This window comes from Polaribacter sp. Z014 (assembly GCF_023555435.1).
In the GTDB taxonomy this organism is placed as follows: domain Bacteria; phylum Bacteroidota; class Bacteroidia; order Flavobacteriales; family Flavobacteriaceae; genus Polaribacter.
The window spans coordinates 692,055-749,725 of sequence record NZ_JALCZP010000001.1 but is presented as its reverse complement, the minus strand read 5'-3'; the positions used below and the strand labels follow the sequence as shown (position 1 = coordinate 749,725).

The following is a 57,671-nucleotide window of genomic DNA, read 5'->3' as shown; positions in this document are numbered from 1 at the left end:
AATCCAATTTTACCTCCTTTTGCATACGGCTCAATTAAATCAATTACTTTAATTCCTGTGAATAAAACTTCAGTAGATACTGATAAATCTTCAAATTTAGGTGCAGATCTGTGAATTGGTAAACCATCTTTACCTTCTTTTTTCAAATCACCTAAACCATCAATAGCTTCTCCTGTTACATTAAACAAACGACCATAAATATCGTTTCCGATTGGCATTTGAATAGGATTCCCAGTAGCTACAACCTCAGTTCCTCTACTTAATCCATCAGTAGCATCCATTGAGATAGTTCTAACTGTATCTTCTCCAATATGCTGTTGTACCTCTAATACTAAAATAGAGCCGTCAGCTTTTTTGATTTCTAACGAATCGTAAATTTTAGGAAGTTCATTATCCGTATTGAATTCAACATCAATTACTGGCCCAATAATTTGTGAAACTTTACCTGTTATTGTAGACATTATGTATCTAATTAAAGTTATTATTTTTTTTATGAGACTTACCTCTCATTTTCAGGTTGCAAAGGTAATTTTTTAGATTGAAACTAAAAAGTTTTTTTAACTAAAAACAAAAAATAGGAAAACAAAAAAAAAGCCTCATCAATAAAGATAAGGCTTTTGTAATATTATTTTAAAATAACTATTAGTTTGTTACTTTAATTTCAACTCTTCTGTTGTTAGCTCTACCTGTTCTTGTAGTGTTAGAATCTACTGGATATTGAGATCCAAATCCTTTAGCTTCTAATCTAGAAGAAGAAATTCCGTTTTGCTCTAAATAACTTTCAACAGCTTTAGCTCTTTTTTCAGATAATCTTAAGTTAATAGCAGCTGAACCAGTGCTATCTGTATGACCTCCGATTGCAAAATTAGCTTTAGCATTTTTGTTCATTATTGCTACTACAGCATCTAATTGTTTAGTAACTCCTGCTTTAAAAGTAGATTTTCCTGAGTTAAATAAAATAGATTTAGCAGTAAAGTTAAGTACTTCAATATCTTTTTTAGTGATAACTAGTTCTGGACATCCTCCTTGAGAAGCAACACCTGCAACTTTAGGACATTTATCATCTTTATCTAATACACCGTCTCCGTCAGAATCTGGCCAAGGACAACCTGAATTTGCAGCTGGTCCTGCAACAGAAGCACATTTATCATCTTTATCAACAACTCCATCTCCGTCAGAATCTGGACAACCTTTATTTGCTTTTGTTCCTTTAGAATTAGGACACATATCATCTTTATCTGCAACTCCATCTCCGTCAGCATCTGGACAACCATTCATAGCTGCTAAACCAGCAACATTAGGACAAGCATCATCAGAATCTTTTACTCCATCGCCATCAGCATCAGGACAACCATTGAATTCTTTTAAACCTGCAACTTCTGGACAAGCATCTTCTTTGTCATATACTCCGTCACCATCTGTATCTGTTCCTCCAAATTTAATTACTAAACCTAAAGATGTTTGGTAATGAGATCTTACATTATCAGAAAAACCTTTTTTAGTTCCTGTTTGAAAGTTTAATCCTAAGTTCTCATTAAACCAAGTATTAAAACCAAGACCAACATTAAGCATTCCTTCTCCAGTAGAATCTACAGAAGTATAACCTCCACCTAAATATACATAAGGATCAAACCAACCTGTTTGACCTACTAAGTTGTTTACATCATACTTTACAATTGCATCTACAGCCCAATAAAGAAAATCTACAGCATCATCACTATTCTTATACTTCTCAATTTTATTTAAAGACCCTGCTAATTGTAAAGAAAAACCTTTATCTAAATATTTTTCTCCAGTAATTCTAGAAATAGATGGTAAAATATTCCAATCTCCATTTCCTACTAAATCTTCTAGTTGATCACTAAAATCATCACCATTGTAAAAATCTACTACGTTTACACCAAAACCTACAACCCACGGGTTATTTTCATCTTGTGCGTTTACGTTACCAACTGTTACCAACGTAAACAAAGCTATCACAGCTATTTTTAATCGTTTCATTATCAAATTTTTAAATTAAAAGTTCGTTATTATAATACGCAAAAGTAAACCCTTAAAACGTATCTACAAAGACAAATCTACAAAATATTATTAAAACAACAGTCTATATCAATTCTAAAGAATACGTATTACTTTCACTACATCTACTAAAGTTAGAACAACATTATTTTAAAACCTTTCACTTATAAGCAACAAATAACTGAAGTCTTACGCATCACTTTTTATTTAATAAAAGCTAAAGACAAGACTAATTTAAATTCCTTTACTAGAAATCAATTTATATTTAATTATACTTCAACCACCTCAATTTTATCATTTATATAAATTAGCAATTTTTTATCAACTTTAAAATTCATAGACTTTAAAGTTCTTTCATATTTTAATAGCTGTTGATGATATTCTGAAGAAGGACTCCCTGTCTTGTAATCAATAATAACAATTTCATTTTTATCCGTAAAAACTAACCTATCTGGAATTATAATCTGATTATCCACATCAACAATTTCTCTTTCATTGAAAACAGTAACGTTATCAGAAAAATACATTGTCAATTTTGGGTGATTCACTACCTTTTGAATACTTGTTTTAATGAATACTCTTTGATCATCATCTAAAACTCCTTGTTGATAAAACAATTCCACCACATTATCTACATCATTTACAGTGATAATTTTAGCGAAAATTTCGTGTAATAAGTTCCCAAAATCAATTGCTTTTCCTTGCTCTGTATTCCATAATTTTGAAGAATTTGCTAACAAAACTATATTATGCTCTTGCCAAGGAGTTGAAATGAATTGCTCATGAATCTCGGCAACGGAACTTTCTTTTTCTCTTTTACTAACCCTACCTTTATCTCCAAAAGAATACTCTAAAACCTCATCATTCCATTGGTTTTGTTGTTTTAAGTAATTGATAAAAATACCTGAATAAAAGTTAGTGTTTTCTTCTCCTTTTGATGATATTTTTTTATCTGTAATAATATGTAATTGTTCTACTGCTCTTGTTAGAGTAACATATAGCAAATTAAAATTATCTAATTCTAACTCCTCTCTTTGTTGATTATAAATGTCTAAACCTCTAGTACTTACAATACTTAAACTTTTACTATAATCTACCAACAACTCACCGAAGCCTTCATAAGATTCTGGTAATTCATTTAACCACGATTTTGGTTTTATTTGTCGATAAATATCTACATCGCAAGGAAAAATAACCACTGGAAATTCTAATCCCTTCGATTTATGAATCGTCATAATCTGAACAGCACCGGCACTTTCTGGTGCCACAATACTTAATCGTTCTTTTTTAAGTTCCCAAAACTCTAAAAACTCACCAACATCGGTTCCATTTCTTTGTTGTTCTAAAACAACATCTAAAAAAAACTGAATATAGGCATCCGACGAATTTATCAGATTAAAACCTCTTATAATTTCTTCTATTTTCTCATAAAATGGCAATTGATGAAATAATGACGCTTCAAATGAAACCCCATATTTTTTTAAAGATTCTAAAATAGTTTGATTATCCGTTTTCGCAAATTCATTAAAAAAGACATGTTTGGGGTTTTCAATTTCTAAATGTTGATGTAAAAAATATAACATTTCAAAACGAGTTTCCTCATCACTTGGGTTTTGTAAAACTTTTAAAACATCAACAATAAAAGTAACTTTAGCACTATTTTTAAGCAATAAGGTTTCTGATGAAACGATATCAATTCCTTTTTCTGATAAATAATTTGCAACTGCAACTCCATCTTTCCTTGTACGAGTTAACACGCAAATTTCGCTTAAAGAGAAACTTTCTTTTAATTGAAGAATTTTCTCTAAAACTTTCTGTGGATATTTTACTTTCTCTAGTTCTTTATCTTCGTTTTTCTCAAGGAAGGTCAACGAAACTAAACCACCTTTTTTAGAATTTTCAATTTGTTTATTTCCTTCTATAAAAATATTTTTATATGATTCGTTTTGAATGAAATTTGCCGTATGCTGAAAAAACGAATTATTAAAATTGATAACTTCGGAATAACTCCTAAAATTGGTCTCTAAGTTTTTAATTTCTTTAGAAACATGAAAAGGGTTTGCCCTATCTGAACCTAACTCTATAAACTGTTCTGCTTTTCCTCCACGCCATCTATAAATAGCTTGTTTTCCATCGCCAACCAACAACAAATTACTATTTTCTTGCGCTAATGTATTGTCTATTAGCGGCACTAAATTCTGCCATTGCAACACAGAAGTATCTTGCATTTCATCAATAAAATAATGCTGAAAACGTTGCCCAATTCTTTCGTAAATAAAAGGAGCTGGTTGATCTTTTATATTATCAGATATTAATTGATTAAATTCTGCATTTAACCGAATATTATTATCTTCTTTTATATTCTCTAACTCTGAATTGATATTATTTAAAACCGCTAAAGGAATAATGCTTTTCAACGCCAATTTATTCATAGAGAATTGCTGATAAATTAATTCTGCCTCGTTAAATAAGCGAACAATATCGGGAACAATTTGATCTATAGAAGCTGCAACAAACTCTGCAGTAGATTTTGAGTAATATTGATTATTCTCTATCGCTTTTTTTATCGTTTCACTTCGTTTGATAAAATCGATATTAACAGATTTTACACTTAAATCTGCGAAGAATTTAGGAATGGTTCCGCGCATAAAATTCTTATGCTCTAAATCGTTATTTTCTATCAACTGAAGACATTCTTCCCCGATTTTTATAATCGATTCCTTTAATTCTTTTTGCTGATTGTATAGTTTTGTCTTTAAGTTTGTAAAATCTTCTAATTTTTTATCCGCAAGACTTCTAAAATGTTGTACATCATCTTCATTTAATAAGATTCTTGCAAATTCGCTTAAATCTCTAGAAATATCCCAAGATTTATCATCATCTGTTTTATCTAAAGAATAATCTATTAAAAGGTTTGTTAGTTTTTTATCGGTTCCTATTTTAGAAATTAAAACATCTACCGCTTCATTTAAAAGAGAAACGGCATCCATTTCTACTTCAAAATTAAGCGATAAACCTAAATCGAAAGCGAAATTTTTAATAATTTTATGAGTAAAACTATCAATTGTAGTAATAGAAAAAGCGGAGTAATTTTTTAAAATTGCATCTAAAATCTTCTTACTTCTTTCCTGAATTATTGCTTTATCTATCGTTATCTCATCAACAATAATATTGAGTAGGTCATTCTCTTTACCATCAGCAAAGTCTTCTAAACTAGACAAAACACGTTCTTTCATTTCACCAGCTGCTTTGTTGGTAAACGTAATTGCTAGTATTTTCTGAAACGAAAAAATATCATCAGAAGTTAATAATACTTTTATGTATTCTTTTACAAGTGTAAAGGTTTTACCACTTCCTGCAGAAGCGTTATAAACTTGAAAGGTAGATGTATTTTGCACAATTTATTTTACTGCAAAATACAAAATTATGTATTTAAATTTGTCTTAATTATTGGTTTTATTTTTAATAGACTAGCTAAAAATCCTCCAAATTTGAGCAACTAAAAAAGTAATTATAAAACCTGCTATAACCGGTAGAATCGTAGCAACAATTGTCCATTTTTTACTTTTTGTTTCTTTATAAATGGTATAAATCGTTGTACTACATGGATTGTGTAACAAACTAAACAACATTACGTTTATCGCTGTTAATAGCGTCCATCCACCACTTCTTAAAATATCTCCAGTAGCAGTTACAGAATCTAACTCAAACATCACTCCTGCGCCTGCTCCTCCAGCCACTCCTGTTACCATCACAGTTAACATTAATATAGAAGGAATTACAATTTCATTGGCAGGAATTGCTACAATATATGCTAATAAAATAACACCATTTAACCCTATTAAGAATCCAAATCCATCTAAAGAATTAATTAAATGTACAGCTATGCTTTCATCACCTATAAAAACATTAGAAACCAACCATATTACCGCTCCCGCTGGTGCAGCAAATACAACAGCTCTCCATAAAACAATTAATGTTCTATCTATTAAAGAGGTGTAAATGGTTTTCCAAAACATCGGAGCTCTATAAGGAGGAAGCTCTAAATTAAAAGTTGAAACTTCTCCCTTTAAAACTGTTTTAGACAATGCCCAAGAAAAGAAAAACATAAAAAACATTCCTAAAACAGCAATTCCAACTACGGCAACCAAAGAAACAATACTTGAATATGTAGAAGGTACAACAGCTCCAATAAAAATCGTTGCTAACAAAATTTGAGTTGGCCAACGTCCATTACACAAAGAAAAATTATTAGTAATAATAGCAATTAATCGTTCTCTAGGACTATCTATAATTCTAGTCGCCACAACTCCAGCGGCATTACAACCAAAACCCATTGTCATTGTTAAAGCTTGCTTACCATGTGCTCCAGATTTTTTAAAAAGTGAATCCATATTAAAAGCAACTCTTGGCAAATACCCAAAATCTTCTAACAAGGTAAATAACGGAAAAAAGATGGCCATTGGCGGCAACATTACTGCAATTACCCATGCAACAGCTAAATAAACACCATCAATTAAAAACCCAGACAACCACCAAGGAAAATTTAAGAATGCTGCTCCTTCTTTTAATAAAGGATGAATGGTATCTAACAATAAACCAGACAACATTGACGACGGATAATTTGCCCCAATAATAGTTAACCAAAGCACCAAACCTAATAATAAAAGCATAATTGGAAAACCCCAAATTCTACTAGTAACTATTTTATCTATTTTTCCATTTAAATAAAAAGCACCCTTTTTATCATCTTTTACAACTGTTTTTTCAACAATTTTAGAGGCATCAGCATAAATTGCTTCCGTTAGATTATCATGAAAATCATCGCCAATTTGCCAACGTAATTCGTTAGACAACTCTATAATTTTATCAATGTTTTTTGTTCCCATTCTTTTCAATTAAATAAAATCACCTGTTTTTAAGGCATCTAAAATATGTGCATCTCCTTCTAAAACTCGAAAAGCCAACCACCTGCTATTAGAAACATTTGGGTACTCTTCTTTAATAGCTGCACTCAATTTCTGTACAGCATCTTCTACATGTTTAGGAATGCTTTTTATTTTATAAGGTTTACAAACTATTTTACCGTTTGCTAGATCACTAATTGCAGCAATTAATTCTGGAATCCCTTCTTTAGATCTTGCACTCGTAGGCACAACCGGAATTCCTAATTCTCTAGACAAACTTCTGTAATCTATATTAATATTATTTTTTTCTGCCTCATCCATTAAGTTTAGACACAAAACTGCATTCGAAGAAATCTCTAAAATTTGCAACACCAAGTTTAAATTTCGTTCTAATCTACTTGCATCAACAACTATTACCGTTAATGTTGGTTTACCGAAAAGAATAAAATTCCTAGCAACCTCCTCATCTTCCGATCTTGACATTAAAGAATACGTGCCTGGTAAATCTATTAATTTAAATTTTTGTTGTTGATATTCAAATGCGCCTTCTGCTCTTGTTACTGTTTTTCCTGGCCAGTTCCCAGTATGCTGCCTTAAACCAGTTAACGCATTAAAAACAGTACTTTTTCCTGTATTAGGGTTTCCTGCCAATGCAATTACAAAGTCTACATTTTCTGTATCTACTCCTAATTTTTTAACTCCATCTAAAGTATGATGTGCGCACGTATCACAAGCGGATTTTGTTGCTGTTTTCATTTTTTTATGCTTTGGTAATTAAAATTTTAACCGCCTGATCCTTTCTCAAAGCGATGGCTGTTCCTTTAATTAAAAATGCTTTTGGATCTCCTAACGGGTTTAACAGATCTATACTAACCGTTGCTCCTTTTACAAAACCTAAATCTAATAATCTTCGTCTATTTTCTCCTCTACATTCCTTAGAAACACCAATAATTGTTGCTTTTTGGTTACTTTTTAAATTTGATAGACGCAGCGTATCTTTTTCTATTACATCTGCTTTGTCTAAAGAAATCACCGTAATATTTTTTGCTACTATTGGCGGTAATACAAATTGCTCTCCTTCAGATTCAAAAACAATGCGATTTTCACTTATTTCTTTCATATAAACCTGAGAATGTAAATGAATATGTTTTGCTAAAATTTGTTTATAAATACTTGTAGGCTCATCTTCTATATGAATAATTTTTCCAAAATTTAAAATAGGTAAATCTGCAAGTAGCATTCCTTTTTTCTCAGGAACCTTACCTGTCTTTGTTGGTATTGGATCCCCATGCGGATCGTATCTTGGGTTTCCTAAAAGCGTAGACAAATCTTCTACTTCTTCACCTGATAACTCATGTTCTTTTTTCTCTGCCCTACTGTGCCATTCTGTTTTATGAAAACCTGTTTTTTCTGATAAATATTTTTCCCATAAACGATGCGCCCTCACAATTCTTAACGCATACTCATCTCCGTCTTCGGTTAATGAAAAAAGTTCATGTTCTTTCTTTACCAATCCGGTTTCTAACATAGTATCAATACTTTCTAATAATAAACTATGACTAAAATCTAGTTCATTAAAAATAGTATTTATGGATGTTTTGGGATCATGATACAAAAGTTTTAAAACATCTTCAATAGCTGTTTTTTCTGTTTCTTTACGTGCTTTTAAATATTTAAAAAAGAATCCTTTTTTAGGATTAAAAATAAAATATAAGACTAAAATAACGCCAAAAAACACTAAAAGCGCTACTATTGGGTTGTAGGTATTCATATTTTTTTAATATATAAATTGTTAGCTATTTTGTTTGAAATTGATAATTTTTTATCATCAATCTTAATTGAAACTGAATCATCAAAATCTTCTTTTTCGATTACAGTAAGTTGCTTTCCTAACGTAATTCCTTTTTTATCTAAGAATTTTAAAAATTCGGATGAAGAATCGTCCACACCAACACAAACTCCGCTTTCGTTTTTTGACAATGTTGATAATAAACTTTTCTCGATTGTTTTTAAATTCCCTTCTTTATCCGGAATAGGATCTCCATGAGGATCATGCGTTGGAAAACCTAAAAAGGCATCTAATTGTTCTATTAACTTTGGAGACTTAATATGTTCTAACTGCTCTGCAACATCATGTACTTCATCCCAAGAAAAATTTAACTTATCTACAAGAAAAACTTCCCAAAGTCTGTGTTTACGTACAATATTTGCAGCAGTCTTCTTCCCTAAATCAGTTAATTTAACTCCTTTATACTTTTTATAAACAACAACTTCCTTTTCAGATAATTTTTTAATCATATCTGTAACAGAAGAAGCTTTTGTTTCTAATTTTTTAGCAATAGCATTTGTACTGATTCCTTTATCAGCATCTAACTCTAAATGATAAATTGCTTTTAAATAATTTTCTTCTGAAAGCGTAAACATCTACAAATTTTATAATACAAAGATATACTTTTTATTTTTAATAAATATATTTTTAGTCTAATCTAAAAATATATTTATATTTGACGAAAATAAAATTAATAAGATGAGAAAAATATTGTATTTCATATTGCTTTTAAGCGCCTTTACCACCTATACACAAACAAATAGTATAAAAGGAAAAGTTACATCTAACGGAGAGGATTTACCTTATACAAACGTATATTTAAAGAGATCAACACTAGGAACGTCTTCTAATGAAAATGGTTTTTACTTACTTAAAAATATCCCAAACGGAAAGTATACAGTTGTAATTAGCTCTGTGGGTTTTAAGACAAAATACATTAAAATAAACTTTTCTGGCAATCAACATATTGTTAGAAATTTTTCTTTACCAGAAGACAATTCTCTTGAAGAAATTGTTATTTCTGGAACTTTAAAGCCAGTAACCAAAACAAATAGCCCAGTTCCGGTAGAGGTTTATAGTAAAACTTTTTTTCAGAAAAACCCAACTCCTTCTATTTTTGAGTCTTTACAAAATGTAAATGGCGTAAGACCGCAATTAAATTGTAATGTTTGTAATACTGGCGATATTCATATAAACGGACTAGAAGGTCCTTATACTTTTGTTTTAATTGATGGAATGCCTTTAGTTAGTGGGCTTTCTACGGTTTATGGGTTAACCGGAATTCCGCAGGCATTAATAGAACGTGTAGAAATTGTAAAAGGCCCTGCTTCTACTTTATATGGTTCTGAAGCTGTTGGTGGTATTATTAATATTATCACTAAAAAACCATCTTCTGCTCCTTTAGTTAGTGTAGACACTTACGTCAGTTCTTGGCAAGAAGTTAATACAGATATTGGACTAAAATATAAAACAGGAAAAACGAATGCTTTATTAGGTATTAATTATTTTAATTACCAAAACCCTATAGATAATAATAAGGATGGTTTTACAGATTTAACTTTACAAAACAGAATTTCTATTTTTAATAAATTTGATTTCGAAAGAAAAAACAACCGTGTTTTTACAGTAGCTGGTCGTTATGTGTACGAAGATCGATGGGGTGGAGAAATGAATTGGACACCTGAATACAGAGGAAGCACAGAAATTTATGGAGAAAGCATTTACACAAGTAGATGGGAAACATTTGGAACGTACCAATTACCTACGGATGAAAAAATAAACTTCCAATTTAGTGCGAATGGTCATAATCAAAATTCTTTTTATGGAAACACTTCTTACCAAGCAGACCAATATATTGCTTTTGGACAATTTACATATGACACTACTTTTGGTAAAAACCACGATGTTTTAATGGGAGTTGCCTATCGTTACACAAATTACGATGACAACACAACTGCAACTGCTAGCGACACAGAAAACACTCCCTCAATCACCCATTTACCGGGTGCATTTATTCAGGATGAAATTACATTAGCTCCAAAAAGTAAACTACTGTTAGGCGCAAGATATGATCACAATAATATACATGGAAGTGTTTTTTCTCCAAGAGTAAATTACAAATGGAATTCTAACAATAATGAAGATGTTTTAAGAGTTAGTATTGGTAATGGTTTTAGAGTTGCCAATGTTTTTACAGAAGACCATGCTGCACTTACAGGAAATAGAAATGTTGTTTTTGAAGATGAATTGCTTCCAGAAACCTCTTGGAATGCGAATATCAACTACGTTAAAAAAATAGTTACAAACAGTAATACCATTATTAGTTTAGATGGAAGTGTTTTTTACACTCATTTCAGCAATAAAATAATTGCAGATTATGAAACTGATACTTCAAAAATAATCTATGGTAACTTAGATGATGGTTATGCAGTTTCTAAAGGAATCTCTTTAAATACCGATTTTAATTTTAGAAATGGTCTTTCAATTATAGCTGGTGCAACTTTAATGGATGTATCTACAACAGAAAAAGGAATTACCGAAAGACAACTATTAACAGAAAGCTTTAGTGGTACTTGGAGTATTTCTTACAAAATAAAAACGATAGATTTATTACTTGACTACACTGGTAACATATACGGACCTATGGACCTGCCTTTACTAGGAGATAAGGACCCAAGATCTGCAACATCTCCTTGGTACAGCATACAAAACATACAAGCAACCAAAAAAATTAGTAACACTTTTGAAGTTTTTGGAGGCATAAAAAATTTATTAAACTTTACCCCAGCTGCTAATAGTATTTTAAATAGCGACAATCCTTTTGATGTTGGTGTAGACACAGAAGCAAATCCAGAATTAGCTTTCGATCCAGCTTATGTATATGCAGGTAACCAAGGTGTACGTATGTTTTTAGGACTTAGATATAAAATACAATAATGAAAAAAACGCTTCTTTTCTTTTTCATCTTTTCTAATGGAATCTTATTTAGTCAGAAAAACAATGCTTTAAAGAGTTATTCTTTTGAAGAGGCTTATAACTTACAAGAAAAAGAAAAGAAACCTATTGTAATTTTTTTTCACACAAAATGGTGTAAGTATTGTTTTGGGATGAAAAAGAAGACTTTTAGCGATAAAAAGGTCATCGATTTGTTAAACAAATATTTTTATTTCATTCCTTTTGATGCAGAAAGTAAAGACTTAATAAAAATAAAAGATAAAATCTTTAAAAATGAGTCAGGAACTCATCAAATAGCACAAGTACTAGCTTCTAAAAATAATACCATTAGTTATCCATCTACTGTTATTTTAAGTGCAAACAATATTATCGATGAGCAAATAGATTCCTTTCTATCAGCAGAAGAAATCAGTAAAATATTGACAAAATACATAGCGAAAAAAATTCAAACTAAAAGAATGTTACCAAAGTAGACCAAAACTCTAATTAAAATATCAATGCTTATAATCCCATAGACGTTTTCTCTCACCACCCCGAGCACCTGTATTTCCTGATAAAGAAAAACGATAAACAACTCCAGCCGATAAAAATGTATGAGAACGCTGACTATGATACCTCTCTTCATTGTACTTATACATCCATTGACCATGTAATCCAAAATGATCGGAAACCCAAAATGTACCACCAAAACCAAAATTTAAAGTTGGAAGCCAATGTTTAGATTTAACAAATCCGCCTCCTACTGTCAAATAAGGTGTAATTCTATTTTCTGAAGTACCAAAATCATATCTCACCTCTCCATCTAAAGCAGTATATTTCTGTACATCTCTATAAGAACTAGAAAAATCACCAACAAAAGTTAAATTTTTAAACATATATCTAGCAAGAGATAATCTTGGAAATTGAGCAATATACCTCCCTTGCATAGCAGCACCATCTTTTGTAGCATAAACCACTAAACTAGAACTTAAAGTTACCGCCCATTTATTACTTTCGTTCTGTCCAAAATTTTGAAGTGCTAATAATAGAAAAACAAGGACAAAAAATTTAAATTTACTTTTCATATTTAGGGGACAATTTTGTTAGCTATAATTTTGGCAAATGTATTGTAATAAGTAAGAAAACAAAAAAGTTAACGATAAATTATATGTTAAGCTTTATTTATTCCGAATAACATAAAAACACATAGCAAAATTATTGATATCAATAATTTAATTTAAAAATAAACATTAGAAAACAATAGGGTTTTTCTAGAATTAAAAAATAACAAATGCTAGATATCATAATAAAATGAAAAGAATAAAGCAAAATAGTTTTAAAACATTTTATATTTAACAAACTCAAATTAATATCTTTGATAAAAATATTTTAGGTTGAGTAAGCAGAACATTGTAAATCAATATCAAAAAGCTGCGAATGTTTCGCAGATTATTAACCAACTTCAACAAGACAAAAACCATTTTCAAATATCGAATTTGGTGGGTTCTTCGTTGTCTTTTGTTATATCAGAAACTTTTAAAAAGGCAGACAAACCGTATCTTCTAATCTTTAATGATAAAGAAGAAGCAGCTTACTACCTTAACGATTTAGAACAATTGTTAGGTGAAAAAAATGTACTTTTTTATCCAGGATCCTACAGAAGACCTTACCAAATAGAAGAGACTGATAATGCAAATGTTTTATTACGTTCCGAGGTTTTAAATCGAATTAATTCTCGTAAAAAACCAGCAGTAATTGTTACCTACCCAACTGCTTTGTTCGAAAAAGTGGTAACCAAAAAAGAATTAGAAAAGAATACTTTAAAAGTAGCCGTTGGCGAAAGTTTATCCCTAGATTTTGTCAACGAAGTTTTATTTGAATACAAATTTAAACGTGTAGATTTTGTTACCGAACCCGGAGATTTCTCTGTTCGTGGAGGAATTATAGATGTTTTTTCTTTTTCTAATGATGAACCCTACAGAGTTGAATTTTTTGGTGATGAAATAGATAGTATTCGTTCTTTTGATGTAGAAACACAATTATCTAATGAGAAACTGAAAAAGGTTTCTATTATGCCAAATGTAGAAAACAAAACGTTACAAGAAAACAGAGAGAGTTTTTTGAAATACATTTCGCCTAAAACAGTAATTTTTGCAAAAAACATCGATTTAATTACCGGAAATCTAGATAAGTTTTATCAAAAAGCTGAAGAAGCTTTCCTAGATTTATCTAAAGAAATAAAACACGCAAAGCCAGCAGAGTTATTTTGTGATGGAAATTTCATAAAAAATCAAATACAAGATTTTTCACTGATAGAAATGTCTCCTCGAACACAAACGAAAGATCTTTCAGAAATTAAGTTTAACACCATAGCACAACCTTCTTTTAATAAGCAATTCGATTTATTAATAGAAAATTTAGAAGAATATCATAAGGCAGAATTTACCAATTATATTTTTTGTGCAAACGACCAACAAGCAAAGCGTTTTCATGATATTTTTGATGATGCGGAACAAGAGGTTCATTATGAAACGGTTGTTTTTCCGTTATATCAAGGTTTTGTAGATGTTGAAAACAGATTGGTTTGCTATACAGATCACGAAATTTTTGAGCGTTACCATAAATTCCGATTAAAAAACGGATACGCAAAAAAACAGGCAATTACCCTTCAGGATTTAAACAAGCTTGAAATTGGAGATTATGTAACACACATGGATCACGGAATTGGAAAATTTGGTGGTTTACAAAAAATCGACGTTCAAGGTAAAAAGCAAGAAGCCATTAAGTTAGTGTACGGAGAAAGAGATATTTTATATGTAAGTATTCACTCGCTTCATAAAATATCTAAATTCAACGGAAAAGATGGTAAAGCACCTAAAATATACAAATTAGGTTCTGGTGCTTGGAAAAAAATCAAACAAAAAACCAAAGCCAGAGTTAAACATATTGCCTTTAATTTAATTCAATTATACGCAAAAAGAAAGCTGCAAAAAGGATTTGCTTTTGGCCCAGACACACACATTCAGCATGAGCTAGAAGGTAGTTTTATGTATGAAGATACGCCAGATCAATTTACATCTACCCAAGATGTAAAAAATGATATGGAAAAAGAACAACCCATGGACAGATTAGTCTGTGGTGATGTTGGTTTTGGTAAGACAGAAGTTGCAGTAAGAGCCGCTTTTAAAGCGGTAGATAACGGTAAACAAGTGGCAATTTTAGTACCTACAACCATACTTGCATTTCAACATTACCAAACATTTACAGAGCGTTTAAAAGATTTTCCTGTAAGAATTGATTATCTGAATCGTTTTAGAACGGCAAAACAAAAAACAGAAGCCATAAACGGAGTAAATGACGGTTCTGTAGATATTATTATTGGTACACATCAATTAACAAACAAACGTTTACAATTTAAGGACCTAGGTCTCTTAATTATAGACGAAGAGCAAAAATTTGGTGTTGCTGTAAAAGACAAATTGAAGACTTTAAAAGAAAATGTAGATACTTTAACCCTAACTGCAACGCCAATTCCTAGAACGTTACAATTTAGTTTAATGGCGGCAAGAGATTTGTCCGTCATAAAAACTCCGCCACCAAACAGACATCCTATAGAAAGTAATGTCATTCGTTTTTCGGAAGAAATCATTCGAGATGCAATTGCTTACGAAGTTTCTCGTGGAGGACAAGTTTTCTTTATTCATAACAGAATAGAAAACATAAAAGAAGTTGCAGGTTTATTACAAAGATTGGTTCCGTCGGCAAAAATTGGAATTGGTCACGGACAAATGGAAGGAAAAAAACTAGAGGGCTTAATGCTCGGTTTTATGGCTGGTGATTTCGATGTTTTGGTTTCTACAACTATTATAGAAAGTGGATTAGACGTACCAAATGCCAACACAATTTTCATTAATAATGCCAACAATTTTGGTTTATCAGATTTACACCAAATGCGTGGTAGAGTTGGTAGATCTAACAAAAAAGCATTCTGTTATTTTATCACTCCTCCTTATCATATGATGACCGATGACGCTAGAAAACGTATAGAAGCGTTGGTTTTATTTTCTGATTTAGGAAGCGGAATTAACATTGCCATGAAAGATTTAGAAATTCGTGGAGCAGGAGATTTATTAGGTGGTGAGCAAAGTGGATTTATCAATGATATTGGTTTTGATACCTATCAGAAGATATTGCAGGAAGCCATTGAAGAATTAAAAGAAAATGAATTTAAAGAATTGTATCCAACAGATAATTCTAAACCTAAAGAGTTTGTAAAAGAAGTACAAATAGACACCGATTTCGAGATTCTTTTTCCAGATGATTATATCAATTCAATCACAGAAAGGTTGGCTTTGTATAATAAACTAGGCGAGCTAAAAACCGAAGAAGAACTACAAGTTTTTGAAACTGAAATTATAGATAGATTTGGAGAATTTCCAACGCAGGTTGAAGATTTATTAGATTCTGTACGTATAAAATGGTTGGCAAAAGAGCTTGGTTTAGAGAAAGTAATTCTAAAGCAAAAACGAATGATGGGGTATTTTGTGTCTAATCAACAAAGTGAATTTTACCACACAGATGCATTTACGCGCATGTTAAAATACGTGCAACTAAACCCTAAAAGTTGTGTTATGAAAGAGAAAGAATCTAAAAACGGATTGCGTTTATTAATTACTTTTATAAGAATTGATAGCGTAAAAACAGCTTTGAGTATTTTACAAAAAGTGTAATTTTATTTTTTGAAGCTATTTCCTGCTGGAATTTATCTTGAGCGGAGTCGAAAGGCTGTATCTTTTTGCCGAAAAGGCTAAAAGGATGCCGTTTCAATCGGGGCTAAACTTTTTTGCTTGCTTTTTTCAATAATAAAATTCTGAATTATTTTAACATAATTTTAACTTTGGCATCTTATTTGATTTTAGCTCATAAAATGCAACATTATGAACTCAAAATTTAAAATTACCATCCCTAAACCATGTCATGAAAATTGGAATATAATGACACCTATGGAAAAAGGTAGATTTTGTAGTTCTTGTTCAAAAACCGTAATCGATTTTACAAAAAAATCAACTTCAGAAATTCAAGAGTATTTAGTAGAAAATAAAAACCAACGAGTTTGTGGACATTTTTATAAAAAACAATTAGATAGTATTACTATTGAAATTCCACAAGTAACTTTTCAACAGCAATTATCATTTCAAAAATTATTCATTTTAGCTTTATTTTTTGTGATGGGGACAACACTTTTTAGTTGCCAATATACTGATGGAAAAAAACAGAAAATTGAAAACATTATTCTTGTAGATACAATTAAGAAAGTAGAAAAAGAAATTGATTCGCTTACAATTGAAAAAAAAACAACTACTATTCCTGTAAAAAGAACAGTTCCACCAGTTCCCAAAACAACTGGAATTACTTTTTGTGAAGCAACTTCAAAAAAAGACAGTATTATAGAAATAACTACTCTTGGAGAATTACCTATTGAAGGAGATATAAGTTATGTTGAGTTGGAAGAAGATTTTGTTTTAGGAATGTTTATTCAAGAGCCTCCGAGATTTAAATCATCAAAAAAACTATCAGGTGAAAAAGCAAGAAAAGATTTTGACAGTAGATTGAAAAAATATTTTCAAGAAAATTTTAATTTTGAGAAAGCTCAAAATCTTGGATTAAGAGAAGGAAAATATAAAATATTTACACAGTTTATAATTGATACTTTAGGAAATGTAATCGATATAAAAGTGAGAGCTCCACATCCAACATTAAAAAAAGAAGTAAGAAAAATACTGCAAAAAATGCCTCAGTTTATCCCAGGAAAACAAAGAAATAAAGCTGTAAAAACAAAATACAATTTACCTATAACTTTTGTGGTAGAATAAAGTTTAGTTTCATCCAGCTATAAGCTAGCAAACAAGTCTAGCCCTGATTGAGCGGTTTTTATTTGAGCTCTTTTTTAGTTGTCAGTTCGAGTGAATTTTGAAGAATGAAAAATTTGTATCGAGAACAAGACTAAAAAAAGCGAGTAGCGAAAACAGGAAATAGCTTCTAAACAATTTCCATCTTCTGCAACAAGAAAGAAGCATTCATGTTTTTACAAATACCGTTTTTTAAGGTATAATCGAAATGCAATTCGTCGTCAATAATTTCTGCATCGAAATAGTAATTTTTAATATCTGTAAACTCATTTTCTAGTTCACATAAACTCACATCGTGTGTTGCAATAATTCCTGTCGATTTAGATTTTGTCAATTTCTCTACAAACTTTTTAGAGCCAATTGCTTTGTCTTTGCTATTGGTTCCTTTTAGAATTTCGTCTAAAATTATAAAATAATCTGTGGTTTTAATTTCATCAACAATAAACTTTAGTCGCTTTAATTCAGAATAAAAATACGACTCGTCTTCCGTTAAAGAATCTGTAGTTCGCATACTTGTAATTAACTTTATGGGAGCATATTTAAAGTTTTCTGCACACACAGGCAAACCGCAATTGGCCATAACAATAGACAAAGAAATAGTTCTTAGAAAAGTACTTTTACCCGCCATATTTGCACCAGTAACAATAAAAAATTCTTCTTTGTTAATCGTAAAATCGTTGTCAATTCTTTTTATTGCATCTAACAACGGATGTCCTAAATTGGTAGCTTCTACCACTTCTTTATCACCTGTAATTTCTGGAAAAACAAATTTTGTATGATTAAAGTGAAAGTTTGCCAACGAATTCTGAGCATCGAAAAAAGCAACAACAGAAAACCATTTATCTACCGTGTGTTTGTAATTAGTAATCCATTTTTCTACATTAACTGCATTTCTAATATCGAGTAGAAAGAATCCATTTCCAAAAAATGCAATTACAAGATTATTACGTTGATCGAAAGCATCTAAAACTTTAGAAAATTCTTTAAAAATAGTTGAAGCTTTTTTATCTTCAGAATTTATAATTGCTTGTTTTTCCTTTAAAATGGTTGCCGAAAATTCTTCTCTTTCAATTTCATTTAACAACACATGATATTGCTTAAAAGTTTCTCTTACTTTATCTGTATCTGCATATAAATTACTGGTTTTTTTAACAAAGGCAGCACTGATAAAAAGGCCAATAAAAAACCAAATTACTAAATAAGTAAAAGAAAGAAAACCAAAAGAAACCAAACCGATAAATACTATTGAAAGCACAGAAAAAACAAGTTGAATTCCCTTTAAAAACGTAGGCAGAATAGCTGTGTAATTCTGAACCCAACTTACAATAAAACCAGACGTATCTTTTGTGGTGATTAAGCTTGCCAAAGCAGCAAAATGTTGCCTCCATTTTACTTTTGTTGCTAATTCCTTTATGGTGTTTTGCTTCTCTACAATTTCATTCGTTTTATTTTCCGTAAACGTATTTGCAAGTAGTTTCTTTCCTTCTGAAGTTACCGTTCTATTTAAGTATTGAAAAAAAGAACCAACACCAAATAAATCGATATCATTGCTATAATAATGCATTGCATTTACAAATTCTTCACCAGATTCTAAATGATGAAACTCTCTATTTAAAACTTGTAATTCTGTTTTATTGATGTTAATCTTAGCTTTTATGATGGCTCTTTCTCTTTGTAAACTAACGTGTTTTACAACTAAAAAACCAAATAGTAAAATACCTAAAAAAGCAATAATAAAAACATCTGGGTATCTACCAAATGTTAGATATATTAAAAAACAGGTAGTTAAAAAGACTCCAAACCTAAAAACACTTAGGTTTATAGATTTCTTTTTTAAAAGGGTTGCTTCTTTTTCTAACTCTAACTTTATTTCACTATAAAAATCAAAAGGATTTTTCATACTACTAATTTCTTTCTAAAAATTTAATTTCTAAGTTTTTGGCTAAATCTCTACCGTAATCTACTGCATTATCTATTTCATCAAAAATAGCAATCTTGTATCTTTTATTTCTAACGTCCCAAATATTTACCTCACATTCTTCTCTTACATTTAAAAACGTAGACACTCTATCTAATTTTCTTATTTTTCGCCATTTTCCAAAACCAATAGGCCCAATAAAGTAATAACGCCTAAACTTCATTTCTAAAAAATTAAAATGAATGTTTTGATTTAAAGAGAATTTAATCGCCAAAAAAATGGTGAAAAATATAGAAAACATACCTGTTCTCATCTGAACAGCTTCACTAATTTGAATATAGTTTTCATTTAAATAAAATCTCTTATAAAAAAGATATAAAGATAAGGAGAAAAAAAATGAAGCCATTATACGGTTAAACACCGACCTTTTCCCAAAAGAAATTAAGACGTCATTTTTATCCATAATTACTTATAAGCTGAAATCCCACCAGACAAACTTAAAACGTTTAGTGCTGGATATTTATTCTTTAACATTTTTGTTGCTCGGTAACTATTCATCCCTCTTTGACAAACCATAACATAAGTTTTATTAAAATCAATCTCTATTTCATCTACATCAAATTCTTGAATAGGAATTGTTTGATGAACATCAAAAGGTAATTGTAGATTTGGTAAAACTGCGATCAATTCTAAATTTGTATCTCCTAATCTTTCCTTTAACTCTACTGATAATATTTGCCAATCAGAATTTTGAGTAGAGCAAGCAATATCAAAATAGGTTTGTATTTTAAATAATTTAGCAATCTTATCTTTTAAAACGGTTGGTTTTAATTTCATTTTTAACTGTGTATTTTGCAACGAATTGTAAATCAATAATTCATTTGCTAACGGTTTTCCAATTCCCGTTATCAACTTTAAAACTTCATTTACTTGTTGTGCAGCAATTAAACCAACAATAGAGTTCATAGTTCCTGCTTCAGAACAATTAGGTACATCTGTTGCCATTTTAGGAAAAGCGTCTCTTAAATTTGCGGAATACGTTCCGTTTTGCTGTAACACATTAAAACTTGCCACATAACCATCGAACTTATACAAAGACCCATAAACTAATGGTTTGTTTTTAATAACACAAGCATCATTTAGCAAATACTTTGTAGGTAAAGAATCTGTGCCATCTACCACAATATCAAATTGTGAAGTCAGCTCAAAAACATTTTCTTTTGTAATTGGTTTATTAGTAAAACTTACTTCTGTAAAAGGTGCTCGCTTTTTTATAAATTCTGATAAAACGGCTGCTTTTGGTTTATTTACATCATCTAAAGCATAAAATACTTGTCTGTGTAAGTTAGATATATCGACAGTATCAAAATCTACTAAATGTATTTTTCCAATTCCGCTTGCAGCTAAATACACCGCAATCGGACTACCTAATCCGCCACAACCAACCACCAAAACAGCAGCGTTTTGTAGTTTTTGTTGCCCAACTTCACCTATTTCAGATAAAGTAATTTGACGCTTAAAAAGTTGATTTTTTGTGATACTCATTGAGGTGACAAGATAGTTAAATAAAAAAGTCATTACAATAATTGTAATGACTTTTGAATCTATATTAAGATAATTTTTTATTTATACTTTATTTTCATGAGTAACAAATATAAAGTTAAGGATGCCGTAATTATATTGGCTAAAATGATAGATAAACTATTTATGTAAATACCATAAATTAACCATAAAATTACTCCCGTAAAAAAAATGATATACATGGACAAAGAAAGTCCGGAAGTATCTTTAGTTTTATATGTTTTAAAAACTTGTGGCAAAAATGATGTTGTTGTAAAAACTGCTGCCACTAAACCAATAATCTCATGAAAATCAATCATTTTTTTTGTTTTACTTAAAATAGATTCTTAACTTTTTCTTAGTTAAAAAAAATTAAGAATCTATAAAAAACTTATATCTAATCAGATTTCTCAATCACCTAAAAAGGCTCATTTCGAAATGACACTTATTATTTTCATTCTTAATCCCCAAAGAAACCACAAACAAGCGAATACCTAGAAAGGCTGCCCTTTAGATAACTATGTTTATAATTTTACCAGGAACAATAATTACTTTTTTAGGTGCTTTACCATCTAATTGAGCAATTGTTTTCTCGTTTTCCATTACTATTTTTTCTATTTCTTCTTTTGATAAATCTAAAGGAAGCTCTAATGTAAAACGCATTTTTCCGTTAAAAGAAATCGGATAGTTTTTAGCGCTTTCTACTAAATGACTAGCCTCAAAAACTGGGAAATTTGCCGTAGAAATAGATTCCTTATTCCCTAACAAACTCCATAACTCTTCTGCAACATGCGGTGCATAAGGAGAAACTAAAATTACTAAAGGTTCTAGTATGGCACGTTTATTACATTTTAAAGCAGTTAATTCATTTACAGCAATCATAAAGGTAGAAACAGATGTATTAAAAGAGAAATTCTCGATATCGTCTTCTACTTTTTTAATGGTTTTATGTAATGTTTTTAACTCGTCTTTTGTTGGAGCGGCATCAGAAACTTCAAAATTATCTCCGTTAAAATACAGTTTCCATAATTTCTTTAAGAAAGATGAAACTCCAGAAATACCAGAAGTTTTCCAAGGTTTTGCTTGTTCTAAAGGGCCTAAAAACATTTCGAATAAACGTAAACTATCTGCTCCATATTCTTCGCAAATAGCATCTGGGTTTACCACATTGTATTTAGACTTAGACATTTTTTCTACTTCACGTCCTACTTTATAAGCTCCGTCTTCTAAAACAAACTCAGCATTTTTATAATCAGCATTTAAAGCATGATTTTTAAAACCATCCACATCTAACTCATCAGATGCATTTACTAAAGAAACGTCTGCATGTAAAGCCGTTTTAGTAATCATTACCAAATCTGCAAAATTAGGATCTAAAAACTTATTATCTAATAAGTGATTTTTAACAACCGTTTCAAATTCATCATCAGAATTAAATGCATTTTTAGATACAAATACAGTTGGTATTTTCTCTAAAACATCATCCATAGATTTTTCATCAGAACAACCACAACCATTCTTTACAAAAGCTGTTGCTTTGTAAACAAAAGCAGAAGTTCCTAAAATCATTCCTTGATTAATCAGTTTTTTAGCAAACTCATCTACAGGAACAATTCCTTTATCGAACAAGAATTTTTGCCAAAAACGAGCGTATAATAAATGCCCTGTTGCATGTTCAGAACCTCCAATATATAAATCTACTTCTTTCCAGTAATCTAAGTTTTCCTTGCTTGCAAACTCATTAGAGTTAGTAGCATCCATGTATCTGTTAAAATACCAAGAACTACCTGCCCACCCAGGCATTGTATTTAATTCTAAAGGATAAACAGTTTTGTTTTTTAACTTATCATTAGAAACAACTTTCTTTCCACGAGAATCCCAAGCCCATTCTGTTGCATTCCCTAAAGGTGGTTTTCCATCTTCAGTTGGCAAGTATTTTTCTACTTCTGGCAATACGATTGGCAAATGTTCTGCGTCAATCATTTGTGGCATTCCGTCTTTGTAATATACTGGGAAAGGTTCTCCCCAATAACGTTGTCTACTAAAAACAGCGTCTCTTAATCTATAGTTTATTTTTCCGTAACCAAAGCCACGTTTTTCCATTTCGAAAATGGCTAATTTTAATGCTTTCTTATATTTTAATCCTGATAAAAAATCAGAATTTGCAATCTTTGTTCCGTCTTTTCCGGTATGTGCTTCTTCAGAAATATCTACACCTTCAAAAATATTAGGAATCGGAATTCCGAAATGTTTCGCAAAATCGTAATCACGCTGATCTCCACAAGGCACAGCCATAACCGCTCCTGTTCCATAATTTGCTAACACATAATCTCCAATCCAAATTTGAACCTTTTCACCAGAAAAGGGATGAATTGCATACGCACCTGTAAAAGCACCAGAAATGGTTTTAACATCTGCCATTCTATCACGTTCAGAACGTTTTGCTGTAGCCGTAATGTATGCTTCAACTTCTGCTTTTTGAGCGTCTGTTGTAATTTTAGAAACTAACTCATGTTCTGGAGCCAATGTCATAAAACTTACTCCATAAATGGTATCTGGACGTGTTGTAAAGACATCAATTTTGTAAGATTTCTCGTCTTTTACAATTACTTCTGTTTCTACTGATTTTTCAATCTTTTTTGGAAACTGAATTGCTGTATTAATTGCAGCAACAACTTTTAATACATTTTCAACTACTTCTTCGTTTTTAAAACGAACAACATTAAAACTTTCATTGTTAAAAAATGCTGTTCTTGCTTCTTCATCTTCTTTACCAGAAAATTCAACAATTAAGTTTTTAGCTAAACAAACATAATCTACCAAAAAGGTACCAATTGTATATTTTTTTCTGAATTTTGAAGCTCCTTTTTTATTTTTTAATTCATTCCAAAGCGTTGTTTCTGCTTTCGATAAATTTTGTCTTAATTCTTTTAAAGCTTCTAATTCTTTATAAGATAGTTTTACTTCAGAAGATGTATTCTTAGCACCATTATCAACATTAAAAGTAACCATTGCACCTTGAGATCGTCCAATCCAATTGGTTTGAGAATCTTTTAAAGGTTGTGGCCAATCAATTTTTTCTAATCCGTCTAAAAGACGTTGTGCATATGCAGAAATACGCATAGACCATTGTGTCATCTTTTTACGAACAACAGGATGGCTTCCTCTTTCTGATACTCCGTTTACAATTTCGTCATTTGCTAAAACGGTTCCTAAAGCTGGACACCAATTTACTTCTGTATCAGACAAAAAGGTTAAACGGTATTGTAATAAAATTTCTTCTTGTTCTGTTTTTGAAAATGCTTTCCATTCATCCGCAGAAAAAGATTTTATTTCTTCATCACAAACAGCATTTACTGTTGCATTTCCTTCTTTTTTAAAGATTTTCTCTAAAGAAGAAATGTCTTCTGCTTTATCAGAATCTTTATTATACCAAGAATTGAACAATTGAATAAAAATCCACTGAGTCCATTTATAATATTCCGGACTAGAAGTTCTCACTTCTCTGCTCCAATCGAAAGAAAAACCAATAGTATCTAATTGTCTTCTATACGTTGCAACGTTTTCTTCTGTAGTTTTTGCAGGATGTTGCCCTGTTTGAATTGCATATTGTTCTGCTGGCAAACCAAAAGAATCATATCCTTGTGGATGCAATACATTAAAACCTTTATGACGTTTGTAACGCGCATAAATGTCACTAGCGATATATCCTAAAGGATGCCCAACGTGTAAACCTGCTCCGGATGGATAAGGAAACATATCTAACACATAATATTTAGGTTTCTCCGATTCATTACTGGCTTTAAAAGTTTGGTTTTCTGCCCAAAATTTTTGCCATTTCTTTTCTATATCTAAGTGATTATATTGCATTCTAATTTCTTTATTTAAGCTGCAAATTTACGTTTATTCTTTGTAAGCAAGAAATTCATTTCTTTAAATTAAATGACATAAAAAAACCGTCTAAATTTCTTTAGACGGTTTCAATTATTTCTTAAATAAAATTATTTAATAGAAACAGAAACTATGGTGTTAGCCCATCCCATTTTTAAGGTCATATCATCTGCAAACATCATAGAAAATGCTTCGATGTTTTTATCTGATGTAGATACCGTACCTGGTACTCTAACAACATCTTGGTCTTCTTTATAAAAATAAGATCCCCAAACATTTTTTGCTGTACTTAAAATTACAACCCAGTCTCCTTCTGCTTTAGGAATAGTAAATAACGTGTAAGTTCCTGCTTTTACTTCCTTACCACCAAAAACAACATCTTTGTAGAAAGTAATTTCTGCCGCTTCATTTGCACCAGTTCTCCAAACTTTATCTACAGGAGCCAATTTACTTAATTCTCTTCCTTTTAACTGTGGTCTTCCGTAAGTTACTTTTACAACTTTATCTGAAATTTTATAACTACTTGGGTATGCAGCACCATCCATTGGGCTTTTATCTAAACCTTTAAATTCTTGCGCATTTGTTCCTGTTGAACTAATTAATGTAATTGCAAAAATTGCAATTGATAAAATAGATTTTTTCATGGTTTGTTATATTTATTTATAATATTAATACTCAAGTCTTCTTAAAAATGAAAACCTTACAAAGGTTTCTAATTATTTCTGCTAAAATAAGCATAAAAAAAAGATCGAGATTTCAGTATACTGAAATCTCGATCTTATATCTAAGTTTTTGAAATTACTATTTCAACTTCTTCTTAACTGCTACTTCTTTGTAAGCTTCAATTACATCTCCTTCTTCGATATCATTGTAGTTTTTAATTTGAATACCACAATCGAACCCTTTTGTAACTTCTCTAACATCATCTTTAAAACGTTTTAACGCTGTTAAAGTTCCGTCGTGCACTACAATTCCGTCTCTAATAATTCTAATTTGAGAATCTCTCTGAATCTTACCAGACATTACCATACAACCTGCAATGTTACCAACTTTAGATATTTTATAGATTTCTCTAATTTCTACATTACCAGTAACCTCTTCTTTCATTTCCGGAGATAACATTCCTTCCATGGCATCTTTTAAGTCGTTGATAGCTGCATAAATAATAGAATATGTTCTAATATCTACTTCTTCTCTATCTGCTACCACTCTAGCATTTCCTTGCGGACGAACATTAAACCCAACAATAATTGCGTCTGATGCTGATGCTAATAACACATCACTTTCTGTAATGGCTCCAACACCTTTATGTAAAATATTTACTTGAATTTCTTCAGTAGATAATTTTTGGAAAGAATCTGTTAATGCTTCTACAGAACCATCTACATCTCCTTTTAAGATTATGTTTAATTCTTTAAAGTCTCCTAACGCAATTCTACGTCCAATTTCATCTAAGGTTAATGTTTTCTGAGTTCTTACAGATTGCTCTCGTTGTAATTGAGAACGTTTAGAGGCAATTTGTTTTGCTTCTCTTTCATCATCAAATACTACAAACTTGTCTCCAGCTTGTGGCGCTCCGTCTAAACCTAAAATAGATACTGGTGTAGATGGACCTGCAACTTTTAAATTAGTTCCTTTGTCATCAAACATTGCTCTTACTTTACCACTGTGTTTACCTGCTAACAAGTAATCTCCAATTTTTAAAGTTCCGGCTTGTACTAATACCGTAGAAACATATCCTCTACCTTTATCTAATAATGCTTCCACTACTGCACCAACTGCATTTTTATTAGGATTAGCTTTCAATTCTAAAATTTCTGCTTCTAATAAAACTTTCTCTAATAATTCTGGAACACCTGTTCCAAGTTTTGCTGAGATATCTTGAGATTGTATGTTACCACCCCATTCTTCTATCAACAAATTCATTTGAGATAACTGCGTTTTTACATTATCTGGATTCGCATTTGGTTTATCAATCTTATTGATTGCAAATATAATTGGCACTCCTGCAGCTTGCGCATGAGAAATTGCTTCTTTAGTTTGCGGCATCACATCATCATCTGCTGCAACTACAATAATAACTAAATCCGTTACTTGAGCTCCACGTGCACGCATCGCTGTAAACGCCTCGTGACCTGGTGTATCTAAAAATGCTATTTTTTGATCTCCAACTTTTACAGAGTACGCACCAATATGCTGTGTAATTCCTCCGCTTTCGCCTTCAATAACATTTGCTTTTCTAATATAATCTAAAAGTGATGTTTTACCATGATCTACGTGACCCATTACCGTAATAATTGGTGCACGACTTTCTAAATCTTCTGGTTTATCTACTACTTCTTCTATCGATTCTTCTACTTCTGCACCTACAAATTCTACTTTATGGTTAAATTCTTCAGCTACAATAACTAATGTTTCTGCGTCTAAACGCTGATTCATTGTTACCATCATTCCTAAAGACATACATGCAGAAATAATATTTGTTACCGGAACCTCCATCATTGTAGCAACTTCACTTACCGTAACAAATTCTGTTACTTTTAAGATTTTGTTGTCTAATGCTTGAGCTTCTAACTCAGCATCTGAATGTTCTCTATGGGCATCTCTTTTATTTCTACGGTATTTTGCACCTTTTCCTCTAGAAGATTTCCCTTGCAGTTTCTCAAGTGTTTCTCTTACTTGTTTTTGAATTTCTGCTTCAGTTGGTTCTTCTTTCTTAACTGCTGCTGGTCTTGCTGCACCTCGTCCACCTCTATTAAAAGGAGGTCTAGTACCTGTTCTAGCACCACCTCTATTACCTTGACCTGGTCTACTAGGTCTTGCCGTAGCAGAACCTGGCGCTCCTGCTTTAGTTACAATACGCTTACGTTTCTTTTTGTCTGCGTTTGCATCTTTTTTAACTTCAGGTTTCTTTTTCTTAGGTCTTTCAAATTGTTTTAAATCAATTTTCTTACCTGTAAAATTAGGGCCGTCTAATTTCTTATACTGAGTTTTGATAGCTTCTGCATTCTCTGCAGTAACTTCTTCTGCCTTTTCTTCTGTTTTAGAAACGTCTTTTTTCCCTTTTGGTTTTTCACCAACTTTAGAAACTTCTTTTTCTATTTCAGAAACTGTTTTTTTAACCTCTGGTTTTACCACTTTTGGTGTTTCAACAACAGGAGTTTCATCAACAGGTTTTTCTTCCACCTTTGGTGCTTCAGCTTTCGCTTCTACAACTGGGGTTTCTGCTACTTTAGGTTCTTCAGCTTTAGGTTCTGTAACAACCTCTTTGGGCGCTACTTTTACCTTTTCGACTTTTTCTGAAGGTTTTTTACCAATATTATCAATATCGATTTTACCTACAGTTTTAAGTTCTAATTTATCTGCCTTGGCTTTTAAAACCACTTCCTTTTTAGCTTCTTCCTTTTTAGTTTCTTCCGCTTTTTTCTTCTCTAACTTAGCTTCATGTTCTAAACGAATAGCTTCTTTCTCCTTACGTTTTTCTTCTCCAACTTCTTTAGATGCAGCTTTCTTATTTGCATCTTTTTCAAAGCCATCAAGTAAAACCTGATAGACGTCACCCGTAATTTTAGTGGTTGGTCTCGATTCAATTTCGTGACCCTTACCTGCTAAATATTCGACTGCTCTATCAAGAGAAATATTTAATTCTCTTAAAACTTTATTAAGCCTCATTGTTTTGCCTACAGACATATATTCTTTTTAACTTTATACTTGTAAAAATATACTTTTTACGTTACTTCTATACTATACTTAGTCCTCAAATTCTTCTTTCAAGATTCTTTGAACGTCCATAATTGTTTCTTCTTCTAAATCGGTTCTTTTTACCAACTCTGCAACACTAGTTTCTAGTACGCTTCTTGCAGTATCTAAACCAATTTTTTTGAATTCTACAATAACCCAATCTTCAATTTCATCTCCAAATTCTGTTAACTCTACGTCTTCTTCTTCTAGACCTTCTCTCTTAACGTCTATTTCGTAACCTGTTAACTCACTTGCTAAACGAATATTTACACCACCTCTACCAATAGCTTTAGAAACTTCTTCTGGTTTTAATAAAACGCTTACACGTCCTTTTTTACCGTTTCGTTCTTCTTCAAACATTTCTATTTCCATTGAAGTCACTTTTGCAGGACTTAATGCTCTTGAAATAAATAACTGTTCGTTTTTGGTATAGTTAATAACATCTATATTCTCGTTCCCTAATTCACGTACAATTCCATGAATTCTTGAACCTTTAACACCAACACAAGCTCCAACAGGGTCTATTCTATCATCATAAGAATCTACCGCTACTTTTGCTTTTTCTCCTGGTATTCTTGCAACTCCTTCAACTGTAATTAAACCGTCAAACACTTCTGGAATTTCTTGTTCAAACAATTTATTTAAGAAAACAGGCGATGTTCTAGATAAGATAATCGCTGGTTTATTTCCTCTTAATTCTACTGTTTTAATAATTCCTTTTACAGAATCTCCTTTTCTAAAGAAATCTGAACGAATTTGCTCACTTTTTGGTAATACAATTTCATTACCATCATCATCTAACAAAATAATTGCATTGTGGCGAATGTGATGCACTTCTGCCGTATATAATTCGCCTTCTAATTCTTTAAATTGTTTAAAGATGTTTGTACTATCGTGTTCGTAAATTTTAGAAATTAAGTTCTGACGTAATGCTAAAATAGCTCTTCTTCCTAAATCTATCAACTTCACTTCTTCAGATACATCTTCACCAATTTCAAAATCTGGCTCAATTAATCTTGCTTCCGCTAATTCAATTTCTTCATTATCATCTTCAGAAAAACCATCTGCAACAACAACTCTATTTCTCCAAATTTCTAAATCTCCTTTATCTGGATTAATAATAATATCAAAATTATCATCTGAACCAAATTTACGTTTTAAGGCAGCTCTAAAAACTTCTTCTAAAATAGACATTAATGTTACTCTGTCTATACTCTTGTTATCTTTAAATTCTGAAAACGAATCAATTAATGCTATATTCTCCATTACATTTTTGCTTAAAATACAATCTTCACTTTTGCTTCTCTAATATCCTCATAAGCTAAAGTTACTGTTTTTGTTACAGTTACTTTCCCTTTACCTATGGGCTTTGGTTCTCTTGCTTTCCAATTTAAAACAATTTTATCTTCATCTGCTTCTACTAAAGTGCCTTCAAATTCTTCTTCTGAAGTTTTTACTTTAAGTATTCTACTAATGTTTTTAATATATTGTCTTTTTATTTTTAATGGATGCGATATGTCTGGTGTAGAAACTTCTAAAGAAAAATCTTCTTCTTCTCTATCAAAATTATTATCTACACTTCTACTAATTCTAATGCATTCACTTAAAGGAACACCATTATCACCATCTACTGTAACCTGAATTTTGTTGTTTTCTGAGATAGATAAATCAATCAAATATAACGACTCATTAAGTGCCAGTGCTTCTTCTACTAAATCTTTTACCTTGGTTTGGTCCATTTTAAATCCTAAAATAAAATATAAAAAGAGGGGACTCTTTAGTCCCCTTCCTTCTCCATTTATTGTAAATTTCGGTGCAAATATACTAAATGTTTGGGATTTACCAAACTAAGTTTAAGTCAATTATTTTTTGTAACTTTATATACAACCATATTAACCTCTAATTTTTTGAATTATGAAAAAAATTTTAGTCCCTATAGATTTCTCAAAAACATCTGAATATGCATCAAAAATGGCTGCAAAAATTGCAAAAAAAACAAACGCCACCATCTACCTTATTCACCTAATTGAACTTCCTAAAGGCATTACTGATATGGCAGCTGGAAGTAAATTTAGCATTCCAGAAAGCATGCTTTATTTAAGAAAAGTTAGAGAAAAAGTATTAGAGTTTAAAGAAAATTTCTTCGACAAAGACACTCGTGTTGAATACTTTATAAAACTAAATAATCCTTTTGAAGGAATTAAAAAATATGCGAATAAGATTGATGCAGACCTAATAATAATGGGCTCTAAAGGTCATTCTGAATTTGAAGAAATATTGATTGGATCAAACACTGAAAAAATAGTAAGAACTTCTAAGATACCCGTAATAGTTGTCAAAAAAGATAGCAATAAATTTAAATTAAAAAATTTAGTTTTCGCCTCAAATTTTAAAGAAGAAAATAAAGAGGTATTTAGTAAGTTTATTGATTTTGCTACTATTTTTGACAGTAAAATTCATTTACTAAAGATAAATACTCCCGCGAACTTTCAAGGAACTTCAGAAGCAAAACACAAAATAAAAGACTTTATTTCTGATTTTAATTTACCAAAACACAAAATAAACGTCTACAGTGATGTTTCTGTAGAAAAAGGAATCTTGAATTTCTCTAAGGATATTAATGCAGATTTAATTGCTTTAAGCACACATGGCAGGAGTGGTTTAGCACATTTTTTTACAGGAAGTGTTACCAAAAATCTAACTAAAAATGCTTTAAAACCAATGTTTACTATTAAGGTTTAGAATTTTACAGATATCTTTTAAAAATAACGAAAACTATTAAAAATCACATAATGCATCTGATTTAAGTATACTAAAAAGTAGATTAGAATCTAAAGAAATCAAACACTCTTACTAAATGAGTTTACAACTCAATTTATACCACATATGCCGTCATTTGAAGTTTAACTCCAAGTTTTTGATTCCCGTATAGAAAAGAAAATGTTAAAGAAATTTTGACAGAGATTAATCAAGCTTAAAACATGCAATAGTTATCTTATTTTAATAACCTTTAAAATAGTCTTATTTAAAATCAAAAAGACCTCCAAAAATGGAGGTCTTTTTATTATGGATAACTTATTTTTTTATAAAATATAATCTGTATTGATAAAATTAGACGCTTTTTTATCTAATAATTCTTCTAAAATAGCATTATTATAAGATGTATCTTTAGACGCTAAAAATGTTCTAATAGAAAAAGATCGCAAAGCATCATGCACACTTAAAGTTGATACTGCAGAATCTTTTCTTCCTGTAAACGGATATACATCTGGCCCACGTTGGGCAGCACTATTTAAGTTTACTCTACAAACTAAGTTTACCAACGTATCAATTAAAGGCGCCAAAGTTTTTACCTCGCTACCAAAAACGCTTACTTGTTGTCCGTAGTTAGATTCTGCCATATCATCTAAAGGCTCTTGAATATTTTTAAAAGACACAATAGGCGTTACAGGCCCAAATTGCTCTTCTTGAAACACTCTCATATCTTTAGATACAGGATATAAAACGGATGGAAAAATATAATTTTCAGAAGTTCTACCTCCTTTTTTATTAATTACTTTTGCTCCTTTTGCAACAGCATCATCAATTAATTCTTGAATATATGCTGGTTTTTCTGGTTCTGGCAAAGGTGTTAATTTCACACCGTCTTCCCAAGGATTTCCAAATTTTAAAGCATCTACTCTTTTCGCAAATCGTTTGTTAAATTTATCTACAATATGTTCATGAACATACATTATTTTTAATGCTGTACAACGCTGTCCGTTAAAAGAAGTTGCCCCAGAAAGGCATTCATCTATTGCCAAATCTAAATCTGCATCTGGCAATACTATTGCAGGGTTTTTAGCTTCTAAACCAAGAACTAAACGTAATCTATTTTTAAATGGATGATTTGCTTGAATTGCATTTGCAGATTTACTGTTACCTATTAAAGCCAATATATCTACTTTACCGGTTTTCATAATAGGAGTTGCTAAAACACGCCCTCTACCATAAATTACATTTACCACGCCTTCTGGAAAACTATTTTGAAACGCCTCTAATAATGGCGACAATAGTAAAACTCCATGTTTTGCAGGTTTAAAAACCGCTGTGTTCCCCATAATTAAAGCAGGAATTAACAACGCAAACGTTTCATTTAAAGGATAATTATAAGGACCTAAACACAAAACTACACCTAAAGGACCACGTCTAATATGCGCATGCACGCCACTATGTTTTTCAAACTTAGCAGAATCTCTATCCATTTGCTTGTAGTCTTCAATAGTATCGTAAATATATTCTATGGTTCTATCAAATTCTTTTTCAGAATCTGGTAATGCTTTACCTATTTCCCACATTAATAGTTTTACAACCTCATCTCGTTTGGTTTTCATTTGCTCTGCAAACTCCTCCATACATTCAATTCTATCTGCAACTCGCATTGTTGGCCATAAACCTTGACCTTTATCATAAGCTCTATAGGCAGAATTTAACGCCTCTAAACCTTCTTCTCCTGTTAAGTTTGGTACCGTACCTAATAACGTTGGTTTGTATTCTTTAGTTGATGAAATAGTAGAATACACCTCTGTAGTTTCACCCTTCCATTCTTTTAACTCTCCACTAACTAAATATGTTTTTTGATGTAAAAGTGAAGTGATTTTATATGCTTCTGGAATTTCTGTAAATTGTTTCTTCATGAATTGTTTTTATAAATTATAGAAATAATAATAATTCGACAATAAATAAACTATTATTTATTATCCAAAATTAACTAAAAATAACTGTAAACTATCTCATTTATTATTTTAAACACGAAATGGTTTTCGAGGTTTAAATAGAAAGCGTTCTCCTTTGTTGCGACCTTATACCAAAAACTGAAACAAATCTGGCTTATCATTTAGATAATCACCAAAGAAATTATTTTCTTTCATCCTTTGAATCAAAGGTGCTAAATCTTTAGAAGATTTCAACTCTAAACCAACAACAGCAGATCCATTTGCTCTGTTATTCTTTTTGGTATATTCAAAATGTGTAATATCATCATTCGGACCCAAAATCTCTACAACAAACTCTTTTAGAGATCCTGCTCTTTGTGGGAATTTTACAATAAAATAATGCTTTAAGTCGGCATACAATAAAGCACGTTCTTTAATTTCTGGAGTTCTCGTAATGTCATTATTACTTCCACTCACCACACATACCACGTTTTTACCTTTAATTTTATCTGCATAAAAATCTAACGCAGTAATACTCAATGCGCCTGCAGGCTCAACAACAATGGCATCTTTATTATAAAGATCTAAAATGGTTTGGCAAATCTTCCCTTCAGGAACTGTAATTACTTCCGTTAAATTTTGCTTACAAATCTCAAAATTTAAATCACCCACCCTTTTTACAGCTGCACCATCTACAAAAGAGTCAATTGTTTGTAAAGTGGTGTTTTTTTTATTCTTTAGAGACGTTAGCATAGAAGCCGCTCCTTCTGGTTCTACTCCAATTATTTTGGTTTCTGGTGATAGGTATTTGAATACTGATGACAATCCTGCAGACAAACCGCCGCCGCCGATAGGCACAAAAACATAATCTATTTTCTCTTTAGTTTGGTTTAAAATTTCTAAACCAACCGTTGCTTGGCCTTCTATTACTTTTTCATCATTAAAAGGATGAATAAAAGTTTTATTTTTAGAATCACATTCTAATTTTGCAGCATCAGAAGCATCATCAAAAGTATCACCTTCTATTACAATTTCAATAAAATCTTCACCAAACATTTTTACTTGGTTAATTTTTTGATTTGGCGTTGGAGATGGCATAAAAATAGTTCCTTTTACCTGTAATAATTTACAAGACAAAGCAACTCCTTGCGCGTGATTACCGGCGCTTGCACAAACAATTCCTCTTTGTTTTTCATCCGAAGTTAAAGAAGACATTTTATTATACGCTCCCCTAATTTTATAAGAACGCACTACTTGTAAATCTTCTCTTTTAAATAGAATTGTAGCTTCTAATTCTTTAGAGAGACTAAAGTTTTTGCTCAACGGAGTTTCAAAAGCAACACCTTTTAAGTTTTCAGAAGCTTCTTTTACGCTTTCTAAACTTGGGTAATAAATATGATTTGTTTGCATTGGTCAAATGTAAAAAGAAAACCCGTCAGATTATGAAATCTGACGGGTTTTTTTAACACCTTTTTTGAGGGAAATAGTGCTTTATAGAAATCCTTAAATATATATCTTAAAGGATCCTTTATAATAAAACCAACTTTATTAAGCCGTTTTAACAACTTTCATTGCTGTCATAGAAGCTCTTAATTTTGCTCCTACTATTTCTACTGGATGATTTCTAATAATAGCGTTAATTCTAATTAACTCTTGGTTATCAACTCCATTTTCTGAGCTAAAAGATTTACCAATAATATTAGTTTTTACATCTTTCATAAAATCTGTTAATAAAGGCTTACAAGCATGGTCAAATAAATAACAACCATATTCTGCAGTATCAGAAATTACACGATTCATTTCTGCCAATTTCATTCTTGCAATTGTATTTGCAATTAATGGCGTTTCATGTAAAGACTCGTAATAAGCAGAAGCAGCAATAATACCAGATTCTGTCATTGCTTCGAAAGCCAACTCTACACCAGCTCTTACAAAAGCAACTAATAAAGTTCCGTGATCAAAGTATTCTTGTTCGGGAATTTCATCTGTTGTGATTACTTGTTTTTCAAAAGCAGTTTCTCCTGTTGCAGCTCTCCAAGTTAATAAGTTTTTATCATCATTAGCCCAATCTTCCATCATGGTAGCAGAGAAATGACCTGTCATAATATCATCCATATGTTTTTGGAACAATGGACGCATAATGTCTTTTAATTCTTCAGATAATCTAAAAGCTTCTACTTTTGCAGGATTAGACAATCTGTCCATCATATTGGTAATTCCACCATGCTTTAAAGCTTCCGTTACAGTTTCCCAACCATATTGAATTAATTTACCCGCATACGCTGGTTCAATTCCTTCTTCAACCATTTTATCAAAAGATAAAATTGCTCCTGTTTGTAACAAACCACATAAAATAGTTTGTTCTCCCATTAAATCAGATTTTACCTCAGCAACAAAAGAAGATTGTAAAACTCCTGCTTTATGACCTCCTGTTGCAACTGCATACGCCTTTGCTTCTGCCCAACCTTTTCCTTGTGGATCATTTTCTGGGTGAACCGCAATTAAAGTTGGTACTCCAAATCCTCTTTTATACTCTTCTCTAACTTCAGAACCTGGAGACTTAGGCGCCACCATAATTACAGTTAAATCTTTACGAACTTGCATCCCTTCTTCAACGATATTAAAACCGTGAGAGTAAGATAATGTAGCTCCTTTTTTCATTAATGGCATTACTGCATTTACAACATTTGTATGTTGTTTATCTGGCGTTAAATTAATTACCACGTCTGCACTTGGTAACATTTCTTCATAACTACCAACTTCAAAATTATTTGAAGATGCATTTATATAAGACTGTCTCTTTTGATCGATAGCAGCCTGTCTTAAAGTATAAGAAATATCTAAACCTGATTCCCTCATATTTAAACCTTGGTTTAAACCTTGTGCTCCACAACCTACAATAACAATTTTCTTCCCTTTCAATGCTTCTACTCCGTCTTCAAATTCTGAAGCGTCCATAAAACGACATTTTCCTAATTGTTCTAATTTTTCTCTTAATGTTAATGTGTTAAAATAATTTGACATTTTTATTGTTTTTGTTTGTTGATTAAAGCAAAGATAAAAGAGAACAGAATAACGTTTTAAACACCTTCTTTCTATTCTCTAAAATCTATACTCTTTTATCTTTATTTAGTTGTTGTATGTTTCTAGTAATGCTGATATTTTCATTTCGTCTTTAGTAACAGCAATACGACCTGAACGGGTAAATTGCATAATACCAAAAACACTTAATTCTTTGTATAATAAATCAATTTCTTCTTTTTTTCCTGATTTTTCAATTACAAAAAACTCTTTATTTACAGTAACTATTCTTGAGTTACTATCTTTAATAATGTTTTGAATTTGGCGTTCATCAAATAATAAATTAGATTTCACCTTAAACATGCAAGATTCTTGATAAATAGTATCATCATCCTTATGATAATACGCCTTAATAACCTCTACTTGTTTTTCTATCTGACCAATAATTTTTTTCATATTTACTTCTGTCATATTCACAACAATAGTAAATCTAGAAACACCTTCAATTTCTGACGGAGAAGTATTTAAACTCTCTATGTTTATATGTCTTCTTTGGAAAATGGCTGAAATTCTATTCAACAATCCAATATTATTTTCAGTATAAATTGATACTGTATATAGTTGTTTATCTTCACTCATCTTATTCTAGTCTTATATCTGATACACTTGCTCCTGTAGGAATCATAGGAAAAACATTTCCTTCTTTTTCTACACAAACTTCTAAAAAGTACGCCTCTTTACTCGCCATCATTTCTGCAACAGCGTCGGCTAATTCTTCTCGCTTAGTAACCTTCTTTGCTTTTATATAATACCCTTCTGCAATAGCAACAAAATTTGGATTTACCATTTCTGTTGATGCATAACGTTTGTCAAAAAACAATTGTTGCCACTGGCGTACCATTCCTAAGAAATCATTATTTAACACGACTACTTTTAATGCTATTTTTTGCTGAAATATAGTTCCTAATTCTTGAATTGTCATTTGGTAACCACCATCACCAGAAATAGAAACAACATCTCTTTCTGGAGCCGCCATTTTAGCTCCAATTGCCGCTGGCAAACCAAAGCCCATAGTACCTAAACCTCCAGAAGTAATATTACTTTTGGTTTGGTTGAATTCTGCATACCTACAAGCAATCATTTGGTGTTGACCAACATCACTTACAATTGCTGCATTTCCTTTACTCTGAATGTTGATTTCTTTTAAAACCTCACCCATTGTCAATCCTTCTTTCGTTGGATGAATATCATCTTTAATTACTTTTTCATACTCAATAGCATATAAATCTGCAAATTTTTGACGCCATTCTGGATGTTTATTTTCGTTTAACATTGGTAACAATAACGCTAAGCTTGCTTTTGCATCACCTAAAACTGCTACATCTGTTTTTACGTTTTTATCTATTTCTGCTGGATCAATTTCAAAGTGAATTACTTTGGCTTGTTTGGCATAGGTATTTAAACTTCCCGTAACACGATCATCAAAACGCATACCAATTGCAATTAATACATCACATTCGTTTGTTAATACATTTGGTGCATAATTACCATGCATACCAACCATACCAACATTTAATGGATGTGAAGTAGGAATTGCAGAAGCACCTAAGATTGTCCAAGCAGATGGAATACCTGCTTTTTCAATTACGGCTTTAAACGCTTCTTCTGCTTCACTTAAAATTACTCCTTGTCCCCAAACTACTAATGGCTTTTTTGCAGCATTAATTAATTTTGCAGCAGCCTCTATTGATGAAACATCTATTTTTGGTAACGGAAAATAACTTCTAACTTTTGTGCATTTTTCATACGAAAAATCGAACATTTCTTGTTGTGCATCTTTAGTAATATCTACTAAAACAGGTCCTGGTCTTCCGCTTTTTGCGATGTAAAAAGCTTTTGCGATTGCCTCAGGAATTTGAGATGCTTTGGTAACCTGACAATTCCATTTTGTAACCGGAGTTGAAATACCAACAATATCTGTTTCCTGAAATGCATCACTTCCTAATAACTTAGAAAAAACTTGCCCTGTAATACACACCATTGGGGTAGAATCTATTTGAGCATCTGCAATACCAGTAATTAAATTGGTTGCTCCCGGACCAGAAGTTGCAATACACACACCTACTTTACCAGAAATTCTTGCAAATCCTTGTGCAGAATGCGTTGCACCTTGCTCATGACGTGTTAAAACGTGATGAATTTTATCTTGATACTTATATAACTCATCATAAACTGGCATAATTGCTCCACCAGGATATCCATAAATTATTTTTGTATCTTCTGCAATTAAGCATCTAACGATTGCTTCGCTACCAGAAATCCTTTCTGTAACTTTTGCTGTGGTTTGTGTATTTTTTATGGTTTGTGTATCCATATATTTTATTTTTAGAAAAGAGAATATAGAGGAGAGAATAAATACTTCTCACTCTTACCCTTATTTCTTGTCTCTTTTTAAATCTTATTTCTTGATTTTATTTAAAACTACAAATCGGTAACACACCCTTTAGATGCCGATGCTACTGATTTTGCATATTTGTATAAAATTCCTTTTTTGTGCTTTAATGCTGGTGCAACCCAATTTGCTTTTCTTGCTGCTAATTCTTCATCAGAAAGTAATACGTTTATCGAATTGTCTTCTGCACTAATTCTAATTTTATCACCTGTTTCAAGAATTCCGATAGTTCCTCCTTCTTGTCCTTCTGGTGTAATATGTCCAACCACAAAACCATGGGTTCCTCCAGAAAAACGACCATCTGTAATTAAAGCAACAGATTTTCCTAAACCTGCTCCCATAATTAAAGAAGTTGGTTTTAACATTTCTGGCATACCTGGTCCTCCTTTAGGTCCAACATACCTAATGACGACAACATCTCCTCTTTCTACTTCTCCGTTTATAATTCCGGTATTTGCTGCTTGTTCTCCATCATAAACTACTGCTTTTCCTTCAAAAAGCAACCCTTCGTTTCCAGAAATTTTTGCTACAGCTCCTTCTTGAGCTAAGTTTCCATACAAGATTTGTAAGTTACCAGAAGATTTTAATGCTTTATCTGTTGGATGAATCACATCTTGTTCATCAAATTCCATTGCTACTACATCGGCCAAGTTTTCCGCTAATGTTTTACCAGTAACTGTCATACAATCTCCATGTAAATAACCTCTATCTAATAAGTATTTCATTATTGCAGGTGTACCACCAATACTATGTACATCTTCCATTAAATATTTTCCAGATGGTTTTAAATCTGCTATTAACGGAGTTCTATCACTTACTTTTTGAAAATCTGCTAATGTAAACTCAATATCAGCTGCGTGTGCAATTGCTAAAAAGTGCAATACTGCATTAGTAGACCCACCTAAAGCATTTACCAATGCAATTGCATTTTCTAAAGACTTTTTAGTAATAATATCTAAAGGTTTTAAATCTAACTCTAATAAATTTTTAATTGCCAAAGCAGTTCTTTCTGCTTCAGATAATTTATTAGGATTTTCTGCTGGTATTGATGAATTATAAGGTAATGAGAATCCCATACACTCTATTGCAGAAGCCATTGTGTTTGCAGTATACATACCACCACAAGCTCCAGCTCCTGGAATTGCTCTTTTTATAATTTCTCTATATTCTTCTTCTTCTATCTCTCCAGCCATTTTTTGACCTAAAGCTTCAAAAGCAGAAACAATATTTAATTTTTTTCCTTTGTAATTTCCTGATGCAATTGTACCACCATACATCATTATAGATGGACGGTTTAAACGCAACATTGCAATTACTGCTCCTGGCATGTTTTTATCACAACCAACCACAGAAACCAATGCATCATAACTTTGAGCATTCATTACTGTTTCTATAGAGTCTGCAATGATATCTCTAGATGCTAGTGAGTAATTCATACCCGAAGTACCCATAGAAATACCATCTGAAACACCAATTGTATTGAATCCTAAACCGACTAAACCTGCAATATTGCTTTCTACCTTGACCTCTGCGGCCAAATTATTTAAATGCATATTACAAGGGTTACCATCATAACCAGTACTTGCAATACCAACTTGCGCTTTCTGCATGTCTTCATCCGTTAAACCTACTGCATACAACATTGCTTGTGATGCAGGTTGAGATTCGTCTTGTGTTAATCTGCTACTGTGTTTATTTAGTTTCATTTAATGTTTTCTTCAATTTGTTGTCTAAATTACTATGTTTCTGTATTTTTATTGAATAATATTCAATTATATTCTTTAAATCCATGTATTAAAAAAACACTTCAAACAACTGATTAACAATTATTTAACCGTTTTTTAATATGACATTCAATCTTTAAAATAAATTCATAAAAAAACCTTCCATTTTAATGGAAGGTTCGTTTATAAAAAATATAAATATCACTTCCTTATCAATTCGTAATAATTACGATAACATTGACAATAGAAATACTATTTAATAATTGTTTTTTCATTGGTGTAAATATTGCGATTTTTCCTTTAATACACAACTACTATTTTTTTTTAGTTATTGTTAGCAAACTGGTCTAGCCCAGATTGAAACCTTTCGACTACGCTCAAGACAGGCTCTATCCTTTTTGCTTTTTCTGCAAAAAGATACAGTGGAAAGCTGGAAATAACTTCTAAATAATAGTACTTTGCCCCATGTGAATGTTCTTAAAATTCATATTACTATCTTCTTGATTTGATATATAATCTGCAATAAAATCACCTACTTTAGCAGTGGACGCTGAATATTGGTTTTTACCTTTTAAATCTTGTGTTGTAATACCTAAATCTAAAGATTTTTCTACGGCTCTATGTATTGCATCTGCCTCATCTTGCAAACCTAAATGTTCTAATAGCATTGCTGCTGATAAAATAGAGGCTAATGGATTGGCTATATCTTTGCCTGCTGCTTGTGGATAAGAACCGTGAATTGGCTCGAATAACGCATTTTTTTCTCCTATTGAGCTTGAAGCTAGAATTCCTATTGATCCTCCAATTACACAGGCTACGTCTGAGATAACGTCTCCAAAAAGATTTTCTGTTAAAATAACATCGAATCGTTTAGGATTCAAAACAATTTGCATTGCTGCATTGTCTATAAACATAAAATCTAAGGCAACATCTGGATATTGCTCTCCAATTTTTGCAACTGTTTTTCTCCATAAACGAGAAGTTGCTAAAACATTTGCTTTATCTATTAAGGTTACTTTTTTCTTTCTGTCTTGCGCAGCTTTAAAAGCTAAGTGTGTAATTCTAGAAATTTCATCTACCGTATAAGAACAAACGTCTGATGCTTTTAAACCATCTTCACTTAGTTCTTTTTTTCCGAAATAAATACCAGACATTAATTCTCTATAAATAAGAATATCTGTACCCGAAATTATTTCTTTTTTAAGAGGTGAGTTTTTAAGTAATTTAGGATATGCTTTTACAGGTCTTACGTTACAGAACAATTCTAACTCTTGTCTTAAACGCAATAAACCTTGCTCTGGTCTTATTTTTAAAGTCGGGTCATTATCGTACTTTAACTGTCCAATGGCTCCACATAAAATTGCATCTGCATTTTTACAAATTTCTACGGTTTCTTGTGGTAATGGATCGCCAGTTTTTTCAATAGCACAAGCGCCCATTTGAGCTTCTTTATATAAAAATATATGATCGTAAACTTCTGCTACAGCGTCTAAGGCTTTTTTTGCTTGCGTGGTTACTTCTGGTCCAATACCATCTCCGGGGATTACTGCGATTGTATATTTCATACTATACTTATAAAAATTATTCTGTTTATCAAAGGTAGTTGATTATTTTAAATAGTTGGCTTAAAATTCACAACTACCCCTGAAGACAAAGTTTATTTTTATGCTGTTGCTATTTTAGAAGTTTTGTTAACTTCTGTCATAATAGCATGAATATCATCGTCTTTTACTTCTTTTTGCTTATCTGCAGTATTTAAAAATGCGTCATAAGCTATATCTAACTGTACTTTAGTTAACTCGTAACCAATCTTTTTTGCTCTATAAGCCAAAGCTGCTCTACCACTTCTTGCTGTTAAAACAATAGCACTTTCTGTTACACCAACATCTTCAGGATCCATAATTTCGTATGTTTCTCTGTTTTTTATAACTCCGTCTTGATGTATACCTGAACTGTGCGCAAATGCATTTGCACCAACAATAGCTTTATTTGGTTGCACAGGCATTCCCATACTTTCTCTAACCATAATACTTGTATCATACAATAGTTTTGTATTAATACTTGTTTCTAAGTTTAAATATGGATGCTGTTTTAACACCATAACTACTTCTTCTAAAGCTGTATTTCCTGCTCTTTCTCCAATGCCATTAATAGTACACTCTATTTGACGTGCTCCATTAATTACACCTGCTATTGAATTTGCAGTTGCCATACCTAAATCGTTATGACAGTGGCAAGAAAGAATTACATTATCTATTCCTTTTACGTTTTCACGTAAATATTTAATTTTTGCACCATATTCTTCTGGCAAACAATATCCTGTTGTATCTGGAATATTTAAAACTGTAGCACCTGCTTTAATAACAGCTTCACAAACTCTTGCTAAAAACTCATTATCTGTTCTACCTGCATCTTCTGCATAAAACTCAACATCCTCTACAAAAGATTTAGAATAAGAAACCGCTTTTACAGCACGCTCTATTACTTTTTCTCTTGTTGAATTAAATTTGAATTGAATATGAGAATCACTGGTACCAATACCAGTATGAATTCTAGGATGGTTTGCAAACTTTAAAGCTTCTGCTGCTACTTTTATATCATTTTCTACCGCTCTGGTTAAACCACAAACGGTTGCGTTTTTTACAATTTTTGAAATCTCGGTGACTGAAATAAAATCTCCTGGGCTAGAAACCGGAAAACCAGCTTCAATTACATTTACACCCAACAAATCTAATCTTTCAGCAATTACCAATTTTTGTTTTGTATCTAACTTACACCCAGGGACTTGCTCCCCATCTCTCAATGTTGTATCAAAAATTTGAACCTTGTTGTCTTGCATAATTTCTGTAAAGATTATTTTATTTAAACTCAAATGTATATATAGAACTTAAAATAAATAGTTATTTTTACCAATCCGTACGATTTCTAATAACATCTACAAAAACCTAAATACTTAACCATCAATTAACTATGAGTAAAAGTGTTACATCAGCCAATCATCAAAATGATGCTCTTTTTGTTTTAATTAAGTCTTTAACTAAATCAGAAAAAAGACAATTTAATTTATATGTTGGTAGATTAGGTGGTAACATAGATGCTAAATTTTTCTCCTTATTTAAGTTCTTAGAAAAACTAAAAATTTATGATGAAAAGGTAATTATTGGAAGCGGAATTGTTTCTAAACAACAACTCTCTAATTTAAAAGCACATTTATACAAGCAAATTTTAATTAGTTTACGTTTAAATCCGGCACATAAAAATTTAAGAATTCAGATTAGAGAGCAATTAGATTTTGCAACCGTTTTATACCAAAAAGGACTATACAAGCAAAGTTTAAAACTCTTAGAAAAAGCCAAAAACATGGCGCTAGATAGTGAGGAAAAAAACATTGCTTACGAAATTGTAGAATTAGAAAAAGTAATAGAAACGCAATACATAACCAGAAGCCTTAGTAATAGAGCAGATCAACTATCTATACAAGCAAAAGAATTAAGCCAACACAATGTAATTGCAAGTAAACTCTCTAATTTATCTTTGCAATTGTATAGTCATTTAGTTCAAAATGGATATGTAAAGAATGAAGAAGAATTAAAGTTTGTAGATAAATATTTTAGCGATCGAATGCCAAAGTATGACTATAAAAAATTAGGATTTCGTGAAAAACTATGGCTATACAAAGCACATTTATGGCATAGTTTTTTAGTTCAAGATTTTTTATTAAGCTATAAATATGCACGTAAATGTGTAGATTTATTTAACAGCCCAAAACTAATAAGCTTTCACCCTGTTTTCTATTTAAAATCTAAAAACTACTTATTAGAAGCTTCTTTTTTAGTAAAAAAGGTATCTACTTTTAAAAAAGAGTTAACTCTTTTCGAGTCTGAAATAGAAGAAAATAAAATACCAATGAATACCAATACAGAATTGTTAGTATTCTTGTATTTGTATGCAAACAAACTGCACTTACACTTTTTAGAGGGGTCATTTGATAAAGGTGAATACTTAGTAGAAATTATCAATACAAAAATTGAAGAATATAAAAACAGACTCGACAATCATTTTATAGTTTTACTATACTATAAGATTGCATGTTTGTATTTTGGAATGGGTAAAAACAAACTATGTATTATTTATTTACAGAAAATTATAAAATCTAAAAACATTGGTTCTGCAGAAGATTTGCAGTGTTTTGCTCGTATTTTAAACTTAATTGCACATTATGAATGTGGATTAGATTACGATTTAGAAAGACAGTTTGTAGATACCTACAAATTTTTATTAAAAATGGAAAACCTACAAGAAGTTCAAAAGGTTTTTCTAACTTCTATTAGAGATTTAAGTGATGTTTTTCCGCATGAAATTAAAAATGAATTCAAAAAAATTCATGCCAAACTAAAAACGTTTGAAAATCATCCGTATGAAAAAAGAGCTTTCTTATACTTAGACATCTTATCTTGGTTAGAAAGTAAAATTCAAAATAAACCGATTGCTTTAATTATTAAAGAAAAATCAAAACAAAGCACTAAACAGTATTAAAACAATATTTGAAATAACTAATTTTTAACAAAAAATCATAAATTAGTTAAAATCATAAAAAAATCGCTATAGAAAGCTATAAAATTAAATAATACTCCTATTTTTGCTATGTGAATTTACCTAATACACATACTAACTCTTTTAAAACTACGAATGTAGTTTATACTTCTATGCGCACAATTACACGCACAATTACAACAATTACCCTTTAGGGGTTCTACTATATTCATATCACTCAAGGTTAACTATTGTTTCGCATAACAACGAAATAGACTCAATAAAACATTTATTTACACAAACTATTCATTAAAAATGAAAGTATTAAAATTTGGCGGTTCATCTGTCGCAAGTTCAGAAAAAATACAAAAAGTCTTAGCTATTGTTGAGGCAGCATCTAAAAAAGAAAAAATTGCAGTTGTTGTTTCTGCATTCGGTAAAACTACCGATAAATTATTAGCCGGTGCTAATGAAGCTTTAGAAGACATAACGGCTGCTAAAGAAACTTTAGGGTCCATCAAAAAAAATCATTTTGAAGTAGTTGATGATTTACTTGGTAAAAATAAAAAAGAAGTTCACGAAGAAGTTACTTATTTATTTGACCGACTACAGTCTATTTACGAAGGTATTTTCTTACTACAAGAATTATCTGATAAAACATTAGCTAAAGTATACAGTTTTGGAGAAAGACTATCTTCTTATATTATTGCAAATGCAGCAAAAGAATTGTTTGATGCTGACCATAAAGAAAGTAGAGATTTAATCATTACTAATAATGAGTATTTAGACGCTCAGGTAAATTTTAAAACTACTAATGAAAATATTACTTCATTTTTTAAAGAAAACAAACACCAAGTTATTGTTTTAGGTGGCTTTATATCTTCTAATGTTTTTGAAGAAACAACTACGCTAGGTAGAGGTGGATCTGATTTTACGGCAGCTATTTATGCAGCTGCTTTAGATGCCAATGAATTACAAATCTGGACAGACGTTAGTGGTATGTTTACAGCAAACCCTAGAGTTGTAGAACAGGCATATCCTATTGCAGAAATTTCTTATGAAGAAGCAATGGAATTGTCTCATTTTGGAGCAAAAGTTTTGTATCCACCTACAATTCAACCTGCTTTAAGAAAAGAAATTACTATTCGTATTAAAAACACATTTGAGCCAGAAAGCGCAGGAACATTAATTTGCAAGCATCCTAAGAACGGGAATGAAGTGAAAGGAATTTCTCATATAGAAGACATTAGCTTAATTACTTTAGAAGGTGGTGGAATGGTTGGAATCCCTGGTTTTTCTAAACGTTTATTTGAAACACTTTCTGTGGCTAAAATAAATGTTGTGTTTATTACGCAAGCTTCATCAGAACATTCAATTTGTGTAGGTGTTTTTGAAAATGATGCAGCAAAAGCGAAAGAACTTTTAGACGAAACTTTTAACATAGAAATTGGTAAGAAAAAAATAAAACCAATTAATATAGAAAGCAACTTAGCAATTATTGCTGTGGTTGGCGAGAGCATGAAAAATTACCAAGGTTTAAGCGGACAAATGTTTAGCGCCTTAGGTAGAAACAATGTAAACGTAAGAGCAATTGCGCAAGGTTCATCAGAAAAAAATATTTCTGCAGTTATTAATAAACACGATGCAAAAAAGGCTTTAAATACTTTACACGAACAGTTTTTTGAAGAAAAAACAAAACAATTAAACCTTTTTGTAACAGGTGTTGGTAATGTTGGCGAACGCTTTTTAGCGCAATTACATCAACAGAAAAAATTCTTAAAAGAAAACTTAAAATTAAGTATTAACGTTATTGGTATTGCCAACTCTAGAAAAATGTTTTTTGATGAGAATGGCATCGATCTAGAAAACTGGAAAGAAAACTTAGAAAACGGAGAACCAACAACTTTAGATAGTTTTCATAAAAAAGTAAAAGAAAGCAATCTTATTAACAGTGTTTTTGTAGACAATACCGCAAACCAACAAGTATCTGAAGTTTATGAGAAATATTTAAGAGAAAGTATTTCAGTTGTAACTTGTAATAAAATTGCATGTGCTTCTAACTTTGATAATTACAAAACGTTAAAACAAGTTTCTAGAAAATACAATGCTTCTTTCTTGTTTGAAACAAATGTGGGTGCAGGTTTACCAATTATTGATACTTTAAAGAATTTAATAAACTCTGGAGATAGAGTTCATAAAATTCAAGCTGTTTTATCTGGAAGTTTAAATTTTGTATTCAATAATTTTAATGCAGATTCAACTTTTCACAATGTTGTTGCAGCTGCTCAAAAAGAAGGTTATACAGAACCAGATCCAAAAATTGATTTAAGCGGAGTAGATGTTGCTCGTAAAATTTTAATTTTAGCCCGAGAAAGTGGTTATAAAATGGAATTAGAAGACATTGCAAAAAATGCCTTTTTACCTAAAGAAAGCTTAAATACTACTAATAATGATGACTTTTACACATCATTAACTAAAAACGAAGCACATTTTCAAAATATATTTAAAGAAGCTAATGACAAAGATTGTCGTTTAAAATATGTTGCAGAATTTGTAGACGGTAAAGCAAATGTTGGTTTACAACACATTCCGTCTGACCATCCTTTTTATAATTTAGAAGGTAGTGACAATATTGTATTGTTCTTTACAGACAGATATCCAGAAAATCCTTTAATCATAAAAGGTGCTGGTGCTGGTGCAGATGTCACTGCTTCTGGTATTTTTGCTGATGTAATTAGAATAGCTAATAAATAAGTATTCAGTGGGCAGTAGGCAGTCCACAGTTAGCAGTATAAAACTAGCTGAAATTTGTTCTTAAAAATAAAAAAGTCAAGTATTCAGTGGGCACTTTTCAGTTATTTACAGACTGCCAACTGAATACTGTAGACTGCAAACTAATAAAAATGGATTATTTAAAAATATTTGCTCCTGCTACTGTTGCTAATGTTTCTTGCGGATTCGACTCTCTTGGTTTTGCCGTGGATGCAATTGGAGATGAAATGACCTTTACAAAAACAACAGAAAAAGGTGTTAAAATAACCAATATTACAGGCGCAAACTTAACATATGATATTGATGAAAATGCTGCTAGTGCCGTAGTTAAAAAAATACTGATTGAAGCTAATGCAGATTTCGGAATTGAATTAACCATTCACAAAGGATTTTCTCCTGGAAGTGGATTAGGTAGTTCTGCTGCGAGTGCTGCGGGTGCTGCTTTTGGTGCAAATCAGTTATTAGGGAATATCTATTCTGATTTAGAATTAACCAAATTTGCCATGTTTGGTGAAGAAGTTGCTTGCGGAACTCCAATTGCCGACAATGTTTCTGCAGCCATTTACGGTGGATTTGTTCTTGTAAGAAGCTATCATCCTTTAGAAATTATAAAATTACCGATTCCGAGTGAATTAAGAGTTGTAGCAATTCATCCGCAGGTAGAAGTTAAAACAAAAGATGCTAGAGCCGTTTTACCTACAGAAATTGCATTGAAAGACGCAGTTACACAATGGGCAAATGTTGGTGGTTTAATTAGCGGTTTATATGCTGATAATTACAACTTAATCAGCAATTCTTTAGTAGATATTATTGTAGAACCTCATCGTAAAAAATTAATTCCGTTTTTTGACAACGTTAAAAACGCAGCAATTAAAGCAGGTGCTTTAGGAGCGGGAATTAGTGGTTCTGGACCTACAATTTTTGCACTTTGTAAAGGTGATAAAATTGCCAAAGAGGTTTACAAAAGCATCGAAGAAAGTTATAAAAATACAGGTATTGACTTTGAAATGTTTATTTCTAAAGTGAATCATGAAGGAATGAAAATATTAAATAGTAATTAATCGTCATTACGAAGGAAGAATGACTGAAGTAATCTCTTTCGAACAAACAGATTGCTTCGTTGCTCTCGCAATGACTAATAAACATACAAAATGAACTATTACAGTTTACACCATAAATCACCAAAATCAACATTTAAAAACGCCGTTGTAGAAGGGCTTGCAAAAGACAGAGGAATTTATTTTCCAGATAACATTCAACAACTTTCAAAAGACTTTATTGAAAACATTTCTGATTATACAAATCACGAAATTGCTTACGAAGTAATTAAACAGTTTGTAGGTGATGAAATTCCTACTGAAAAATTAAAAGAGATTGTTGCAAATACCGTTTCTTTCGATTTCCCTTTGGTAGAAGTTGATGATAATATTGCTGCTTTAGAATTGTTTCATGGGCCAACCATGGCTTTTAAAGATGTTGGAGCCAAATTCATGGCACAATGTTTAGAATACTTCAACAAAGACAATGATGATGAAGTTACTGTTTTAGTCGCTACTTCTGGAGATACTGGTGGTGCTGTTGCTAACGGATTTTTAGGCGCAAAAGGCGTAAATGTGGTTATTTTATATCCTTCAGGAAAAGTGAGTGATATTCAAGAAAAACAATTAACAACTTTAGGCCAGAATATTACTGCTCTTGAAGTAGACGGTGTTTTTGATGATTGCCAAGAAATGGTAAAAACTGCTTTTTTAGATGAAGAAATCACGAAAACATTAACCTCTGCAAACTCTATAAACGTTGCCCGTTGGTTACCACAAATGTTTTACTTTTTCTTCGCTTATAAAGAATTACATAAAAAACATAAAGACCTCATATTTTCCGTTCCTAGTGGAAACTTTGGTAATATTTGCGCAGGAATCATGGCTCAAAAATTAGGTTTGCCAATTCAACATTTTGTAGCTTCTACAAATGTAAATGATACGGTTCCTAACTTTTTAAAAGATGGAGTTTACAAACCAAAACCATCTAAAGCTACTATTTCTAACGCCATGGACGTTGGTAATCCAAGTAACTTTATCAGAATTCAAGAATTATTCAATAATAACTTAGAAGCTCTTAAAAGCGCTTTTTCTTCATATAGTTTTTCTGATGATGAAACGCGTGCTACCATGAAAGAAATCTACGCAAATTCTGGTTATGTTGCAGATCCTCATGGAGCTGTTGGTTACTTAGGTTTAAAAAAACACGGATTAAAAGAAAATGAATTTGGTGTATTTTTAGAAACTGCACATCCTGTTAAATTTTTAGACGTTGTGGAAGAAACTTTACCTGTTAAAGTAGCAATCCCAGAACAAATTAAGAAAGTAATCAATAATACAAAAGTGGCTTATAAAGCTTCTACGTATCAAGATTTAAAAGATTTCTTAATGAAGAAATAAAATTAAAAATCTTATAATAAGCAAAAAGTCCTAACAATTTAAATTGTTAGGACTTTTTTGTTGGCCTACAAGGACTCGAACCTTGAATGTCGGTACCAAAAACCGGTGTGTTACCAATTACACCATAGGCCAATACGCTAATGCGGGTGCAAATTTAAACCTTTATTTAGAACCTGCAAACTTTTTTTAATTTTTTTTACATTTAACAAACATTTAAGATGAATTTACCACTTATAAAAGCTCTTCTCAACTATTTTTATTCATATTTATTAGTAAATTCGCCACACCTTATTAAAACACTATGACATCAGCAAATTTTAAAAAATGGAACATCATCTTAGGATGGGCTACATTTGTAATTGCTTTAATTACATATACACTTACTTTAGAACCAACCGTGAGTTTCTGGGATTGTGGAGAGTACATTTCCACATCCATTAAACTAGAAGTTGGCCATCCACCTGGCGCACCTTTATTCCAAATGTTGGGTGCCTTTTTTGCAATGTTTACAACCGATGTTACGCATATTGCCAAAATGGTTAATTTTATGTCTGCCCTAGCAAGTGCGTTCACCATATTATTTATGTTTTGGACCATTAGCAATTTGGCAAAGAAACTAGCGCTAAAAACGGGTGAAATTTCTGAGGGAAAATACATTGCAATTTTAGGAAGCTCTATTGTAGGTGCTTTAGCCTATACTTTTTCAGATAGTTTTTGGTTTAGTGCCGTAGAAGGTGAAGTATATGCAATGTCATCATTTTTAATGGCATTATTATTCTGGCTAGGTTTAAAATGGGAAAATGAAATACACACTGCTAGAGGTAACAAATGGTTAATTCTAATTAGTTTTGTAGTAGGATTATCTTTTGGAGTACATATCCTTTCTTTGCTGGTAATCCCAGCAATCGTAATGTTATATTTCTTTAAGACATACAAAGAAATCAACTTAAAAACAACTGCCATTGCTACCGTAATTTCTGTGGTGGCCTTAATGTTTGTCTTTAAATTTTTATTTCCATTTACCTTAAAATTCTTTAGTGCTTCTGAGTTATTTTTTATCAATTCTATAGGAATGCCTTATAATTCTGGAAGTATTATTGCTGCCTTAATTTTAGTAGGACTATTCTATTTTGGGTTAAACTTTACCCGAAAGAAAAATAAAATACATGCAAATACCTTAATTCTTTCTGTATTATTTATAATGATTGGTTTTTCTTCTTGGATGATGCTACCAATTAGAGCAAATGCAGATACAACCATTAATGAAAACAGTCCTTCTAGTGCTCGTGAATTATTAGCTTATTATGATCGTGAACAATATGGAGATGCTAATGTATTTTATGATACCTATTACTCTAATTCTTACGAACGAGCTCAAGATGCTAACAACCCTTATAAAGATGACAAGCCAAAGTATGAGAAAAAAAATGGCAAATACGAGATTGTAAACAATTACAAAGGCGTGGTACCAAATTGGTCTGACAAGCACAAAGGTTTTATTCCTAGAATGGTAAACCCTGCTTCAGAAAAAATGTACAAATCTATTGCCGGAATTCCGCAAAACAGTAAACGTAGACCCACATTTGCAGAAAATATAAAGTTTATGATGAGCTATCAGTTTGGTTATATGTATGGACGTTATTTTATGTGGAATTTTGTAGGAAGGCAAAACGATATTCAAGGAAATTTAGATGTTTTTAATGGAAACTGGATTAGTGGTATTACTCCGATTGATGAAGCTCGATTAGGCTCTCAAAAGAATTTACCTTCCCAAGTTTTAGAAAACAAAGGAAGAAACAAATACTACTTTTTACCATTAATATTAGGAATTATTGGTTTATTATATCAAATTAAATGGGATAAAGAAAATTTCTTCACCCTCTTTTTATTCTTTGCTTTTACAGGGTTTGCCATTATATTTTACACAAACCCCAAACCTTTTGAGCCTAGAGAAAGAGATTATGCCGTTGTAGGTAGTTTTTACATTTTTGCTATATGGATTGGTTTTGGAGTACTTGCTTTATATGAATACTTAAAGAGTTTTGCCAACAAAAGAATGGTTGCAATTGCCGTTTCTTTAATTTCACTTTTAGCCGTACCAACCTTAATGGCCTCCCAAAATTGGAATGATCATGATCGTTCTAACAGATATACAACACATTTAAATGCACAAGCTTATTTAGAAAGTTGTGACCAGAATGCCATTATGTTTACCATTGGTGATAACGACACCTTCCCGCTTTGGTATATGCAAGAAGTAGAAGGCGTTAGAACCGATATAAAACTAATAAACACATCTTTATTTGCAACAGATTGGTATATAGACCAAATGAAACGAGCTACCTATAAAGCAGGACCTATTCCGTCTCAATTAAAACACGATCAATATAAATACGGGACCCTAGATGTTGCTTATTCTATGGATCATCCTCGTTTTAAAGATTCTATAATGACTATTAAAAACTTTATGCGTTGGATTGCTTCTGATAGCGATGCTACTTATGTGGAAACAGAAAATGGTCAGAAAGAAAAATTTTACCCAACAAATAAAATTAGAATCCCTGTTAATAAAGAGGCTGTATTAAAAAACGGAATTGTAGCACAAAAAGACGCTGATAAGATTGTACCTTATATAGACATTACTATAGATGATAGGGCTTTATTTAAGAATAGAATTTTAATGTTAGATATTCTTGCCAATAACAATTGGGAAAAACCAATTTATTTTACAGGTGGCGCAAATGCTGACGAAGAGTATCTTTGGTTAAAAGACTATTTACAGCAAGATGGATTGGCCTATAAATTAGTTCCTATTAAAACTCCAATGGCTAAAAAGAGTTTGTTTGATATGGGAAGAATTGATCCAGAAAAAATGTACGCTAACATTCAGAAATGGAATTGGAGAAACATTAACGATGGTAAAATTTATTTAGATGAGCAAACCAAAAGAAGTTCTATTTCTTTACGTAATAGCTTATTGCGCCTGTCTGAAACGTTTGCAAAAGAAGGTGATACTATAAAAGCCTTAGAAGTTTTAGACTTGTCTTTAGATAAAATGCCTATTAAAGACTTTGACCATTACAGTTTATCTTTAGGTTACCCAGAAGCCTATTACCGATTAAAAGATACTAAAAAGGCACGAGAAACATCTAGAACACTGATTAACCTATTTAAAGAAAAATTACTTTGGTTAAGCACTTTTTCTAAAGATGACACCGATTTAATTTTTGATGATATAGACACGTCACTTTACATGTACAGAAACATTATTAGTCAGGCAGAAGAAGGTGAAGTTGATAAAGAATATTTAGACAGCTTACAAGACGAATTTATAAACATTGTAAAGCTATTTAATCATCTAATTCCGGATGAAAAATAATACCTTTTAAATGAAAAGTTATTTCCCCAGAACGCCACGTTATATAATGAGATTTTTCTCTAAATATACGTGGCGTTTTCTTTCTGATAAAAAAGAGATTTTTCTCACTTTTGATGATGGACCAACGCCAGAAATTACCGATTTTATTTTAGCTGAATTAAAAAAATACAATGCGAAAGCTACCTTCTTTTGTATTGGAAAAAATGTACAGAATCATCCAGAAATTTTTGGTAAAATTATTACGGATGGTCATACCGTAGGAAACCACACCCAAAACCATTTAAAAGGATGGAATACGGATACGGATAGTTATATTGATAACGTTTTAACGTGTGAGAAAACAATTCAACAATTTAACAATTCAACAATTACACAAAAACTCTTTAGACCTCCTTACGGAAAAATAAAAAAATCTCAAGCAGCAGAGTTAATCAAAAAAGGCTACAAAATTATTATGTGGAGCGTTTTATCTGCAGATTTTGACACTACAATTTCTAATGAAAAATGTTTAGAGAACGTATTAAAAAACACTAAATCAGGTAGTATTATTGTTTTTCATGACAGCGTAAAAGCTGCCGAAAGAATGAAATATGCGTTACCAAAAGTATTAAAATATTTTTCTGATAAAGGCTTTGTTTTTAAGGCAATATAAAAATTATAAAATATCATTTTGTACAAAGAAATCTGATAATTTAGAAACACCTAATGAAGTAGCTTTATGGGATTTCTCCTAAAGTTCGAAATAACAAAACTACACGTAAATATTAAACTTTATATTTGAATCACATAGAAACATAGTGAATTTATTTTGCTTTAAAAAAAGTAAATAACACTCCAAATGTCATTTCGAAATGAGCTTTTTTGCTATTGAGAAATCTCATAACAGTGAAAACACAAAACTGATCTTCCTTCTGTTATTTCTCACAAAAGTTTAAAATGACAAAACTGTATGTCATCAATTTAGTATGTAATTTTATGGAAAAATAATGCCTAGCCTCTTAATAAATAAAAGATAGCTTCGTGCCTCGCAATGACAAAAGGTTGGCAAACAAGTTTAGCCCTGATTGAAACGACATCCTTTTTGCTTTTTCGGCAAAAAGATATAGTGGAAAGCAGGAATTAGCTTCTAAAAAACTAAACGTATTCTTCTACCAAACTGATTAAGGTTTTTACTTCTTGAAAACCTGTTTGACGCCATTTTACTTGGCCTTTTTTATAAATCATAAAGGTAGGATTTCCTTTAACTTTTAGAGCATCTGCAAGATTTTCATTCTTAGCAATATCTATCTTAATTATTTTTGCCTTATTTCCTAAAGCTGCAACAACATCTCTTAAGTTACTTACTGCGTTGTCTGCATTATCCCTGTCTGTATAAAAGTCAATTAAAACAGGTTTTTCGGTATTTAATAATTCCCCAAATCTAGTCATAGTATAAGTTTAAAGTGAGGGAAAATATGTTATCAATAAATGATATAAAGTGCGAATATATAAAAAAACATTTAAACGACCTGATTATCAATCTTTTTCAATTCTATAACGGTAATTTCTGGCCAGACACCTACTCTACCCGGAAATGCATGATAGCCAAAACCTCTATTTACGTTTATGTATCTGCCTGCTTCCTCATACAATCCTGCCCATTGTTTATAGACAAATTGAGAAGGACTCCATTTGATCCAACCCGGAATTTCGATTCCCATTTGCAAGCCATGTGTATGCCCACTTAAGGTAAGTTGATAATTAAAAGGATCTTCTTTTACTTTGTATTCCCAATGACTTGGATCGTGACTCATTAAAATTTTAAAATCTTCTTGCTTGATATTTTTTGAAGCCTTTGCTAAATCTCCGGCTTGATTAAATCCTTTTCCCCAGTTTTCTACACCCACTAAAGCAATTTTTTGTCCGTCTTTTTCTAAATAACGGTGCTCATCTAGCAATAAATCGAACCCAATTTTTTGGTGAATGTCTTTTACTTTCTGAAAGTTATCCATTTTGTCTTGTGGAGTAGCCCAATCCATATAATCACCATAATCATGATTACCAAGGATGGAATACTTACCGTCTTTGGCTTCAAACTTATCAAAAACATCCATCCAATTGTCCATTTCATCCGCTTTATTGTTTACAATATCTCCGGTAAACAATAGTAAGTCTGATTTTTGCTGATTTATTAAATCGACACCATATTGTATTTTTTCTTTATTCGTAAAACTCCCGGAATGAATATCTGAGATTTGAGTAATAGTATAACCGTCGAAAGCATCTGGTAAATCTTTAAAACTTAATTGGTATTTTATTACTTTGTAATTGTATTTTCCTTGCACAATTCCGTAAATAAAAGAGGCAAAAGGTATTGCTGCTAAGCCTAAAGCAATTTGAGAAATAAATTTTCTCCGTCCTACAAGCGGTTTTGTTTCTCCAGATGAAATTGCAGAAAATAACTTTAAAACCCAACGATATGCGTCTTCTCCAAAAAGTAAAAAGATAATAACCAATTTAGGAATAGAAATAGTTAATAACAATCCCACGGCCATTTGAAACTGTGGAGTTTGCCCTACGCTTCTAGAGTATGTTAAGAAACTGATGAAAAAATTAATATAAACCGCTATACTTAACAATAGAAAAGAATAACGAACTATTTTACTTTTAGAGACTGTTTTAAACGCTTGAAACGTGTAAATTTCTACAAGCGTAATAACAATAGTTAATATGATTAAAGGAAAAATCCAACGTGGCATAGATAAATTTTAAAATGTTGACAAAGATAACTGTTTAAGCATCGATTGCATTTTAACGTCTTGTTAAAGTTTTGTACCTTTCTCGAATCTCAAAAAACACTATTTTTGGGGCCAAATTATCATCATTTAAACCACAAAACCAATATAATGTCAGATCAGAAAAGAGTTTTTTTAGTGGATGCTTTTGCATTAATTTTTAGAGGATATTATGCATTTATAAAAAACCCTAGAATTAATAGTAAAGGTTTAGATACGTCTGCAATAATGGGTTTTATGAACTCTCTTTTAGATGTTATTAAACGTGAAAGACCAGATCATTTAGCGGTTTGTTTTGATAAAGGCGGTAGTGTAGACCGAGTAGAAATGTTTGAAGCTTATAAAGCCAACCGAGACGAAACTCCGGAAGCTATTAAGTTAGCGGTACCTTACATACAAGAAATCTTAAAAGCCATGCACATTCCTATTATGGTAAAAGAAGGTTTTGAGGCAGATGATGTTATTGGAACACTTTCTAAACAAGCAGAAAAAGAAGGTTACAAAACGTATATGGTAACGCCAGATAAGGATTTTGCGCAACTAGTTTCTGAAAACATTTTTATGTACAAACCTCGTTTTGGTGGTGGTTATGATATTTGGGGAGTGGATGAAGTAAAAGAAAAATTTGGTGTAGAAAACCCAGAGCAGGTCATTGATTTTTTAGGAATGATGGGGGATTCTGCGGATAATATTCCAGGTTTACCTGGAGTTGGAGAAAAAACAGCTAAAAAGTTTTTAGCGGCTTACGGTTCTATGGAAAATCTATTAGCAAATACGCATGAGCTTAAAGGAAAAATGAAGGAGAAGATAGAAGCAAACGGAGAATTAGGGTTGCTTTCTAAACAATTGGCAACAATTATGTTAGATGTTCCGGTAACTTTTGATGCGAAAGATTTTGAATTAGACCAACCAGACAAAGAAAAAGTAACGGAACTTTTTAACGAGTTAGAATTTAGAAATTTATTAACCAACTTCTTACGAACTTTCGCAGTTGAAAATGCAGAAAAAGCAAATTCTGTAGAGGATAACAAAAACACGGACTCAAGTTCGTTGCAAAGCAAAAAAGCAGCTCCAGTTCCTGAGGGTCAGTTTGATTTATTTGCGGCTCCAGGTAGCGGAAGCGTTTCTGAAGCAGAAGTTGCATCTGGTTTTAAATCGATAAAAGATACGAATCATT

At 31.5% G+C, this 57,671-nt stretch carries 37 protein-coding genes, 1 tRNA gene and 1 pseudogene (2 of these 39 cut by a window edge); 12 read left to right on the top strand and 27 right to left on the bottom strand.

What is annotated here, in order from left to right:
- The 6 genes and pseudogenes from atpD to MPF19_RS03255 all read right to left on the bottom strand — a co-directional run.
- Positions 1-461, bottom strand: the 5' portion of a protein-coding gene (atpD, locus tag MPF19_RS03280; protein ID WP_203394258.1) for a F0F1 ATP synthase subunit beta. Its footprint begins 1,048 nt before the window's first position; the window shows 461 of its 1,509 coding nt (coding positions 1-461); the start codon lies at positions 459-461; its stop codon lies off the left edge, out of view.
- A 181-nt stretch (positions 462-642) separates the two neighbouring features.
- Positions 643-2,001, bottom strand: coding sequence for an OmpA family protein (locus MPF19_RS03275; protein WP_249986755.1), 1,359 nt, complete (start codon positions 1,999-2,001; stop codon positions 643-645).
- 287 nt (positions 2,002-2,288) lie between these two features.
- On the bottom strand, positions 2,289-5,417 hold the full coding sequence (locus MPF19_RS19405; protein ID WP_249986754.1) for a UvrD-helicase domain-containing protein: 3,129 nt from the start codon (positions 5,415-5,417) through the stop codon (positions 2,289-2,291).
- Between the two features lie 72 nt (positions 5,418-5,489).
- Positions 5,490-7,682 (bottom strand): annotated as a pseudogene (gene feoB, locus MPF19_RS03265) (ferrous iron transport protein B).
- A 4-nt stretch (positions 7,683-7,686) separates the two neighbouring features.
- A complete protein-coding gene (locus MPF19_RS03260; protein ID WP_203394255.1) occupies positions 7,687-8,697 on the bottom strand; it encodes a metal-dependent transcriptional regulator in 1,011 nt (336 codons plus the stop codon).
- Positions 8,694-9,350: a metal-dependent transcriptional regulator gene (locus tag MPF19_RS03255; RefSeq protein WP_249986753.1), complete on the bottom strand. Its 657-nt coding sequence runs from the start codon at positions 9,348-9,350 to the stop codon at positions 8,694-8,696. Before MPF19_RS03255 ends, MPF19_RS03260 begins: the two co-directional genes overlap by 4 nt.
- Positions 9,351-9,453: 103 nt before the next feature.
- On the opposite strand from MPF19_RS03255, the gene MPF19_RS03250 reads away from it, so the two are divergent.
- Positions 9,454-11,691 (top strand): TonB-dependent receptor, encoded by a 2,238-nt coding sequence (locus MPF19_RS03250; RefSeq protein ID WP_249986752.1) that lies wholly within the window; start codon positions 9,454-9,456, stop codon positions 11,689-11,691.
- On the top strand, positions 11,691-12,182 hold the full coding sequence (locus MPF19_RS03245) for a thioredoxin family protein (protein ID WP_249986751.1): 492 nt from the start codon (positions 11,691-11,693) through the stop codon (positions 12,180-12,182). Before MPF19_RS03250 ends, MPF19_RS03245 begins: the two co-directional genes overlap by 1 nt.
- Positions 12,183-12,203: 21 nt before the next feature.
- Here the strand turns inward: MPF19_RS03245 and MPF19_RS03240 are convergent, their stop codons facing one another.
- Complete coding sequence (locus MPF19_RS03240; RefSeq protein WP_249986750.1) at positions 12,204-12,773, bottom strand: hypothetical protein; 570 nt, start codon at positions 12,771-12,773, stop codon at positions 12,204-12,206.
- Between the two features lie 309 nt (positions 12,774-13,082).
- On the opposite strand from MPF19_RS03240, the gene mfd reads away from it, so the two are divergent.
- Both mfd and MPF19_RS03230 read left to right on the top strand, forming a co-directional pair.
- The gene (mfd, locus tag MPF19_RS03235) at positions 13,083-16,418 is read left to right on the top strand and encodes a transcription-repair coupling factor (RefSeq protein ID WP_249986749.1); all 3,336 of its coding nucleotides are present in this window, start codon (positions 13,083-13,085) and stop codon (positions 16,416-16,418) included.
- A gap of 207 nt (positions 16,419-16,625) precedes the next feature.
- Complete coding sequence (locus tag MPF19_RS03230) at positions 16,626-17,561, top strand: energy transducer TonB (protein WP_249986748.1); 936 nt, start codon at positions 16,626-16,628, stop codon at positions 17,559-17,561.
- A 166-nt stretch (positions 17,562-17,727) separates the two neighbouring features.
- Here the strand turns inward: MPF19_RS03230 and MPF19_RS03225 are convergent, their stop codons facing one another.
- From MPF19_RS03225 to rimP, 9 genes are all read right to left on the bottom strand, one after another.
- Complete coding sequence (locus MPF19_RS03225) at positions 17,728-19,497, bottom strand: MutS-related protein (RefSeq protein WP_249986747.1); 1,770 nt, start codon at positions 19,495-19,497, stop codon at positions 17,728-17,730.
- A 4-nt stretch (positions 19,498-19,501) separates the two neighbouring features.
- Positions 19,502-19,921: a hypothetical protein gene (locus tag MPF19_RS03220; protein WP_249986746.1), complete on the bottom strand. Its 420-nt coding sequence runs from the start codon at positions 19,919-19,921 to the stop codon at positions 19,502-19,504.
- Between the two features lie 59 nt (positions 19,922-19,980).
- Positions 19,981-21,060: a HesA/MoeB/ThiF family protein gene (locus tag MPF19_RS03215; protein ID WP_249986745.1), complete on the bottom strand. Its 1,080-nt coding sequence runs from the start codon at positions 21,058-21,060 to the stop codon at positions 19,981-19,983.
- Between the two features lie 77 nt (positions 21,061-21,137).
- Positions 21,138-21,395, bottom strand: coding sequence for a SemiSWEET family sugar transporter (locus MPF19_RS03210; protein WP_203394248.1), 258 nt, complete (start codon positions 21,393-21,395; stop codon positions 21,138-21,140).
- A gap of 190 nt (positions 21,396-21,585) precedes the next feature.
- Positions 21,586-24,945 carry a leucine--tRNA ligase gene (locus MPF19_RS03205; RefSeq protein WP_249986744.1) on the bottom strand — a complete coding sequence of 1,120 codons (3,360 nt, stop codon included), beginning with the start codon at positions 24,943-24,945 and terminating at the stop codon, positions 21,586-21,588.
- Between the two features lie 131 nt (positions 24,946-25,076).
- Complete coding sequence (locus MPF19_RS03200; protein ID WP_249986743.1) at positions 25,077-25,610, bottom strand: DUF2911 domain-containing protein; 534 nt, start codon at positions 25,608-25,610, stop codon at positions 25,077-25,079.
- 157 nt (positions 25,611-25,767) lie between these two features.
- On the bottom strand, positions 25,768-28,656 hold the full coding sequence (infB, locus tag MPF19_RS03195; protein WP_203394245.1) for a translation initiation factor IF-2: 2,889 nt from the start codon (positions 28,654-28,656) through the stop codon (positions 25,768-25,770).
- Positions 28,657-28,716: 60 nt separating this feature from the next.
- On the bottom strand, positions 28,717-29,973 hold the full coding sequence (nusA, locus tag MPF19_RS03190; RefSeq protein ID WP_203394244.1) for a transcription termination factor NusA: 1,257 nt from the start codon (positions 29,971-29,973) through the stop codon (positions 28,717-28,719).
- Positions 29,974-29,984: 11 nt separating this feature from the next.
- Positions 29,985-30,446: a ribosome assembly cofactor RimP gene (gene rimP / locus MPF19_RS03185; RefSeq protein WP_203394243.1), complete on the bottom strand. Its 462-nt coding sequence runs from the start codon at positions 30,444-30,446 to the stop codon at positions 29,985-29,987.
- A 175-nt stretch (positions 30,447-30,621) separates the two neighbouring features.
- Here rimP and MPF19_RS03180 point away from each other — a divergent pair, with 175 nt between their 5' ends.
- Positions 30,622-31,449 (top strand): universal stress protein, encoded by an 828-nt coding sequence (locus MPF19_RS03180; RefSeq protein WP_249986742.1) that lies wholly within the window; start codon positions 30,622-30,624, stop codon positions 31,447-31,449.
- 341 nt (positions 31,450-31,790) lie between these two features.
- Here MPF19_RS03180 and MPF19_RS03175 read toward each other — a convergent pair whose 3' ends face one another.
- The 8 genes from MPF19_RS03175 to MPF19_RS03140 form a co-directional block, all read right to left on the bottom strand.
- Positions 31,791-33,383 (bottom strand): NADP-dependent glyceraldehyde-3-phosphate dehydrogenase, encoded by a 1,593-nt coding sequence (locus MPF19_RS03175; protein ID WP_249986741.1) that lies wholly within the window; start codon positions 33,381-33,383, stop codon positions 31,791-31,793.
- A gap of 165 nt (positions 33,384-33,548) precedes the next feature.
- Positions 33,549-34,811, bottom strand: a complete 1,263-nt coding sequence (ilvA, locus tag MPF19_RS03170; protein ID WP_249986740.1) for a threonine ammonia-lyase IlvA — start codon at positions 34,809-34,811, stop codon at positions 33,549-33,551.
- Positions 34,812-34,949: 138 nt separating this feature from the next.
- Positions 34,950-36,425: a ketol-acid reductoisomerase gene (ilvC, locus tag MPF19_RS03165; protein ID WP_203394239.1), complete on the bottom strand. Its 1,476-nt coding sequence runs from the start codon at positions 36,423-36,425 to the stop codon at positions 34,950-34,952.
- A gap of 105 nt (positions 36,426-36,530) precedes the next feature.
- Positions 36,531-37,061 carry an acetolactate synthase small subunit gene (gene ilvN / locus MPF19_RS03160; protein WP_203394238.1) on the bottom strand — a complete coding sequence of 177 codons (531 nt, stop codon included), beginning with the start codon at positions 37,059-37,061 and terminating at the stop codon, positions 36,531-36,533.
- Position 37,062: 1 nt separating this feature from the next.
- A complete protein-coding gene (gene ilvB, locus MPF19_RS03155; RefSeq protein WP_249986739.1) occupies positions 37,063-38,796 on the bottom strand; it encodes a biosynthetic-type acetolactate synthase large subunit in 1,734 nt (577 codons plus the stop codon).
- A gap of 107 nt (positions 38,797-38,903) precedes the next feature.
- Positions 38,904-40,580, bottom strand: coding sequence for a dihydroxy-acid dehydratase (ilvD, locus tag MPF19_RS03150; RefSeq protein WP_249986738.1), 1,677 nt, complete (start codon positions 40,578-40,580; stop codon positions 38,904-38,906).
- A 461-nt stretch (positions 40,581-41,041) separates the two neighbouring features.
- A complete protein-coding gene (leuB, locus tag MPF19_RS03145; RefSeq protein ID WP_249986737.1) occupies positions 41,042-42,163 on the bottom strand; it encodes a 3-isopropylmalate dehydrogenase in 1,122 nt (373 codons plus the stop codon).
- A 98-nt stretch (positions 42,164-42,261) separates the two neighbouring features.
- On the bottom strand, positions 42,262-43,437 hold the full coding sequence (locus tag MPF19_RS03140; RefSeq protein ID WP_203394234.1) for a 2-isopropylmalate synthase: 1,176 nt from the start codon (positions 43,435-43,437) through the stop codon (positions 42,262-42,264).
- A 131-nt stretch (positions 43,438-43,568) separates the two neighbouring features.
- On the opposite strand from MPF19_RS03140, the gene MPF19_RS03135 reads away from it, so the two are divergent.
- The 4 genes from MPF19_RS03135 to thrC all read left to right on the top strand — a co-directional run bounded on the left by MPF19_RS03135 (position 43,569) and on the right by thrC (position 50,341).
- The gene (locus MPF19_RS03135) at positions 43,569-45,134 is read left to right on the top strand and encodes a hypothetical protein (protein WP_203394233.1); all 1,566 of its coding nucleotides are present in this window, start codon (positions 43,569-43,571) and stop codon (positions 45,132-45,134) included.
- 312 nt (positions 45,135-45,446) lie between these two features.
- Positions 45,447-47,885 (top strand): bifunctional aspartate kinase/homoserine dehydrogenase I, encoded by a 2,439-nt coding sequence (thrA, locus tag MPF19_RS03130; protein ID WP_249986736.1) that lies wholly within the window; start codon positions 45,447-45,449, stop codon positions 47,883-47,885.
- A 149-nt stretch (positions 47,886-48,034) separates the two neighbouring features.
- Complete coding sequence (locus MPF19_RS03125) at positions 48,035-48,964, top strand: homoserine kinase (protein ID WP_249986735.1); 930 nt, start codon at positions 48,035-48,037, stop codon at positions 48,962-48,964.
- A 90-nt stretch (positions 48,965-49,054) separates the two neighbouring features.
- The gene (gene thrC, locus MPF19_RS03120) at positions 49,055-50,341 is read left to right on the top strand and encodes a threonine synthase (RefSeq protein ID WP_249986734.1); all 1,287 of its coding nucleotides are present in this window, start codon (positions 49,055-49,057) and stop codon (positions 50,339-50,341) included.
- A 60-nt stretch (positions 50,342-50,401) separates the two neighbouring features.
- On the opposite strand, the gene MPF19_RS03115 is transcribed toward thrC, so the two are convergent.
- A tRNA-Gln gene (locus MPF19_RS03115) sits at positions 50,402-50,473 on the bottom strand.
- Positions 50,474-50,642: 169 nt separating this feature from the next.
- Between MPF19_RS03115 and MPF19_RS03110 the strand changes: the two genes are divergently transcribed.
- Positions 50,643-53,720: a glycosyltransferase family 117 protein gene (locus MPF19_RS03110; protein WP_249986733.1), complete on the top strand. Its 3,078-nt coding sequence runs from the start codon at positions 50,643-50,645 to the stop codon at positions 53,718-53,720.
- Positions 53,721-53,730: 10 nt separating this feature from the next.
- On the top strand, positions 53,731-54,372 hold the full coding sequence (locus MPF19_RS03105; RefSeq protein WP_249986732.1) for a polysaccharide deacetylase family protein: 642 nt from the start codon (positions 53,731-53,733) through the stop codon (positions 54,370-54,372).
- A 482-nt stretch (positions 54,373-54,854) separates the two neighbouring features.
- Here MPF19_RS03105 and MPF19_RS03100 read toward each other — a convergent pair whose 3' ends face one another.
- Complete coding sequence (locus MPF19_RS03100; protein WP_203392535.1) at positions 54,855-55,148, bottom strand: thioredoxin family protein; 294 nt, start codon at positions 55,146-55,148, stop codon at positions 54,855-54,857.
- 71 nt (positions 55,149-55,219) lie between these two features.
- On the bottom strand, positions 55,220-56,458 hold the full coding sequence (locus MPF19_RS03095) for a metallophosphoesterase (protein WP_203392536.1): 1,239 nt from the start codon (positions 56,456-56,458) through the stop codon (positions 55,220-55,222).
- 147 nt (positions 56,459-56,605) lie between these two features.
- On the opposite strand from MPF19_RS03095, the gene polA reads away from it, so the two are divergent.
- A protein-coding gene (gene polA, locus MPF19_RS03090) for a DNA polymerase I (protein ID WP_249986731.1) crosses the window boundary here: on the top strand, positions 56,606-57,671 show its 5' end (the start). It continues 1,787 nt past the right edge of the window; the window shows 1,066 of its 2,853 coding nt (coding positions 1-1,066); it begins with the start codon at positions 56,606-56,608; the stop codon falls past the right edge of the window.

Coding starts and splice junctions, on each gene's coding strand:
- MPF19_RS03275 (WP_249986755.1), bottom strand. CDS start 2,001: ATGAAACGATTAAAAATAGCTGTGATAGCTTTGTTTACGTTGGTAACA.
- MPF19_RS03260 (WP_203394255.1), bottom strand. CDS start 8,697: ATGAATACCTACAACCCAATAGTAGCGCTTTTAGTGTTTTTTGGCGTT.
- MPF19_RS03255 (WP_249986753.1), bottom strand. CDS start 9,350: ATGTTTACGCTTTCAGAAGAAAATTATTTAAAAGCAATTTATCATTTA.
- MPF19_RS03250 (WP_249986752.1), top strand. CDS start 9,454: ATGAGAAAAATATTGTATTTCATATTGCTTTTAAGCGCCTTTACCACC.
- MPF19_RS03245 (WP_249986751.1), top strand. CDS start 11,691: ATGAAAAAAACGCTTCTTTTCTTTTTCATCTTTTCTAATGGAATCTTA.
- MPF19_RS03240 (WP_249986750.1), bottom strand. CDS start 12,773: ATGAAAAGTAAATTTAAATTTTTTGTCCTTGTTTTTCTATTATTAGCA.
- MPF19_RS03230 (WP_249986748.1), top strand. CDS start 16,626: ATGAACTCAAAATTTAAAATTACCATCCCTAAACCATGTCATGAAAAT.
- MPF19_RS03225 (WP_249986747.1), bottom strand. CDS start 19,497: ATGAAAAATCCTTTTGATTTTTATAGTGAAATAAAGTTAGAGTTAGAA.
- MPF19_RS03220 (WP_249986746.1), bottom strand. CDS start 19,921: ATGGCTTCATTTTTTTTCTCCTTATCTTTATATCTTTTTTATAAGAGA.
- MPF19_RS03215 (WP_249986745.1), bottom strand. CDS start 21,060: ATGAGTATCACAAAAAATCAACTTTTTAAGCGTCAAATTACTTTATCT.
- MPF19_RS03210 (WP_203394248.1), bottom strand. CDS start 21,395: ATGATTGATTTTCATGAGATTATTGGTTTAGTGGCAGCAGTTTTTACA.
- MPF19_RS03205 (WP_249986744.1), bottom strand. CDS start 24,945: ATGCAATATAATCACTTAGATATAGAAAAGAAATGGCAAAAATTTTGG.
- MPF19_RS03200 (WP_249986743.1), bottom strand. CDS start 25,610: ATGAAAAAATCTATTTTATCAATTGCAATTTTTGCAATTACATTAATT.
- infB (WP_203394245.1), bottom strand. CDS start 28,656: ATGTCTGTAGGCAAAACAATGAGGCTTAATAAAGTTTTAAGAGAATTA.
- nusA (WP_203394244.1), bottom strand. CDS start 29,973: ATGGAGAATATAGCATTAATTGATTCGTTTTCAGAATTTAAAGATAAC.
- rimP (WP_203394243.1), bottom strand. CDS start 30,446: ATGGACCAAACCAAGGTAAAAGATTTAGTAGAAGAAGCACTGGCACTT.
- MPF19_RS03180 (WP_249986742.1), top strand. CDS start 30,622: ATGAAAAAAATTTTAGTCCCTATAGATTTCTCAAAAACATCTGAATAT.
- MPF19_RS03175 (WP_249986741.1), bottom strand. CDS start 33,383: ATGAAGAAACAATTTACAGAAATTCCAGAAGCATATAAAATCACTTCA.
- ilvA (WP_249986740.1), bottom strand. CDS start 34,811: ATGCAAACAAATCATATTTATTACCCAAGTTTAGAAAGCGTAAAAGAA.
- ilvC (WP_203394239.1), bottom strand. CDS start 36,425: ATGTCAAATTATTTTAACACATTAACATTAAGAGAAAAATTAGAACAA.
- ilvN (WP_203394238.1), bottom strand. CDS start 37,061: ATGAGTGAAGATAAACAACTATATACAGTATCAATTTATACTGAAAAT.
- ilvB (WP_249986739.1), bottom strand. CDS start 38,796: ATGGATACACAAACCATAAAAAATACACAAACCACAGCAAAAGTTACA.
- ilvD (WP_249986738.1), bottom strand. CDS start 40,580: ATGAAACTAAATAAACACAGTAGCAGATTAACACAAGACGAATCTCAA.
- leuB (WP_249986737.1), bottom strand. CDS start 42,163: ATGAAATATACAATCGCAGTAATCCCCGGAGATGGTATTGGACCAGAA.
- MPF19_RS03140 (WP_203394234.1), bottom strand. CDS start 43,437: ATGCAAGACAACAAGGTTCAAATTTTTGATACAACATTGAGAGATGGG.
- MPF19_RS03135 (WP_203394233.1), top strand. CDS start 43,569: ATGAGTAAAAGTGTTACATCAGCCAATCATCAAAATGATGCTCTTTTT.
- thrA (WP_249986736.1), top strand. CDS start 45,447: ATGAAAGTATTAAAATTTGGCGGTTCATCTGTCGCAAGTTCAGAAAAA.
- MPF19_RS03125 (WP_249986735.1), top strand. CDS start 48,035: ATGGATTATTTAAAAATATTTGCTCCTGCTACTGTTGCTAATGTTTCT.
- thrC (WP_249986734.1), top strand. CDS start 49,055: ATGAACTATTACAGTTTACACCATAAATCACCAAAATCAACATTTAAA.
- MPF19_RS03110 (WP_249986733.1), top strand. CDS start 50,643: ATGACATCAGCAAATTTTAAAAAATGGAACATCATCTTAGGATGGGCT.
- MPF19_RS03105 (WP_249986732.1), top strand. CDS start 53,731: ATGAAAAGTTATTTCCCCAGAACGCCACGTTATATAATGAGATTTTTC.
- MPF19_RS03100 (WP_203392535.1), bottom strand. CDS start 55,148: ATGACTAGATTTGGGGAATTATTAAATACCGAAAAACCTGTTTTAATT.
- MPF19_RS03095 (WP_203392536.1), bottom strand. CDS start 56,458: ATGCCACGTTGGATTTTTCCTTTAATCATATTAACTATTGTTATTACG.